This window comes from Deinococcus koreensis (genome assembly GCF_002901445.1).
Lineage (GTDB): Bacteria > Deinococcota > Deinococci > Deinococcales > Deinococcaceae > Deinococcus > Deinococcus koreensis.
The window spans coordinates 115,344-172,494 of sequence record NZ_PPPD01000002.1 but is presented as its reverse complement, the minus strand read 5'-3'; the positions used below and the strand labels follow the sequence as shown (position 1 = coordinate 172,494).

Below are 57,151 nucleotides of genomic sequence, written 5' to 3'. Positions count from 1 at the left end.
GCGCCGCCACCTTGCCCAGACCGCTGACCACACACACCGATTCCTGGGCCTGGCGGATCAGTTCCAGCTCCGGGCCGCTGGCGCGGGCATTCAGGGTCAGGCCCTCCCAGCTGCCGTCGGCGCGGAAGAACACGGTGGCGATGTCGCCCACCGCGCCTTCCGCCGCCAGCACCGCGAGGTCGGCGGCGTCCAGGTAGCCGGCGCTGTAGACGTGGCTGGGCGTGTGGGCGGTGTGGCTGCCCACCGAGTACATCAGCAGATCGGCCCTCTGCTGGAGCTCCAGCACGTGCCGCACACTTCGCTCGCGCCACATGGCCTGCTTGGTGGCAGGGTCGTCGAAGAAGGTCGGTACCGGAAACAGCTGCGCGCCCGCCGAGAAGTTGCGGGCGAAGCGCAGGATGGTGTCGGTCACGAAGCCGCTCATGAAATCGGCCGCGTTGGCCGAGCCGTTGAGCTGCACAAAGGTCACGCCGGGCACCGGGCGCGGCGTCAGGGCGTGGCTGACCGCGCTCATGGTGTTGCCCCAGGCCAGCCCCACGCGCATGCCGGGGCGGATCAGGGCGCCCAGCAGGCTCGCGGCGGCGGCGGCGGTGCGCTCGGCCCACAGCTCCTCGGAGCTGCCCTGCGGCACGCTCACGACCTGGGCCTTCAGGAACCCGTAGCGGGCATGGAGCTGGGCCTCGAGGGCCTGCGCCTGCCCTTCCGGGTCATGAATCCGGATCTCGACCAGCCCGCTGCGCCGCGCGTGCGACAGCAGCCGCGAGACCTTGGGCCGCGAGAGCCCCAGCTCGCCCGCTATCGCGTCGGTGGTCAGGCCCTGCACGTAATAGAGCCGGGCGACCTGCACCGCCTGCACGTCCACGCTCAGCGCCGACTGGCCGGAGGTGGGCTGGCCGGATGCGGGCAGACTGGAGGTGGGCGGCTTCGCGGCGGGCTCGGAGGTCACGGTGAGGCCAGCATACGTCCGGGGGGGCGGGTGTCAAGGGCACCCCCAGAGCGGCGGATTGCCCGTTCAGGAGAGAAAACGCGCCCCACCGGAGGGGTACCGGCCCCCCGGCGGCCGGGTGGGCTTGAACATTCGTTCCTCAGCCCGTATCATCTGTTCACCACATTGTAACGTGACTCGCCTTGCCCGGATCGTCGGTGCCTGGCTCTGTGCTTTCTGTCCTGTGCTCCTTGCCCTGTGCTCCTTGCCCTGTGCTCCTTGCCCTGTGCTCCTTGCCCTGTGCCCCCTGCCCTGTGCCGCCTGCCCGTGAGCGCTCTCCCCTGCCGACCGCCCCGTGCCGACGGGTGCCGCAAGGAGTTCCCGATGTCCACCCCCTGGCCCTCGCGTTCCGGCTTCGCCCCATGACCCTGAGCCTGGAGAGCATTTCCAAGCAGGTGGGCGCGCAGACCCACCTGTACCCCATGAGCCTGAGCCTCAATCCCGGCCTGAACGTGCTGCTGGGGCCCACGCTGGCGGGCAAGACCTCCCTCATGCGCCTGATGGCGGGGCTGGACACGCCGACCAGCGGGCGGGTGCTCGTGAACGGCCAGGACGTGACCGGAGTGGGGGTGCAGAAGCGCTCGGTGGCCTTCGTGTACCAGCAGTTCGTGAACTACCCCAGCTTCACGGTCTTCGAGAACATCGCCTCGCCGCTGCGGATCGCCGGGCTGGCCAGCGCGGTCATCCAGGAGAAGGTACAGGCGGTGGCGGCGCTGATGCACCTGGAACCCTTCCTGAAACGGCTGCCGGCCGAGCTGTCGGGGGGGCAGCAGCAGCGCGTGGCGATCGCGCGGGCGCTGGTGAAGGAGGCCGACCTGCTGCTGTTCGACGAGCCGCTGGTCAACCTGGACTACAAGCTGCGCGAGGAACTGCGCGCCGAGATGCGCGAGATCTTCGCGCGGCGCAGCGCCGTGGTGGTGTACTCCACCACCGAGCCGTCCGAGGCGCTCACCCTGGGCGGGCAGGTCGCGGTGCTGGGCGAGGGCCGGCTGCTGCAGTCCGGGCGCACGCTGGAGGTGTACCACCACCCGGACTCGGTGCGCGTGGGGCAGGTATTCAGCGACCCGCCCATCAACCTGCTGGACGCCCGGCTGGAGTCGGGGCGGGGACGGCTGGCCGGCGGCGAGAGCTTCGCGCTGCCGCCCCATATGGCGGGTCTGAGCGGGGCGTACCAGCTGGGCGTGCGCGCCAACCACGCGGGCCTGCGCCCGGAGGGGCCGGACGACCTGCCGCTGGGCGCCCAGGTGAACGTGGCCGAGCTGTCGGGCTCGGAGACCTACCTGCACACGCGGCTGGGGACGGGCGACGGCGCGCACCTCGTGGCGCAGCTCTCCGGCATCCATCCGGTCACGCCGGGGCAGCAGGTCACGCTGCACCTCAATCCCCGGCGGATGTTCGCCTTCGACGCGGCCGGCGCGCTGGCCGCCGCCCCGCCCCGCCCGCCCGCCCCCACCGTTCAGACGATCCAGGGGGCCCTGTAATGGCCCGCATCGACCTTGACGGGCTGGCGCACGCCTACCGCGAGAACCCGCAGACACCTGCGGACTACGCCCTGCGGCCCATGACCATGACCTGGCAGGACGGCGGGGCCTACGCGCTGCTGGGGCCCTCGGGCTGCGGCAAGACCACGCTGCTGAACATCATCTCGGGGCTGGTGCGGCCCTCGCAGGGGCGGGTGCTCTTCGACGGGCGCGACGTGACCGATCTGCCCACCGAGGCGCGCAACATCGCCCAGGTGTTCCAGTTCCCGGTGATCTACGACACCATGACCGTGCACGACAACCTGGCCTTCCCGCTGCGCAACCGCCGCGTGCCCGAGGCCGAGGTTCGCTCTCGGGTCTCGCAGGTGGCCGAGCTGCTGGAGCTGACGGGTGACCTCCGGCGCCGCGCCAGCGGCCTCTCGGCCGACATGAAGCAGAAGATCTCGCTGGGGCGCGGGCTGGTGCGCCGCGACGTGGCGGCGATCCTCTTCGACGAGCCGCTGACCGTGATCGACCCGCACCTGAAGTGGCAGCTGCGGAGCAAGCTCAAGCAGATCCACCACGAGCTGAAGCTCTCGCTGATCTACGTCACGCACGATCAGGTCGAGGCGCTGACCTTCGCCGACCAGGTCGTGCTGATGCAGGGCGGCGAGGTCGTGCAGGCGGGCACCCCGCAATCTCTGTTCGAGGAACCCGAGCACACCTTCGTGGGCTACTTCATCGGCAGTCCGGGAATGAACCTGCTGCCCTGCACGGCGGTGCCTGGAGGCGGCCCCAGCCCCGGCCAGGGGGCGGTGCAGATCGGCGACGCGCGGGTGCCGCTGGACGGGGGCGTGCTCAGCCGCGCGCAGGGGGCGCTGACGCTGGGCATCCGCCCGGAGTTCCTGGGCTGCAGCAACGAGGCCGCGCCCGGCGCCCTGAGCGCCGAGATCGAGCGCGTGGACGACTTGGGGAACTACAAGATCGTCACGGCCCGGCTGGGCGGCCAGACCCTGCGCGCCAAGCTCCCCGAAGACGCCGCCATCAGCGCCGGCCCCGGCTACCTGAGCTTCCCGCCGAACCAGACCCGGCTCTACGCGGGCGACCGGATCGTCCGGTGACCCCTCTTTCCCCCTGGAGCGCTCCATGCTGAAGCCCCGCAACAACCGCGCCTGGTTCCTGGTGCTGCCCGTCGTGCTGTCGGTGGCCTTCAGCGCCATCATCCCGCTGATGACCGTCATCAACTACTCGGTGCAGGACATCATCAGCCCGACCCAGAAGGTGTTCGTCGGCCTGGACTGGTTCCGGGAGGTGCTGCGCGATCCGCAGCTGCACGGGGCCTTCGGGCGCCAGCTGCTGTTCACGCTGGTGGTGCTGGCGATCGAGATCCCGCTGGGCATAATGATCGCGCTCTCGCTGCCGGCGCGGGGCTTCGCGGCCTCGCTGTCGCTGGTTCTGATCGCGCTGCCGCTGCTGGTGCCCTTCAACGTGGTCGGCACCATCTGGCAGATCTTCGGGCGGGCCGACATCGGGCTGGGCGGGCACTTCCTGGCGCGGCTGGGCATCGACTACAACTACGCCCTGAACCCCCTGGACGCCTGGCTGACCATCGTGCTGATGGATGTCTGGCACTGGACGCCGCTGGTGGCGCTGCTGTGTTACGCCGGGCTGCGGGCCATCCCGGAGGGCTACTACCAGGCCGCGAAGATCGACGGCGCCCGGGCCTGGGCGGTGTTCCGCTTCATCCAGCTCCCCAAGCTGCGCGGCGTGCTGATGATCGCGCTGCTGCTGCGCTTCATGGACTCGTTCATGATCTACACCGAGCCCTTCGTGCTCACCGGCGGCGGCCCCGGCAACGCCACCACGTTCCTGTCGATCTACCTGACCAAGCTGGCGGTGGGGCAGTTCGACCTGGGGCCGGCGGCGGCCTTCAGCCTGGTCTACTTCCTGATCATCCAGGTGGTCAGTTTCGTGCTCTACACGGTGATCCAGCGCACGGCGAATCCATCCGAGCAGGGGGCGGTGCCCCAGTGACCTCTGAACCCGTGAATTCCGAGACCGTGACCCGGCCCGTGACACAGCCGCGCACGCTGGCCCCGCGCACCCGCCCCCCCTTCCGACCCGGCCGCGTGCTGCTGCCCGTGTACTTCATCCTGCTGATGCTGCCGATCTACTGGATGATCACCATGAGCCTCAAGACCAACGAGGAGATCCTGGCGGGCTTCTCGCTGTGGCCGCGCACCGTGACCTTCGAGCACTACCGCGAGATCTTCACCAACCCGGCGTGGTACACGGGCTACCTGAACTCGCTGACCTACGTGGCGCTGAACACGGTGATCTCGCTGATCATCGCGCTGCCGGCCGCCTACGCCTTCTCGCGCTACTCCTTCCAGGGCGACAAGCACCTGTTCTTCTGGCTGCTGACCAACCGCATGGCCCCGCCGGCCGTATTTCTGCTGCCGTTCTTCCAGCTCTACCAGAGTGTCGGGCTGTTCGACACGCACATCGGCGTGGCGCTGGCGCACCTGCTGTTCAACGTGCCGCTGGCGGTCTGGATCCTGGAAGGCTTCATGTCGGGCGTGCCGCGCGAGATCGATGAGACGGCGTATATCGACGGCTACAGTTTCGGGCGCTTCTTCTTCCGGGTCTTCATTCCGCTGGTGCGCAGCGGGATCGGCGTGACCGCGTTCTTCTGCTTCATGTTCAGCTGGATCGAGCTGCTGCTGGCGCGCACGCTGACCTCAGTGGACGCCAAGCCCATCGCCGCCGTGATGACCCGCACGGTCAGCGCCTCGGGCATGGACTGGGGACTGCTGGCAGCGGCGGGCGTGCTGACCATCGTGCCGGGCGCGCTGGTGATCTGGTTCGTGCGCAACTACATCGCCAAGGGCTTCGCACTGGGGCGGGTCTGATGCCGAGGTTGATCGAAAGCGGGGCGACTGAAGCCGGGGTTCAAGGTTCAGGCCGAGCGGCGCGGGTGGGAAGAGAAAAGCGTTCCACGGGATGCAGGACTTTCCGGTGTGGTTCCGGAAAGTCTGGAATGGAGTGGAACGCGCGCACGGGGAGGAACTGATATGGCTTGGATGGCCTGGACGTGGCCCACCGCACTCTTCACCTTGCTGATCATCGCCGCGATCGCCGTGCTCACGGTCATGGACGTGAGAAGGCCGCCCGTGACGCGCAAGGGTTTCCTGCCGATTCCCACCGACCGGGGCGACCGCTTCTATATCGCCATGTTGGGCCTCCTCGCCATCAACCTCACCTGGTGGGGGGTCACGGACGCCTCGCCGCTGATCGGGCTCACGCTCTCGCTGCTCTGGCTGGCGGTCGCCATGCGCTGGGGCTAGGAAGTCACCCACTTCGTGGGCACGCGGGATGACCTTCCCTCCGCGACGAACGCCCAGACGCCAGCGAAGGTTCGCCCCGGTTCCGGCAGCCGCCGGGCACGACCGACCACAATTCTTGGGGGACGTATGAATCAACGGCAACAGGGTTTTGTCCGCAACAGTCTGCTGATCAGCGGAGCGCTGGCCGCCGCCGTGGTGGCCGCGCTGGGAATGCAGGCGCAGGGTCAGACCTCCGACGCGGCCAACATGGCGGCCGCGAAGAAGTGGATCGACACCGAGTTCCAGCCCTCCACGCTGAGCAAGGCGCAGCAGATGAAGGAGATGGAGTGGTTCATCCAGGCGGCCAAGCCCTACCGGGGCATGACCATCACGGTGGCCTCCGAGACCATCACCACGCACAAATACGAGGCCGAGGTGATGGCCAAGGCCTTTACCGAGATCACCGGGATCAAGGTCAAGCACGACCTGATCCAGGAAGGCGACGTGATCGAGAAGCTGCAGACCCAGTTCCAGTCGGGCCGCACCATCTACGACGCCTACATCAACGACTCGGACCTGATCGGCACACACTTCCGCAACGACTTCGTGCTGCCGCTGAGCGACTACATGGCGGGCGCCGGCAAGGCCGTGACCTCGCCCACGCTGGATCTCAAGGACTTCATCGGCATCTCGTTCACCACCGGCCCCGACAAGAAGATCTACCAGCTGCCGGACCAGCAGTTCGCCAACCTGTACTGGTTCCGCGCCGACTGGTTTGCCCGCCCCGACCTGAAGGCGAAGTTCAAGGCCAAGTACGGCTACGAGCTGGGCGTGCCGGTGAACTGGAGCGCCTACGAGGACATCGCCAACTTCTTCACCAACGACGTCAAGACCATCGACGGCAAGCGGGTCTACGGCCACATGGACTACGGCAAGAAAGACCCCTCGCTGGGCTGGAGATTCACCGACGCCTGGCTGAGCATGGCCGGCAACGGCGACAAGGGCATCCCCAACGGCCTGCCGGTCGACGAGTGGGGCGTACGCGTACAGGACTGTCGCCCGGTGGGCTCGAGCGTCACCCGCGGCGGGGACACCAACGGCCCGGCCGCCGTGTACGCGCTGACCAAGTACGTGGACTGGCTGAAGAAGTACGCGCCGCCGGAAGCGGGCGGCATGACCTTCTCGGAATCCGGGCCGGTGCCGGCGCAGGGCAACATCGCGCAGCAGATCTTCTGGTACACGGCCTTCACCGCCGACATGGTGAAAAAGGGCCTGCCGGTGGTGAACGCCGACGGCACGCCGAAGTGGCGCATGGCGCCCAGCCCGCACGGCTCGTACTGGCGCGAGGGCACCAAGCTGGGCTATCAGGACGTGGGCTCGTGGACGCTGCTGAAGAACACGCCCGCCAAGAACACGGCCGCCGCGTGGCTGTACGCGCAGTTCGTGACCGCCAAGTCCACCAGCCTCAAGAAGAGCATCATGGGCCTGACCTTCGTGCGTGACAGCGATATCCGCTCCAAGTACTTCACCGACAACGCCAACAAGTACGGCGGCCTGGTCGAGTTCTACCGCTCGCCCGCGCGCGTGTCGTGGTCGCCCACCGGCACCAACATCCCGGACTACCCCAAGATGGCGCAGCTGTGGTGGCAGGCCATCGCCCCCGCCGCCGCCGGCGAGGTCACCCCGCAGCAGGCCATGGACGGCCTGGCCGCCGAGCAGGACAAGGTGCTCGCGCGCCTCGAACGCGCCGGCATGAAACGCTGCGCGCCCAAGCTCAACCCCGAGCGCAGCGCCCAGTACTGGTTCGACCAGCCCGGCGCGCCCTATCCCAAGCTCGCCAACGAGAAGGAGAAGGGCGAGACCATCGCCTACCAGACGCTGCTCAACGCCTGGAAGGCCGGCCGGGTCAAGTAGCCCCGCACGCCTCACGGCCCGGCGGCCCGCTGCGCCGCCGGGCGTGCGGCACCCTGCCCGCTGCCCGCTGCCCGCTGCGGAGCGCCGCGGGACAGCCGTGAATACGGGAGAATCATGAGCCCATGACCCAGTACATCCTGGCCCTCGATCAGGGCACCACCAGCAGCCGCGCCATCGTCTTCGACCGGGCGGGCGCCGTGGTGGCCCGCGCCCAGAAGGAATTCACCCAGCACTTCCCGCAGCCCGGCTGGGTCGAGCACGACGCCGCGGAAATCTGGAGCACCCAGAGCGGCGTGATGCAAGAAGCCCTGAGCTCGGCCGGCCTGCGCGCCGCCGACCTCGCCGCCATCGGCATCACCAACCAGCGCGAGACGGTGGTGGTCTGGAACCGCTTGAGCGGCCAGCCCATCGGGCGGGCCATCGTCTGGCAGGATCGCCGCACCGCCGGACTGTGCGACGAGCTGCGCGCGGCCGGCAAGGCCGATCTCATCAAGCAGAAGACCGGCCTGGAGCTGGACGCCTACTTCTCGGGCACCAAGGTGCGCTGGCTGCTCGACCACGTGCCCGGCGCCCGGGCGCAGGCAGAGGCGGGCGAGCTGTGTTTCGGCACGGTGGACTCCTGGCTGGTCTACAAACTCACGGGCGGGCTGCACGTGACCGACGCCAGCAACGCCAGCCGCACGCTGCTGTACGACATCCACGCGGGCGGCTGGGACGACGGGCTGCTGACCCTGCTGGACGTGCCGCGCTCCATGCTGCCCGAGGTGCGGAGCAGTTCGGAGGTGTACGGGCAGACATCGAAGGGCCTGCTGGGCGCGCAGGTGCCCATCGGGGGGATCGCGGGCGACCAGCAGGCGGCCACCTTCGGGCAGGCCTGCCTGGACGTGGGCATGGCGAAGAACACCTACGGCACCGGCTGTTTCATGCTGCTGAACACCGGGGCGCAGGCGGTGGACTCGGCCCACCGGCTGCTGACCACGGTCGCGTGGCAGCTCGCCGGGCAGCGCACCTACGCGCTGGAGGGCGGCGTGTTCGTGGCGGGCGCGGTGGTGCAGTGGCTGCGCGACGGTCTGGGCCTGATCCGTCACAGCTCTGAGGTCGAGGCGCTGGCGACCTCGGTGCCCGACTCCGGCGGCGTGGTGCTGGTGCCGGCCTTCGTGGGCCTGGGCGCCCCGTACTGGGATCCCTACGCGCGCGGCACGGTGGTCGGCCTGACGCGCGGCACGACCGGCGCCCACATCGCCCGCGCGGCGCTGGAGAGCGTGGCCTTCCAGAGCGCCGAGCTGCTGGAGGCGATGCAGCAGGACACGGCGCGGGGCGGCACCCAGGTTCACGAGCTGCGGGTGGACGGCGGCGGCGCGGGCAACGACGCCATGATGCAGTTCCAGGCCGACATCCTGGGCGTGCCCGTGGTGCGCCCGAAGATCACCGAGACGACCGCGCTGGGCGCCGCGTATCTGGCCGGGCTGGCGGTGGGCTTCTGGCAGGATCAGGACGAACTCAAGGCCCTGTGGCAGGTGGATCGGCGCTTCGAGCCGGGCATGGGGCGCGACGAAGCCCAGGGCCGCCTGCAGACCTGGAAACGCGCCGTGGAACGCAGCCGGGACTGGGCGAAGCCCGGATAGGGGAGCGGAGTCGAGGCGGCCCGAAGACGGGCAGGGAACCCCTTGTCGAAGGAGTGAACATATGTTCAAATGCTGCGGACGAACGTTCATTCCTGCCCGTCCCTCCTCCCCCGTCGTTCCAAAGGACACCCCATGAAGCGTGCAGACATCGTAGAAGCGGCCACCCGGCGTGCGGAGGCCCCCAGCACGGAGACCCAGAGTGCGCAGACCCTGCCCTGGGACATCCTCGTCATCGGCGGCGGAGCCTCGGGGCTGGGCACGGCGCTGGAGGCGGCCTCGCGCGGCCACCGCACCCTGCTGCTCGAAGCCCACGACTACGCCAAGGGGACGTCGAGCCGCTCCACCAAGCTGGTTCACGGCGGCGTGCGGTATCTGGCGCAGGGCAACGTGTCGCTGGTGCGCGAGGCCCTGCACGAGCGCGGGCTGCTGCGGCGCAACGCTCCCCATCTGGTGCGCGACCTGGGCTTCGTGATCGCGGCGTATACCTGGTGGTCCGCGCCCTTCTACGGCATCGGGCTGAAGCTCTATGACCTGCTGGCGGGGAAGCTGAACCTCAGGGGCAGCCGCTACGTGGGCAAGGTCGAGGCCCTGAAGCTGGCGCCCACGCTGATCAGGAGCGGGCTCCGGGGCGGCATCCTGTACTTCGACGGACAGTTCGACGACTCGCGGCTGGCGGTGACGCTGCTGCGGACGCTGGAGAACCACGGCGGGGTGGCGCTGAACCACGCCCCGGTGGTGGGGCTGATCAAGGAGGGCGGCAAGGTGGTGGGCGCCCGCTGGCGCGACCGTGAAACCGGCCAGGAACACGAGGCCCGCGCGAGGGCCGTGGTCAACGCCACAGGCGTGTTCGTGGACGACGTGCGGCGCATGGACGAGCCCGGCAGCCGGCCCATGCTCTCGCCCAGCCAGGGCGTGCATGTGGTGGTGGATCGCCGGTTCCTGCCCGGCGACGCGGCGCTGATGGTGCCGCGCACCGACGACGGCCGGGTGCTGTTCGCGGTGCCCTGGCACGACCATGTGGTGATCGGCACGACCGATACCCCGGTGCCCGAGGTCTCGCTGGAGCCCCGCGCGCTGCCCGAGGAGATCGACTTCATCCTGAGCACGGCGGCCAAATACCTGCAGCCGGCCCCCACCCGGGCGGACGTCCGCAGCGTCTACGTGGGCCTGCGCCCGCTGGTTCGGAACGAGAAGACCGACGGCGCCGGGGGCACGGCGTCCTCCACGGCGGGGCTCTCGCGCGACCACATCATCCGCATCGCCGGGAGCGGGCTGATCACGCTGACGGGCGGCAAGTGGACGACCTACCGGCGCATGGGCGAGGACACCGTGAACCGCGCCGAGTCCGTGGCGGGCCTGCCGCGGCGCCTGAGCATCACGCAGGGGCTGAAGCTGCACGCCTGGACGCACGACGAGATGGACGACCACTGGAAGGTCTACGGCACCGACGCGGCGCGCGTGCAGGCGCTGCCTGGAGCCGACACGCCCCTGCACCCGGAACTGCCCTACAGCGAGGCCGAGGTGCGCTGGGCGGCCCGCATGGAGCAGGCCCGCACGGTGGAGGACGTGCTCAGCCGCCGCCTGAGGGCGCTGCTGCTGAACGCGGACGCCAGCGCCCAGGCGGCCCCGCGCGTGGCCGAGCTGCTCGCGGAGGAACTCGGCCACGACGGGGCCTGGCAGGCGGCGCAGGTGGCCGAGTACCAGAAGCTGGCCGGAGGCTACAGTCTGAACTGACGTGTCCGGCGATGATCTGGGCACTCCAGGGGGTCAACACGCGTGCGAAAACTTCAGGTACAGGGCGTTCACCACATCACCATCGTCGGGTCGACCCGGCAGAGTGCCATCGACTTCTGGGAGGGGCTGCTGGGGATGCCTTTCATCTTTGAACAGCCCAACCTGGGCAAGCCCGACGAGAATCACCTGTACTTCGACCCCGGCGATGGCCGGCTGCTCACCGTGTTCACCAACGAGTCCCGCACCGACGCCGCCCGGCCCGCCCCGCGCGAGGTCGGCTGCGTGGAACACCTGGCCTTCGCCGTCTCGCGCGCCACCTTCACCCAGATTCCGGCGAGGCTCCAGGAGCGCGGCATCGAGTTCCTGGAGCGCGATCGGGGCTTCATGAACTCGGTCTACCTGCAGGATCCGAACGGCATGAAGGTCGAGCTGGCCTGCTACAAGTTCCAGACCCCCGAGGGCTACCGCGACGCCGACGTGCTGATGCGCGCCCACCAGCTCCGCATGGAGCGCGGCGACCACCACATCGACGATATCCACCTGGCCGACGCGATCGAGGATCTGCTGGCCCAGAGGGCTCGGCTGGCACACTGAAGGCCTGCGCCCGGCACTACCCCGGCACCTGCGGCTGCAGCGCGCCCCGGAGCGCCGCGATGGCCTGATCCATGTCGGGGCTCTGCCAGACGTTGCGGCCCACCACGACGCCGCGCGCGCCCAGGCCGATGCCCTCCCGGATGCGGGCGAACAGCGCCGCCGGATCGTCCTGCCGGGCGCCGCCCAGGAAGACCGTGGGCACGCCCCAGCGCAGCACCTCGCGCAGCGCCCCGGTGCCCAGCGCCGGAATCTTGAGGATGTCGGCGCCCAGCTCCACCGCGACCCGCGAGCCGTGGACGATCACCTCGTCGTGTTCGTCTGCGCCCAGCGCGGGCCCCATCCAGAGGGGTTCGAGCACCAGCGGCAGGTCGTGGGTGCGGGCGTCCTCGGCCACGCTCGCGGCCAGGCTCAGCACCTCGCGCGTGACCTTGGTGCCCAGGCCGTAGGGCATCAGCAGCTTCACGGCGTCGGCGCCCAGGTCGCGGGCGCGGGCCACGGAGCACACCGGAAAGACGTCGCTGATGTGCTCCAGGGTGCCCGCGCGGTCGCTCCAGAGCTGGTAGTCCAGGGTCAGCGTGACGCTCATGCCGCCCTCCCGGCAGCGCGCCCCGAGCCGGCCCGCCAGCCCCGGCGAGAGCAGCGTGCCGTCCACGCCCGCCGCGATCAGCCGTTCCAGCAGGCCGGCGGGATGCTCCAGGCCGGGCAGGTTGCCCATGGTGAGGCCGTGATCCATGGGGATGATCAGGGCGGCGCGGTCGGGGGGCAGGACTCGGCTGATGGTCATGGGGTGCCTCCTGGGGGGCCGTGCTCATCGGGCTGGGGCCCGCCTGGGTGGAGCCCGCCTCGACGCAGCACGTCGGCGCGCAGGGTGTCCGCGAGGGCGCGGGTGGGGGCGAGCCCCTGCAGGCCGGCGGTGGCGCCCATGGCGCCCACGCACAGGGCCCCCGCCGCGCTGCCGAGGCGCCCGGCCGCCTCCAGGCCCTCATCCCGCAGCAGCCCGGCCAGCAACCCGCCGATGAAGGCGTCGCCGGCACCGGTGCCGTCCACCGCCCGCACGGGCGCCGCCGAGAGGTGCAGGCGCGTGCCGTCCGGACGCCCGATCAGCGCGCCCTGCGGCCCCATCTTCACGGCGGCGACCCGGCGCACGCCCAGGCCCAGCAGGGCGTCCAGCACGTCCCCCGGCTCAGAGCAGCCGGTGATGTGGCGGGCCTCGGGCAGGCTGGGGCAGAAGACGTCGGTGTGCGGCAGCGCGGCGTGCACGCGCGGCCAGCGCCCCGTGGCGTCCCAGACCGTGTCCAGCGAGGTGAGCAGGCCCAGCTCCGTGGCCTGCCCGAACAGGCCGGGCAGGTCGGGTTCCAGGCCCGGCAGCACGAAGTAGCCCGCGACGTGCAGGGCGCGGGCCCCCTCGGCCGCCAGGCCGGCCAGCGGCACGTCCGCCGCGCGCAGCCGGGCGCCCGCCCCCACCGCGTGCAGGAAGGAGCGCTCGCCCGCCGCGTCGACGTTCACCAGGGTGGCCGAGGTCGGCACCTCGCCCCGGCGCAGGAAGCGCGTGTCGCAGCCGGCGGCGCGGGCCGCGCCCTCCAGGAAGTCGCCGAACCCGTCGCGGCCGAGCTGGCCGACCAGCGCCACCCTCAGGCCCAGCCGCGCCAGGGCGATGCCGGTGTTGGCGGCCGAGCCCCCCAGGAACAGGCCGATCTCGTCCACGAGTTCCAGCTCTCCCGCAGCGGGCACGCGCCCCACCGGCCGCGCCACACAGTCGGCGATCACGATGCCCACGCTGATCACGTCCACAGTTCCACCCCCCTTTCCTGTGCGCCCTGTTCCGCCGCGCCCACGAGCTGCACCGCGTCCAGCAGGGGCTGGGCCCGCCCGGCGGCGCCGAAGTCCGGGCCACCGTGCTGCGCGCGGGCGGCGGCGTAGGCGGTGGCGAAGCGGGCCGCCCCCTGCCAGCCCCGGCCCCAGCGCAGCGAGGCGATCAAGCCGGCCAGCAGGGCGTCGCCGCAGCCGACCGTGCTCCTGACCACCACCTCCGGGGGGGTGGCGAAGACCGCCTCCTCTCCCAGCAGCAGCGCGCCCTGCGCCCCCAGGGACAGGGCGACCTGACGGGCCCCCAGGGCGCGCAGCCGCCGGGCCGCGTCCAGCGCGTCCTGCCGGGTGCGGATCGGGCTGCCCAGGGCGGCCTGCGCCTCCTCGCGGTTGGGCTTGATCAGGAAGGGGCCAGACGCCAGTGCGCCGCGCAGCGCCTCACCGCCGGCGTCCAGCAGCACCGTGGCCCCCTGGGCCTGCAGGGCGCGCGTCCAGTCGCCGTACAGCGTGGCCGGCACGCCGGGCGGCAGGCTCCCCGCGAGCACGACCCAGCTGCCCGGGCGGGCCACCGAGCGCAGGGCGTCCCAGACGCGGCCCAGCTCCTCGCCGGAGAGGGCGGGGCCGGGCAGGTTGAACTCGGTCGTCCGGCCGGCCTGATCCGCGATCTTCACGTTCAGGCGCGTCTCGCCGGCGACCGGACAGGCGCGCAGGTTCAGGCCCTGTGCCTCCAGCGCCTCCCGGATCAGGCGGCCGAGGGGGCCGCCCAGCGGCGCGACCGCCGTGACCTCCAGGCCCAGCTCGTGCAGGGCGCGGGCGACGTTGATGCCCTTGCCGCTGGGCTCGAAGGTGCCCCGCGAGGCGCGGTTCAGGGCGTGCAGGCGGGGCCCGGGCACCTCCTCGTGCAGATCCAGCGCCGGGTTCAGCGTCAGGGTCACGACCGGGGGGCTCGGCACTGGAGTCATGCGGGAACCCCCCCTCCGGCGGCCAGCACCCGCGAGAGCGCGGGCAGCAGGGCGTCGTACCGGCGGCGGCGCATCCGCCATGGATCCGCGTCCTGCGGCGTGAAGGAGGCGCGGGGCGGCGGCTGGATTGGCGCCACTTCAGTGCCGCCTGCCGCGTTCAGATGCCTCCAGGCGAGCCAGGCCGCGCCCCACACGGCCGCGTGGGGCTGCTCGTAGACCTCGACCGGCACGTTCAGCGCGCCCGCCTTGAGCCGCATCCACAGGGCGCAGCGGGTCGGGCCGCCCACCGCGCGCAGGAGGCCGGGGGCCGGCAGGCGGTCATGCAGCCGGGCGAGTTCGCAGCACAGGCCCTCCAGCACGGCCCGGAGAAGCTGCGGCGGGCCATGCGTCTCGCGCAGGCCCAGGAACAGGCCGCCGGGCAGCGTGGGGGCCAGGGGGTCGTCGGTCAGGAGGCGCAGGTGGGGGAAGAACAGGGGGCCCTCCTCAGCGGGTGTCTGGGCCGCGACCTCCAATTGAAGCTCGGGCTCACCTCCGCCCAGCCGCAGCGCCCAGTCCAGGGTGGAGCCGGACGCCCGCAGGGTCACCATGGCGTAGGCGAGCCCCGGCAGGGCGTGTGGGCCCACGGCCACGCCCGGCCGCGCCAGCGCCTGCTCCACCTCCGTCAGGGGCAGCGCCGTGAGCAGCGTTTCGGCCGTGCCGCAGGCATTGACCGTGAGGCCGGGCACCGTGGCCCCGATCCCGGCGGCGGCGCAGGGCTGGTCGTGGGCGCTTTCCCACACCGGGAGCCCCTGGGGCAGCCCCGTGAGCGCGGCCGCCTCGGCGCTCACCCCGCCCAGCGGCTGACCGGGGAGGCGCAGCGGCGGCAGGAGACCGTCCGGCAGGCCCAGGGCTGCGGCCAGAGCGTCCATCCAGCGGCGGGCGCGCAGGTCGAGCAGCAGCGTGCGCGCCGCCTGCGTAAGCCCCACCGAGCGCTGCCCGGTCAGGCGCAGGGCGATGAAGTCCGACACCGGAAGCCAGCAGAGCCCCGCCAGCGGCGACTCGCCCGCCGCCCACAGCAGCTTGGGCAGGCCATAGGTGTGATCCGGAACGAGGCCGGTGCGCCGCCGCCACTCCGGGGGGTTCAGCACCTTCAGGGCCGCGAGCGCGGCCTGTGGGCGGTCGTCGTACCAGGCGAGCACGGGGCGGTCGGCCTCGCCCCGGCGATCCACCAGCACGCCCGACTCGCCGAAGCTGCACAGGCCGATACAGGCTATCTGGCCGCCCTGCATGCCGCCCAGGTCGGTGCTCAGGTCAGCCTTCACCTCGCGCAGCAGCCCGGCGACGGTGGCCCACAGGGCCTCCGGGTCGTGGTGCGCCCGCGCGGGCCCCCCTCGCACGACCGGCGTGGGCGCGGCGCGCAGGCTCCGCACGGCGCCGTCCGGCGTGAAGGCCCCCACCTTGATCCGGGTGGTGCCCACGTCCACGCCCAGCAGCAGCGGCCCCCTCACCCCGGCCAGGCGGCGCCCAGCCGCGCGTAATCACCCACCAGCAGGCGCTCGGGGGCCTCGTCCTCCTCGATGCGGGGAAAGCGGCCCAGGGGCTCCAGGAACACGTTGTCGGAGTGGTCGTCGTTCACGCTGGAGACCTCGCCGGCCAGCACGGGCGCGCCGCGCGCCGTGAACTGGTGGTACTGGCCGGGCCGCAGCGTGACGCTCTCGCCGGGCGCGAGCCGCAGCAGCCCGCCGGGGGGCAGGGTGCGCTCCAGGGCGTCCACCTGCACGGTCACCGGCGTGTCGGCCAGACGGTCGTCCAGCGTGGCGTTGTGAAGCATGAGTTCCAGCGTGCCGCCGCCCCGGTTGATGATGTCCTCGGTCTTGCGGTGGTGGAAGTGGAACTTGGTGACCTGATCTTTGCCCACCAGCAGCACCTTCTCGGCGTAGGTGCGGCCCACCCCGCTGCGCGCCTCGTCCAGGCTGCCGTTGCGCAGCGTGAACAGCAGGAGGCCGAAGTGCTCGTAGTCGCCCAGCCCGAAGTCGGTGAGATCCCACCCCAGGCCGTGGGCCGTGAGTTCCCGCCCGGCCAGCCCGAGGCTCGCCCACTGCTGCGGCGTCCAGAAGGCAAAGGGCGGCAGGAGGAAGCCGTGGGCGCGCACGAAGGCCTCGCCCTCACGGATCAGCCGGTTGATCTCGGAGCGTTTCATGCCGGGCTCCCGGAGGCGGCCGGGACACCCCTGGCCGCCCCGCTGAACAGCGCGATGCGCTCGCGCACCAGCGCCTGCACGGCGGCGATGGACGGGCGCAGCAGCTTGCGGGCGTCGCTCTCGTCGGGCCGGGACGCCAGCGTCTGGCGCAGGGCAGCGCAGAAGCAGCGCTGCAGCTCGGTGCCGATGTTCACCTTGGCGACGCCGCGCTCGATCACGCCGCGCACGGTCTCGAAGGGCACGCCCGAGCCGCCGTGCAGCACCAGCGGCCGCCCGGCCAGGGCGTCGACCTGGGCCACCAGCCCCAGGTCGAGCACCGCCTCGCGCGCCGCCATCTGGTGAACGCTGCCGAAGGCCGCCGCCAGAAAATCCACGCCGCTCTCCTCGACGAAGCGCCCCACGTCCTGCGGGTCGGTCAGCCGGCTCTGGGCCTCGATGCCGTCCTCCTTGCCGCCGATCCGGCCCAGTTCGCCCTCCAGGCCCACGCCCGCCGCGTGGGCCAGCTCGGCCGCCGCGCGCGTCAGGCGGATGTTCTCTTCCAGTGGCAGCGCCGAGGCGTCGATCATCACGCTGGAGAAGCCGGCCTGCAGCGCCCGCTCGACCTCGGCCAGCGAGGTGCCGTGGTCGAGGTGCAGGCAGACGGGCACGCGGGCCTCCCGCGCCATGCCCAGCACGGCGGCGGGCAGCGCGTCCCAGCCGGCGTAGTTGGCGGCCCCGGCGGTGAGCGCCACGATCACCGGCTGGCCCAGCTCCTCGGCGGCGCCGACCACCGCGCGGGCGAATTCGATGTTGACGCAGTTGAAGGCCCCGACCGCGTAGCCGCCGGCGTGGGCCTGGGGCAGGATGTCCAGACTGGTGACGAGCGGCATTCAGGCCTCCTGCTGCGCAGGCGCAGCGAATTCGAGCAGGGTGGGGGCGCCGCGCCAGGCCAGCACGCCGGCGTGGCCCCGCGCGAGCAGATCGGCCGCCTCGCCCGCGAGGGCGCCCGCCAGCAGCCGGTCACGCGCTGAGGGCCGGCCGCCCCGCTGGGCGTGCCCCAGCCGGGTCAGGCGCAGGCGCAGCCCCACCTCCCGCGCCAGGGCGTCCAGCACGCCCTCCAGGGCCGGATAGCCCTCCGAGGCGACGATCAGGGCGTGGCGGCGGCGGGCCAGGGCGGCGCTCACCCGCCCGGCCAGCTCGGGGGCCGCCAGCGGGGCTTCGGGCACCAGCACCACGTCCGCGCCGCAGGCGTCGCCTACTGCCTGAGCCAGATGGCCGGTGTTCCCACCCAGCGTCTCCAGGGCGCACAGCCGGGGCAGCGCCTCGGCCGTGTCGAGCAGCGCGTCGGCCAGCGGCAGCGCGAAGTTCACGGCGCTGTCGAAGCCCACCGTGGCGGCCGAGCCCGGCACGTCGTTGTCGATGGTGGCGGGCAGGCCCACGGTCGGCAGGCCCGCACGGTTCAGCAGCCCCGCCCCGCGCAGCGAGCCGTCGCCGCCCAGCACCAGCGCGTGGGTGATCCCGGCCGAGCGGGCCTGCGCCGCCGCCGCGCCCACCTGACGGGTGAAGTCCGGCACGCGCGAGGTGCCCAGTACCGCGCCGCCCAGGCGGGCAAACGGGCGCAGCCGGTCGGCGGGCCAGGGCTCGACCGAGCCGCCGAGCAGTCCCTGATACCCCCCGTGCACCCCGAGCACGCGCCAGCCGCGCGCCTCGGCCGAGCGCGCGGCGGCCCACAGCGCCATGTTCATGCCCGGCGCGTCGCCCCCCGAACACAGCAGCCCGAGCGTGTTCATCCGCCGACCATCAGCCTCACGACCTCGTCGGCGCTGGTCTCCTGGATGCGGCGCTCGCCGGCCGTGACGCCCCGGCGCAGCACCAGGATCCGGTCGGCCACCGCGAAGATGTCGCCCAGGTTGTGCGAGATGAAGATGATGCCCACGCCCTGCGCCTTGAGCCGCCCGATCAGCTCGATGACCTTGCGCTGCTCCGGCACGCCCAGCGCGGCGGTCGGCTCGTCCATGATCAGCACCCGCGCCTTCCAGTAGATCGCGCGCCCGATGGCGACCGCCTGGCGCTGGCCGCCCGAGAGGTCCTGCACCGGGCGGTCGAGGCGGGTGTGGATCTCCAGCGTGTCGAGCACCTCCTGCGCGGCCGCGCGCATGGCGGGGCGGTCGATCACCGGAAAGAGCCCGAAGCGCCGCCGCACCGGCTCGCGGCCCAGGAACACGTTGGCGCCCACGTCGAGGTTCTCGGCCAGCGCCAGATCCTGATAGATGGTCTCGATGCCGATCTCGCGCGCCTCGCGCGGGCTGCCGAGGCTGACCGGGCGGCCGCCGAACAGCAGCTCTCCCCCCTCGGGCACGTACACGCCCGAGAGGCACTTGATCAGCGTGCTCTTGCCCGCGCCGTTGTCGCCGGCCAGCGCCAGCACCTCGCCGGGAAACAGGTCGAGCGAGACGTCGCTCAGCGCGGTCAGGCCGCCGAAGCGTTTGGTCAGGTGACGGGCGCTCAGCAGGGGGGGTGCGGTTCCGGCGGGCGCCGTCTCCATCCCGGCCAGATCCGGCGCCGTCATGTCCGGCCCCGCCGCGTGCGCGCCTGATCGACCAGCACCGAGAGGATGATCACCGCGCCCACCGCGATGAACTGCCAGAAGGGCTGCACGTTGATGAACACCAGGCCGAACTGGATCACCGCGATGATCAGCGCCCCGATCACCGTGCCCACCACCGTGCCCGCCCCCCCGAAGAGGCTGGCACCGCCAATCACGACCGCCGCGATGGAGTCGAGCAGCGTGGGCTCGCCGGCCTGCGCCGCGCCCGCGGTGAAGCGCGCGGTGTAAATCGCGCCTGCGACCCCCGCCAGCACGGCGGTGATCAGGTAGAGCTTCATGGTGTGGGCGTCCACGTTGATGCCCGCGCGGATGGCCGCGTTGCGGTTGCCGCCGATGGCGTAGGTGTACTGCCCGAACTTGGTGCGCGAGAGCAGGTAATGCACGTACAGCACCACGAGAAAGGTGACCACCACCGGCCAGGGCACGAGCCCGAACATCTTGCCGTTGCCCAGCGCCGAGTTGACCGGGTTGTCGGTGCCCACCGTGGTGCCGCCCGAGGTCAGGAAGCCCAGCCCGCGCGCCACCCCGTACATCCCCAGCGTGCCGATGAAGGGCGGCACCTTCCAGCGGGCGATCAGGATGCCGTTCACCCAGCCCACCCCCAGCGAGGCGAGCAGCGCCACCACGATGGCCAGGAGCAGCGACAGCGCCGGGGGCAGCGAGGGATCGAGGGTCTGCATGACCCGCGCCGACACGACCGCCGCCAGCCCCACCGTGAAGCCCACGCTCAGGTCGATGCCGCCGGCGATGATCACCAGCGTCTGGCCCAGCGCGATGAGGAGCGGCTGCACGGCGGCGAGCAGGATGCTCTGGACGTTGGTGAGGTTGAAGACGAACGAGGTCTGGTAGCTCGCCCGCGCCCAGACCTCGAAGAAGACCAGCAGGGTGAACAGAAAGAGCCACGGCCAGGCCGCCCCCAGGGCGCGCACGAGATCCGGGCGCCCGGCGGGGGGCTGGCGGGCAGCGGCCTCCGGGTTGAGTTCGGGCACGGACACTCGGCACCTCCTGACGGCTGGCGAGACCCTGACGGTTGGAGAGGCGGTGGGCTGCGGGGAACCGGACAGGGCCGGGGCGAGGGGGCGCCGGCCGGCACGCCCTCACCCCGGGCGCCCGCCTACTTGGACGAGTAGATGAAGGCCTGCACCTTCGGGTCGTCGATGTTGGACTTGTCCATTACGGTATAGCCGGTGCCGTACTGGGCGGGGATCTTCTTGCCGCTCAGGGCGGCGACGGCGTATTCCACGCCCTTGGCGCCCATCTCGGCCGGGTGCTGCGCGATGGCGATGTCGATGGTGCCGTTCTTGATGTCGTTCACGATGCTTTCCGGGGCGTCGAAGGCCACGACCTTGACCGCGCCCGTCTTGCCCGAGGTCTTGACGCCGTTGGCCGCGCCCTGCGCCGAGAACAGGTTGGCCCCGAAGACCCCGGCCAGGTCGGCGTTGCGCGCCAGCACGGCCGCGAACTGCGAGGCGGCCTTGTTGCTGTCGTTGTCGTTGTACTGGGTGGGCAGCACCGTGATGCCAGAGAACTTCTTCATCTCCTCCTTGAAGCCCTGCTCGCGCTGATCCGTGGTGGAGATGCCGGGCTTGACGTTCGACACGTAGACCTTGCCCTTGTTCCCGATGGCCTTGGCCAACGCCCGCGCCGCGACCCGCCCGCCCTCGACGTTGTCGGAGGCGACGTAGGACAGCGGGAAATCGGCCGCGCCAGAGCCGGTCTGGTACTTGCCGCTGTCCCCGATGAAGGTGTCCACCGTGATGACCTTGATGCCCGCCGCCTGGGCCGCCCTCAGCGGCGCGATGAGCTGCTGCTTGTCGGTCGGGGCGATCAGGATGGCGTCGGGCTTGCGGGCGATCACGGCGTTCAAGACCGGAATCTGCACGGTCGGGTTGAACTCCGGCCCGCCCTGGAAGCTTAGGGTCACGCCCAGCTTCTTGGCCGCGTCCTCGGCGCCCTTGCGCATGGTGATGTAGAAGCCGTCGGTGGTGAGCCCAGGAATCAGCACGATGGTGTATTTCTTCCCCTGCGCCGCGGCGGGCGTGAGCCCCACGGTGAGCACCAAGCCGATGGCCAGCCATGTCCCGGTTTTCTTCATCTTGCCCTCCTGGAGGCGTGAATGGTGGGGTGACGGGTCGCCGTGGGCCGCACGTGGAAGGGCTGGAAGGGGACAGAACAGGATCAGGCCGGGGTCAGCTCGGGCCGGGCCGAGGGCAGACCGATATCGCCCCGGTAGATGGCGTTCAGAACGCACTCGGCCGCGCCCTGGCCGCTCGGATTGGGCAGATCGCAGACCCGCAGGTCGAGGTGCTCGCCCCAGCTCAGGAAGGGGTAGGCGCGGGCACCCAGTTCCCGCCGCAGCGCGGGCAGCAGGAAGGGCGCCGCCTGGGCACCCACGCCGCCCAGGATCAGAGCCTGTGGATCGAGCAGGTTCACCAGACTCACGGCGGCCCGGCCCAGCGCCTGCCCGGCCGTGTCCAGCACCTCCTGGGCCAGCGCCTCGCCTGCCTGCGCCCGCGCGACGATGGCTGCGTGGCCCAGCGCCTCGCCGTGCCGGGCGTAGGCCTGTTCGGTGGCGTCCACGTCGGCCACCCGTTCCAGGCAGCCGTGGTTGCCGCAGGGGCAGGGCGGGCCGCTGACGTCCAGCGAGACGTGCCCGAATTCCCCGGCGTAGCCGTGGGTGCCCCGGTAGACCTGGCGGTCGATCACCAGCCCCGCCCCGATGCCCTGATCCATCAGCAGCAGGTACACGAAGTTCCGCAGGTCGCGGTCGCTGCGGCGCAGGTGGGCGGTCGCGGCGGCGGTGGTGTTGCGCTCCAGCCGCACCGGCAGGCCCAGTTCCTCTTCCAGGCGGGCCGTGACGGCGAGGTGGTGCAGGTCGGGAAAACTGGGCGGCGCCAGGATGGTGCCCGAGGCCGCGTCGAGCGGCCCTGGAGCGGCGATGCCGACCGCCGCGACCGGCAGACCCAGCGCCCGCGCCTGTCCGAGGGCGGCGCGCACACCCCGGACGATCTGGCGGTACACCGCGGCCTGTCCCCTGCCCCGCTCCGAGGGCAGACGGCTCAGCTGCAGCGGCTCACCGAGCAGGTCGTAACTTCCGAACTCGAAGGAGGTCGCCGAGAGGTCGACCCCGATCACGGCGGCGCGCCGCGCCTGGACGTGCAGCGGCGCCGGCCGGCGGCCCCTCTCTCCGGGCGATTCCCGTTCGCCGCGCTCCTCCAGCAGTCCCTCGTCCAGCAGCCCGCCGATCAGGTCACCCAGCGCCGTTTTCGAGAGCCCCAGCGCCCGCGCCAGTTCCGCCCGGCCCAGCGCCTGCCGGCGCAACAGCCCCATGACCGCCTCGCGGTTCTGTCGGCGGCCGTCTTCCGGCCGCCGACCACGCCGGGCCACGGAGGCCACAGGCAGTGGGGAGGACAGTCCGGTCACGCACGACTCCTTTGAACCCGGGGCGGTCAGGCAGGGCGGTGAACAGCGGGCTTCAGCGCCCGTTTACTCCACACTCATCTCTTGAAAAGTGCCCATATCGTAAGTACAGTTGACGAAATCAGTCAAGCCCACCTTAAGGAATGGTAAAGGTCTCTCTGCTGCGGTTCAGGAGGTTCCCGTGATCCCTGCCAGCCTCGTCGTCGCCGATATCGGCGGTACCCACCTGCGAATCGGCCACGCCACGCGGGGAGAGGCCGCGCCCGAGACGAGCGCGGCGCGCACCGACGTCCTGCGGGTACCCGACCCCGTGGCGGCCCTGGCAGAGCTGCTGGACTCCCACCTGCGGCGCCACCACCTGAAGCCCGACGCCGTGGTGATCGGTCTGCCGGTCAGTCTGGCGCGGGATCTCGACCTCGTGCTGTCGAGCCCCAACGTCCCCCAGCTGGAGGGGCTGCGCCTGGGCGAACTCGTGGGAGGGCGGCTGGGCCGGCCCACCCTGCTGGAACGCGATGTTATCCTGCATCTGCTCGGCGAGGCCTGCGCCGGCGGCGGACTGGGCTTTCAGGACGTGCTGGGGGTCTTTTTCGGCACCGGCGTGGGGGCTGCCTACCTGGAGGGAGGCCGGCCCCACCGGGGCCACCCGGTCAGCGTCGAACTCGGGCACATCCCGGTGCGCGCCGAGGGCCGCCGCTGCGTGTGCGGCAACACCGACTGCCTGGAGGCCTACGCCTGCGGCCACACCCTGCGCGACCTGGCCGCCGGCGCCGGTCTGCCCGTGGGGGAGATCTTTCTCAGGCACGCCGAGCACCCGGCCCTGAAAGGCGCCCTGGCCGATTTCGTGCGGGATCAGGCCTACGCGGTCGCCACGGCCGTGAATCTGCTGGGGCCGGAGGTCACCCTGATCGGCGGCGGCATTCCCGACATGCCCGGCTACCCCAGGGCGGCGTTCGTGGGCGTGGTGCGCGAGCACCTGCGCCGCCCCCAGCCGCACGACAGCTTCCAGCAGCGCTGGGCGAGCCTGGGCTGGCGAGCCTCGCTGCACGGCGCGCAGCGGGTGGTCGAGCAGCGCTGGGGGTAGGGGCAGGCACAGCCCTGGAGACCGCCCAGACCCGGCGCCCCGCCGATCTGAACGTGTTATTTCTTCCGCAGCGCGGCGATATAGGCCCCCAGGGCGTCCGCTCCCCGGCCCTCCCTGAACGGGTTGAACGAACCCGGCTGGGCGTTCTGGCCCCCCGCGCCGCCCTGCCCCGCCGGGCCCCCAGGGCGCTGACCGCCAAAGCCGCCGCCCGGCAGGCCAGGAATGCGGGCCTGTCCTGCCGCGCCCCCCGCCGGCCGCCGGGCACGCTGGGCGGCGCGCTCGGCCTCGGCCTTGATGACCAGGCCGTCCAGCGCGGAGAGCTGCTTTTCGGTCAGAATCCTGTCCTCGATCTGGGTCAGGTACTTCCTGGCGTCGTTCGGCTGCACGGCGCTGGATCTCTGAAGCGTGGTCAGGATCGTCAGCAGGGCCTTCGCCTGCGCCCGGTTCACGGCGGTGGCCGCGTTCTTCTCCAGCTCCGGCAGCAGGCGGACGGTCTGGGCCAGATCGATGACGGGCTGCATCTGGGCCATACGGGCGCGCATTTCGGGGGTCAGCGTGGGGGCCTGTCCCCCCTGTGGCCCGGTCTGCGCAGAGGCGAGCGTGCCCAGGCCCAGGGCGAGGGAAACAGGAACGGACTTGAGTCGAATCCATCTCATAGCGAAGCCCTCCAGACGTGGTGGTGCTGTTCAGCCATCAGCCATCTGCCATTGGCCTCCTGCCCCTCACTCGTAGCGCAGTGAATCGACCGGATCGAGCCTTGCCGCCCGCGCCGCCGGGTAGTACCCGAAGAACACGCCGACCAGCGCGCTGAACACAAAGGCCACGATCATCGGGGTGGGAGAAAAGACGGGAGAGATGTTCAAGGCCCGCCCGGCGTAGGCGAGGCCCACCCCCAGCGCCAGGCCGATCACCCCGCCGCTGACCGAGAGCAGCGAGGCCTCGACCAGGAACTGCGTCAGGATGTCGCGCGGCCGGGCGCCCAGCGCCTTGCGCACACCGATCTCGCGCGTGCGCTCGGTGACCGAGACCAGCATGATGTTCATGATCCCGATGCCCCCGACCAGCAGACTGATGCCGGCGATGGCGCCCACCAGGATGGTCAGGGTGGTCGTGATGGAGTTCAGGCTGGCCAGCGTGTCGGCCTGGTTCTGCACCTGGAAATCCAGGTCCTCGGGATCGCTGAGCCTGTGCCGCACGCTCAGCAGTTCGGTCACGTCGGCCTGCAGCTGCCGGAGATCCCCGGCGTCGCTGGCCTGGAGGTAGACGCTGTTGACCGTGGGCTGGCCACTGGCCGCGTTGGTGCGCGAGAAGCGCTGCAGGTAGGTGCTCAGGGGCACGAGCACCTGGGCATTGGCGTTGCCGAAACCCGAGTTGCCCTTGTCTGGCAGCACGCCGACCACCGTGAAGTTCACCGACCCCAGCCGCAGGGTCTGCCCCACGGCCTGCTCGCCGGGCGTGCCCTCTCCCCACAGGTCGACCAGCACCTGATGACCGATCACGGCCACGCGCCTGCGGCCGTCCAGATCGGCCTGCGTGAAGTAGGCGCCACTCTGGGCCGGGGAATTGCGCACCGTCTCGTAGGCGGGCCAGGTGCCCAGCACGGTGGCCTGGCTGTTCGCAGATCCCAGTTTGGCCTGCACGGTACTCTGCGCGGCCGGCGCGACCCCGGCGACTCGGCCGGCGAAGGTGGCGGCCAGCGCCTCGACGTCCTTGACCGTGATGGTCTGGCGCGGCCCGGAGCGCACCAGGCTGCCGCCGCCCTGTCCGCGCGCGCTGCCCACGGTGAGCAGGTTGGTGCCCAGCGACTCCAGATTGCGCGTGACGCCGGCCGTGCTGCCCTGCCCGATGGCCGTCAGGGACACGACCGCCGCCACGCCGATGATCACGCCCAGCGCGGTCAGGATGCTCCGCAGGGGCGTGCCGACGATCGCCCGCCAGGCGATGGTGAAGGCCCCGCCCAGCCCGATGCCGCCCCGGCGGTGGGGGGCGGGAGCCGGCGTGGCGGGGGCGGCGCGAACCTGCCCAGAGGAACTGGAGGTGGTCATGAGGGCACGCTCATCCCGACGTGGGGCATGGAATGCACGGGCGTCTGGCGGGTGTCGCTCTCGATCAGACCATCGCGCACCCGGATGACGCGCTCGGCGTAGGCGCCGATATCAGCCTCGTGGGTGACCAGCACGACGGTGGTGCCCTCGCGGTGCAGGTCGCTGAACAGCGCCATCACCTCCCCACTGGTGCGGGTGTCGAGGTTGCCGGTGGGCTCGTCGGCCAGCAGCAGCCTCGGGCGGCCGGCCAGGGCGCGGGCGATCGCCACGCGCTGCTTCTGCCCGCCGCTGATCTGGCTGGGCAGGCTGCGCGCCTTGTCGCCCAGCCCGACCCGCTCCAGCACGTCCAGCGCCCGGGCCCGGCGCTCACGGGGCGGCACGCCCGCGTAGGTCAGGGGCACCTCGACGTTCTCCAGCAGGTTCAGGCGCGGCAGCAGGTGGAACGCCTGGAAGACGAACCCGATCTCGAGGTTGCGCGCGCCTGCCCGCTCGTTCTCGCTCAGGGTGGTCACGTCGCGCCCGCCCAGCAGGTACTGCCCCGCACTGGGCCGGTCGAGCAGCCCGATGATCTGCATCAGCGTGGTCTTGCCCGAGCCCGACGGCCCCATCAGCGCGAGCATCTCCCCCTGCGCGATCTGTACGGAGACGCCCCGCAGGGCCTCGAAGACGAGGTCGCCGGTCTCGTAGACCTTGCCGACCTGCCGGATGTCCACCAACGGCAGGGTCGCCTGTGGCGCCGTCACGGCCTGAAGGCCGGGCCCGCTCATGGGAGGCCGCCGGGGGGCGGGCCGAAACCGCCCTGGGTCTGCCGGGGCGTGGGGCCGGCGGCGCTGCGGGCCGCGCCGGGCACGATCACGTCCTGCCCGGCCTCCAGGCCGCCCGTGACCACGGTGTTCGTGCCGTCGCTAGGGCCGGTCTCCACCCGCACCCGCTCGCTTTCCGCCCCGGCCGCGCCCGGCACCTGCACGTAGCTGCGGCGGCGCACCGTCTGGATGGCCTTGCTGGGCACGATCAGGCCTCTCTCCTCGGACTGGATGATCTCGGCCTCGGCGGTCATGCCCGGGCGGAGGGTGCCGGCCGGGTTGGCGAGCTGCACCGTCGCAGTGAAGACCGAGATGCCGCTGCTCTGAGTGGCGCCCGGCGAGACGCGCACCACCTTGCCGCGGAAGGTCTGGCCGTCGTAGGCGTCCAGCGTGACCTCGGCCGGCTGTCCGGCCTTCACGCCGGTGATCTCGGTCTCGTCCACCTGCACCGGGAGGTTCAGGGTGGTGTCGTCCAGCACGGTCAGCAGGGTCGCTCCGGCATTCACCACGGCACCCTCGCTGGCCGCCACCGAGCTGATCACGCCGGTGATCGGCGCGAAGACCTTCAGGTCGGCGCGGGCTTTCTGGGCCGTGTCCAGGCTGGCCTGTGCCTGCTGCACCGCGACCTGCTGGCCGCGGATGGTCTCGGCGTCCGAGGTGCCTCCGGCCGCGCTCTGGGTCTGCGCCGCACCCAGGCCCGCGCGGGCGGAGTCCAGGCTGAGCTGGGCCTTGGTGACGGTCGCCTGGGCGTCGCTCAGCGCCTGAGCGCTCACCGCCCCGACGGCGTAGAGCTGCCGCTGGCCGCTCAGCGTGCGCCGGGCGTCGGCCAGCGTCTGCTGCGCCTGGGCCAGGGTGGACTGCGCCTGCGTGACCGAGCTGGCGCGGCCGGCGGCCGAACTGGCCTGGCTGGCGCGGGTGGCGTCGAGCGCGGCGCGGGCCTTGTCCAGATTGAGCTGGGCGGTCTGCACGTTCTCATCCACGGTGTCCGAGCGCAGGGTGGTCAGGAGCTGTCCTGTGTTCACCCGCTCTCCCACGGCCGGCACCGCGCCCACGGTGGCGGTCAGGTCGGCGCCCACCGTGCGGGTGGTGTTCGCCTCCAGGGTGCCGGGGCCGCTCACACTGACCCGCACCAGACCGCGCTCGGCGGCCACGGTGGTGGTCTGGGCCACCGGCGCGCCCGCGGTGCGCGTGCGGGTCAGGTAGGCGCCCCCGCCCAGCGCGCCCAGCAGCAGCGCGCCGGCGAGCACCCAGGGCCAGCGGCGCCGGGGCACGCGGCCCGGCCGGAGAGTCGGGGTCGAGGTGGTGGTCACAGGGAGCCTCCGATGCCCGTCAGGTTCTGCCCGGCCGCGACGGACAGGGCGGCCAGCGCCTCCAGGACGTTGTTCTGGGCCTGCAGGCGGCTGAACTGGGCTTTCCTCAGGCTCAGCTGGGTATTCAGCAGTTCCACGGCGCTGATGGTGCCGCTCCTGAGGCGCGCGGCGTCCTGGGTGGCGGCCCTCTGGGCGGCGGCCTCGCGGCTCTGGGCCACGCCCAGCAGGTCATAGGCGCTCTGGACGCTCTGCCACGCGCTGGCGAGGCTCTGGCCAGCCGACTTCCCGGCGCTGTCCAGGCTGCGCTGGGCGTTGGCGAGGGCGGTGCGGGCGTCTTGCAGGGTGCGCGCGGGGGTGAAGTCGTTGTCCGCGAGCTTCACGTTCAGCTGGGCCAGCGCCAGGTCGCCCTGCGCCGAGACCAGCGTGCTCAGGCTGGCCACCGAGCCCTGCAGCGCGCCGAGGCTGCCGCCCGGCCGGGGCACCGTGGGCGCGCCGGCGGCCCGCAGCCCGCTGCCCAGGCCGGTCAGGGTGACCAGCCGCGCGCTGGCGAGGGTCACCTGGGCCCGGCCGTCGGCGAGGGTCTGTCCGCTGGAGGCCAGCGTGTTCTGCGCGTTGGTCACGTCCAGCGCCGTGGCGTTGCCGATGCTCTGTTTCACCCGCGCGACCTGCAGCGCCTTGGCGTCCACCTGCGACTGCAGGGTCTGCAGCTGCACGTTCTCCTGCGCCTCCAGCAGCGTGGTGTAGGCGCCCAGGGTGTTCTGGAGGGTGCTGAGCCTCGCCCCGCGCAGCTGCGCCAGGGCCAGCGCCGCCGCGTTCTTCGCGCTCAGTCTGGCCGCCACCAGCGAACCGGGATCGGCCTGTGCGGCCGCGTTCGCCGCCTGCGCCTTCTCCAGATTGGCCTGCGCGGTCTTGACGTCGGCGTTGTCCGTCAGCGCGGCGGTGACGGCGGCCGTCATGGTGACAGTGGACTGGGCGACGGTGGACTGGGTGCCCGTGGATTGAGCGTTTGCAGCGCTCCCGAGCAGGGCGGCGGTCAGCATCAGGGCAATGCGGGTGGTCGGTGTGCGCTTCATGCGGGGCCTCCGGCGGCGTGATCGAGCTGGATGAGGTTGAGATGGGCGGTCACGCGGGCCTGGAGCAGCTCACGTTCGGCCTGGGCCAGCGCGAGTTCGGCGCCCGTCACGTCGTCGGCGGTGGCGGTGCCGGCCTGCAGGCGGATGCGGGCGGTGTCCAGCGCGAGCCCGGCCACCTGCACGGCCGTGGCCCTCGTCTGCACGGCGATCAGGCTGGTCTGGGCCGCGCCGAAGCGGCTCCGGACATCGCGTTCGGCGCTCTGCTGCGCCACGCTGAGGCTGAGCTGCGCCTGGGTCACGCTGGCCTGCGCCGCCGAGACCTGGGCACGCACGGCAGGCGAAGAGATCACGTAACTCCCGCTCAGGCTGGCGGTGAGCCGGTCGGCGCTGCTGGACGTGGCCCCGGTGGTCGAGGCGCCCAGCGGCAGGCTGTACCCCGCCCCCAGCGTGCCCTGTTTCAGACTCAGGCTGGCGCTGAGGCCGCCGCTGCTGGCCGGGCCGTAGCGCAGCGAGGCCGTGATCTCCGGCAGGGTCGCGTCACGCTGCTGCGTCTCCAGGGCGTCCTGGGCAGCCCCCAGGCTGCCGCGCGCCTGCACGACCTCCTGCCGGCTGGCCCGCGCCCGCGCCACCAGGGCCGCCACATCGGGCACTGTCAGCGTGTCGGGGGGCTGGCTGGGGAAGCTCACGTCCCCGAGGTCGGCCCCCAACGCCGCCGAGAGACTGCGCCGCGCGGCGTCCAGCGAGCCCGCCGCCTGCAGCTCGCTGCCCTGGGCCGCCTGCACGTCGGCCTGGGCGCTCAGCACGCTGCCAGCGGTGGCGTTGCCGCCCTGCTGCTGGATCCGGGCCACGCCCAGCTGCCGCTGCCGCAGGGCCAGCGTGCGGCCGGCCAGGTCGATGTCCAGCGTAGCCAGCACCGCCGCGTAGTACTGCTGGTAGACGTTAAGTCTCGCGCTGCCCGTGGCCTCCTGCAGATTCGCCTGGGCCAGCTCGAGGCTGCGCTGCGAACTGCGCAGGCTGCTCTGGTTGCTCGACCAGGGCAGCAGGCCCAGCGAGACGTTCACCCCGGCGCTGCCGCTGAGGCTGCTGTCCACCGCGCTCACCGTGCCGTCGGCGGCCGTGAGCGAGCTGGGGCCGCTGTAGCCGGCGTTGCCGCTCACGCTGACCGTCAGGCCCAGGGCCGTGCGGGCGGCGTTCAGGTTCGACTGCGCCACCTTCACCGAGAGCTGCGCCTGGGTCACGCTGGGCGAGCCCGCCAGCCGCGCCAGGGCAGCGTCCAGGGTCAGGGCCGGGCCGGTGACGGCCGAGGTGACAGCGGGGGCGGCCGGAGTGGCCTGGGCCAGCGCCGGGCCGCCCAGACCGGCGCTCAGGGCGAGGCCCAGGCCCAGGGGGGCGGGCCGGCGCCGCGCCGGGGACAGGAGGGGTGGGGGGTTCATGAGGCCCACTGTCTCAGGGCTCATCGAACACTGGGCCCAGCTTGTTTGAAGATTTGGCGCAGACGCCTGGAGCCGCGCCAGGAGGAGGTCGGGGCCTGAATAGAGGGAGCCGCCAGCGCCCTCATCTTCGCGGCGCCTTCACCGGGCGGGACTACCATGCCCCCATGAGCGCGCTGATCCTGATCGTCGAGGACGAACCCCAGCTGGCTGAGGTGCTCGAAGCCTACGCCCGGCAGGAGGGCTACCGCACGGAACGCGCCGGGGACGGCGTCAGCGCCCTGACCATGTTCCGCGCCGCCAGCCCCGATCTGATCCTGCTGGACGTGATGCTGCCCGGCAGGAGCGGGCTGGACGTGCTGAAGGCGGTGCGCGCCGACGGCCAGACCCCGGTCATCATGGTCACCGCCCGCGCCGAGGAAAGCGACCAGATCGTGGGCCTGGAGCTGGGCGCCGACGACTACGTGGTCAAACCCTTTCGCCCGCGCGAGGTCATGGCCCGCGTCCGGGCCGTGCTGCGCCGCGCCAGCGCTGTGCTCGAGGACGGGGAGAAGCCGCTGCGGGTGGCCATGCTGGAGGTGGATCGGCGGGCCGTGATCGCCCGCGTGCATGGGCAGGCGCTGAACCTCACGCCCGCCGAGTTCCGGCTGCTGGCCCATCTGGCCGAGGCGCCGGGCCGGGCCTTTACCCGTGAGGAGCTGCTCGCCGCCGCACTGCCCGACTCCGACGCGCTGGAGCGGGTGGTCGACGCCCACCTCGCCTCGGTGCGGCGCAAGCTGGACGCCTCGGGCGGCGGCGGCCTGCTGCAGACCGTGCGCGGTGTGGGCTACCGGCTGGGAGCGGGCGCTTGAGCCAGCCCAGGCCGTGGGCCGGACTCTCCTGGCGTGGCCCCACGCTGGCCCTGACCATGCTGCTGGCGATGCTGGCGGTCTCGCTGCTGACGGTGGCGAGCATGTTCGTGTTCTCGAACGCCGCCGTGCAGCGCGAGGTGCGCCGCCTGCCCCCGGAGGTGCAGCGTTACCTGCGCGCCCAGCAGGAGGCCCTGCGCCGGGGTCAGGTAGTCGTGAGCGCGCCCGTGCCGGAGGTGCGCACCGGCTCGCCGGCCGACCCCTACCTCGGGCGCGGCCAGAGCAGCCCGGACGTGGGCGGCGTGGTAGGGGCCGTGGGCGACGACCTCGTAATCGCGCAGGGCCGCCCGCCGCGTGGAGGGGATGAGACCCCAGGCAGGGACACGCCGCGCTTCGCCCCCCGCCCGCGGGACTTCGTGATGCAGGTGCAGCAGAGCCTGGTGCAGGTGGGCCTGATCTCGGCGGCCGCCTCGGCGCTGCTGGCCTGGCTCTTCGCGCGGCGCGTGGCCCAGCCGGTCAGCGCCATCAGCCAGGCGGCCCGGCAGCTCGCCAAGGGCGACCTGAGCGCGCGGTCGCCGGCCTTCCGGGGAGAACGCGAGGTGGCCGAGCTGGCGCGCACCTTCAACGACATGGCGGGCGACCTGCAGACTCTGGAACAGGAGCGCCGACAGGCGGTGGCCGATATCGCGCACGAGCTGCGAACGCCCATGGCGGTCATCCAGGCCCGCCTGGACGCGCTGGAAGACGGCGTGTATCCGCTGGAGCTGGAGCAGGTGCGGATGCTCAGCGAGCAGGCGCAGCTGCTGACCCGGCTGGTCGACGACCTGCGAATCCTGACGCTGCTGGAGGCAGGCCGCCTGCCGCTGCACCCGGCGCACACCGATCTGGCCGAACTGGCCGAGCTGGTCGTGCGCGACCTGGGCGACCGGGCCTCGGCGCGCGGCGTGACGCTCTCGCTGCGGGCGGAGCCGGCGGCCACCCGGGCCGATCCGGATCGCGTGCGCCAGATCCTGACCAACTTGATCGAGAACGCCCTGCGGCACGCCCGCACAAGGGTCGAGGTGAGTGTTCAGGCCCAGGACAGTGCGGTGCTGCTGCGCGTGGACGACGATGGCCTGGGCATTCCGGCCGACAGCCGCGAAGCGGTGTTCACGCGCTTTACCCGCCTGGACGACAGCCGGGCGCGCGACAGCGGCGGCAGCGGCCTGGGCCTGGCCATCGTGCACGCGCTGGCGGCCGCGCACGGCGGCCGGGCCCGCGCCGCCGCCAGCGACACCCTGGGCGGCGCGAGCCTGTGGGTCAGCCTGCCCCTGAGAGGCGGGTCACCGATCTAAGGGAGACACGGAAGCTGCCCACGCAGGTTTTTCCGCCCCGAACGTTGCTTATACAGCCAAATGACCCGATGAACAACTGCCCACTAGAGTGGCATCAGGCGAAGGTGAGAAGAGTCTGAAGCGGCAATGACGCTCTGGCGCATCTTTCTGGTGCCGCATGAGCCTACGCTGAGAGTGTCCCTGAAGCCACTCCGTCTTCTCGTCCCACCAGGGGGAACCTATGCACACGTCGTCCGCCGGTCTGTCGGCCCTGCTGCTTGCGGCGCTGCTCAGTGCGTGCTCCAGCTCCACGTCGGAGGTGCTGGCCTCGCTCCCCGACGCCCAGCCCGCCGTCCTCTCGGACTCGGCCGCCCAGAAATCCGCCGTCCTGGGCCTGAGCAGCGCGGAGCGCCAGCTGAGCCTGCGCCACTGGAGCGCCTCGACCCTGGCCGTGACCATCGATCCCCGCAAGACGCTGCGCGGGCCAGTGAGCCTGCGGCTGGAGCGCGCCGACGGTGAGGGCGGAGACGTCATCGAGGTGACGCCCGGCAGCGTGACCCTGAAGGACAGAGGCGTCACGGCCGTGGAGCTGAAGCTGCGGCCCACGCAGGTCGCCTTCCCGGCCCCGGGGGGCCCGCAGTCCTGGCGGCTGGTGGCCTCCCAGGGGGGCCAGGAACTCGGCCGGCTGCCCCTGACCATCACCCTGGCCACGGTCGAGTTCAGCTTCACGCTGGCTCCGGTCACGGCGCGGGAGGGCCAGACCGTCAGCGCCACGCTGACCGTGGACGCCGACTCCCGGGAGGTGCCGCCCTTCACCTTCAGTCTCAGTCCCTACATCCCGGATGAGCGGACGCAGTACGAACTGGTGGACGATCCGCAGCGGCCGGCCCAGTACCGGGTGACCTCGCTGCCGGCCACCTTCCAGGTGCCGATCCTGCTCAAGTCCTTTCCGGGCGTCCAGCTTCCACCGGACAGCGCTGCCTTCCAGCTCAGCGTGGACGGCCTGAACGCGCTGGGCTCCGGCCGGTACGGGCCGAAGTATGTCCGCGCGAACCTGTACTGGAAGCTGGCGCGCTGAAGCCCGGCGGCTGAGGCGAGAAAACGGCGGCTGAGTCCACCCGCCGGTGGACACACCTCAGCTGGTCGGCGCGAGCGACCGGCCAGGCGCCGCTCCCTCCGGCTCGCAGACGACCCGCGCCCGGCCGCTGCGCTTGCCCTGCATCAGCAGCGCGTCGGCCCGGTGCAGGGCGTCCAGCAGGTCTCCCCCGACCACGGCCACCACGCCCGCCGTGAACGACAGCTGCAGGTCGGGGGAGACCCCGGCATGGGGCAGGGCGCGCACACCGGCGTTGAGCGCCTCCAGGGCGGCGCCCGCCTCCGGCAGGTGAGTATCGAGAAAGATCACCACGAATTCCTCGCCGCCGAAGCGGGTGAACAGGTCAGACGGACGGAGCGACTGGCGCAGATACCGCGCGAAGGCGGCCAGCACCTGATCGCCGCCGTCGTGGCCGTACTGGTCGTTGATGGACTTGAAGTGGTCGATGTCGAGGATAGCGACGCAGGCCGGCCCACGGGCGGCTGCCAGGGACGCGGCGCCGTGCGTCATCAGGAAGTGGCGGTTGTGTACCCCGGTCAGCTCATCGGTCACGCTGGCGCGCTCGACCTGAAGGTGCAGCACCTCGAGCTGGGCCAGCGCGGCGCGCAGTTCGGCGTTCTGTCGGCGCTGGGTCTGGGCCTCGTGCTCGGCCAGCTCCGTGCGGTGCAGCACCTCCAGCCCCTGAACCCGGCGGGCCAGCTCGTCGGCGTTCTCCTGTCGGAAGAGCCGCAGGTGGTCGCGGGCATGGCGCAGCGCCCGAACCGGGTCACCCAGCGCTTCGAAGACGCCGGACAGGGCTTCGTGCAGCGCCACCCGGGCCGCCAGCATTCCCGCCTCGTCGGCCCGGATCAGCTGGTCTTCGAGCACCTGGCGGGCCTCGCTCAGCCGGCCGCTGTGGATCAGCAGGGGCACCAGGGGCGGCACCGACACCCACAGAGGCCGGTGGGTGGTCTCCAGTTGCAGGGCCAGCGCTTCCCGCAACCAGCGTTCGCCCTGCCCGGCCTCGCCCCGGCCCAGCGCCAGTTCGCCCAGGCGGGAGAGGGCCAGCACTTCCATGAGGCGGTGTCCGCAGGCCCGCGCCCGGCGCAGGGCCTCCTGAACGTGCTCCAGGGCCTCGTCCTGCCGGCCCTGCACCTGCAGGAGCTCCCCGAGGCTCCAGGCCACGAAGGTCTGTCCGGTCGGGTGGCCCAGGCGGTCGAAGAGGGCTCCCGCCGCCCGCAGGTACGCCCCGGCCCGGCCCGGGTCACGCCGGGTGTGCATGGCGCCCAGGTCGTGGAGCGCGCACGCCTCGGATTCCTGGTCGCCGTTGTCGCGGGAGAGCCGGATCTGGTCGCGCAGGGTCAGCAGCGCCCCGGCGAACTCCCCGAGTTCCAGCTGGGCGGCGCTGCGGACATTCAGGGCGCGGGTGTACCAGTGGGACTCCGGCCGCTCGGCCAGCCGGGCCAGCGCCTGGGCCGCCTCCTCCAGCGCCTGGGCCTGCCGGGCGTCCCGGAACTGGTGGTAGCCGCGCACCACCGCGCTGGCCGCCGTGTGTTCGTCCTCGGCCCCGGCGTCCTGAGCGCCTGACTGCAGCTCGGCGGCGCGGGCCAGCAGCGCGGCGCTGCGCTCCGGCTCCTGCTCGCGCCATGTCCAGGCGTCACGGAGCAGGGTCAGGGTCGCGGGCGCCATCGGAGAAAAGTATAGGTGGGCCGGCGGCGGCTCAGAGCCGAGGATCAGCAGCCCTCCAGGCCGGGTAGGCCGGAGCCGTCCCTTTAGTCTTTCGCCACACTCCCGACCCTGCCCATATCGCTTAGGCACAATGCACCCATGGCCGCCTTCCGCCTTCCAAAACGGGTGTGGATCGCCGCCGCGCTGGGCGCCATCGCCGCGCGGCGGCTGCTCAGCGCCCCCTTCGATCTCGAGGGCCGCAGCGTGCTGATCACCGGCGGCTCGCGGGGCCTGGGGCTGGCCCTGGCGCGCGAGGTGCTGGAGCGGGGGGCGAACGTGACCCTGGTGGCCCGCTCGGGCCCAGACCTGCAGCGGGCCAGGGGGCTGCTGGGCGGCGGGGTGCGGGTGCAGACCATCACGGCCGACCTCACGCAGCCGGGCGAGACCGAGCGCGTGGTGGCCGAAACCGCGCGTCACCACGGCGAGCTGGACGTCGTGATCAACAACGCCGGCCTGATCCAGAGCGGCCCGCTGGCCAACATGACCGAGGCCGACTTCCGCGACATCCTGGAGATCAACACCCTGGTGCCCCTGCGGCTGACCATGAGCGCCCTGCCCTACCTGCGGGCGCGGCGGGGGCGCGTGCTGATGATCGCCTCGGTGGGAGGGAAGGTCGCCATCCCGCATCTGGCGCCCTACTCGGTGAGCAAGTTCGCCACGACGGGGCTGGGCCAGGCGCTGCGCTCCGAACTGGCCCGCGAGGGGATCGGCGTGACCACCGTGCTGCCGGGGCTGATGCGAACCGGCAGCCCGCGCCAGGCGCTGGTCAAAGGGCAGGCGGGCAAGGAATACGCGCTGCTGGCCACGCTGGACAACCTGCCGCTGGTGTCCCTGGACGCCCGGGAGGCGGCGCGGCGCATTGTGAACGCCCTGGTGCGCGGCGACGCCGAGGCGGTGATCGGTGGCCCGGCCCTGATCCTGCGGACGGCCCAGGCGCTGGCCCCGCAGCTCACGGCCGACCTGATGGCCCTGGGCAACCGCCTCTTGCCCGGCCCCACGCCGCGGGACACGGCGGTGCGCGGAGAGAGCGTGGAGAGCCCGGTCACCCAGCGCAACCCCATCAAGCAGCGCGCCGAGGCCGACTTCAACCAGCAGGGATCGGAGAAGGAGCCCGGCGCGGATGAAGACATGAGCCTCAAGCCTTGAGCCAGTGGGGCCTCTCCCGGCGCCGTTCATCTGTCCCAGGGGTTTCATCACAAAGGCGTTAGGCAACGTTCAGACGGTGAGCCCGTTCCCAAAGCCTGCTGGCCGCGGCGGCTGTACTGCCGCATGACACCAAATGTTGGAGCGCGCGAATGACCGACGACCCACGTGACGTCCAGGGGAACGCCGGGCCAGAGGTCGAGGGGGCCGGGGAAGCGTCCGAGCCCAGCACCGGGGCGCACATGCCCACCATGGAGCGCTCGGTCATGGGCACGCTGGGCGTCGCCCTGATGGGCGCAGGGCTCCGCAGCGCCCGCCCGATCCAGAAGATCGTGCTAGGCAGCGTGGGCGCGGGGCTGGCCGCGATGGCCGCCACGGGGCGCAACCCCCTGGCCAACGCCCTCAAGATCCGCCAGTCCGCCGACGGCGACACGCTGGTGAGCGACGCCGTAACCATCGGCAGGCCGGCGGCGGAGCTGTACGCCGTGTGGCGCGACCTCGCTGGCCTGCCGCGCCTGATGACCCACCTGGAGCGGGTGGAGGTGCTGAGTGAGACGCGCTCGCGCTGGACGGTCAAGGCGCCCACCGGAGACGTGAGCTGGGAGGCCGAGATCACGGCCGACGTGCCCGGCGAGCGGCTGGCCTGGAGCTCGCTGCCTGGCGAGGGCATCGAGAACTCCGGCGAGGTGCTGTTCCGTCCGGCCCCCGGCGACCGGGGCACCGAACTGATCGTGCGGCTGCGCTACCGGCCTCCCGGCGGCACGACCGGCGCGGTGATCGCCCGGATCGCCGGAGAGGAGCCTGCCCAGCAGCTGCGCGACGACCTGATGCGCTTCAAGCGCGAGCAGGAATTCGGCTCCGAGCCCACCACTGAGGGCCAGAGCAGCGGCCGCGAGCCCGCTACGTCCTCCTCCCCGAAAGCAGGTCAGGCATGAAAGCGATCATCTGGCAGGGCGTCAACAAGGTCGGCGTGGAGAACGTTCCCGATCCGGCCCTCCTCCTTCCCACCGACGCCATCATCAAGGTCACCTCGACCGCCATCTGCGGCTCGGATCTGCACCTGCTCGACGGCGTGATCCCCAGCATGGAGAAGGGCGACATCCTGGGCCACGAGTTCATGGGCGAGGTGGTCGAGGTCGGCCGCGACGTGAAGAAGCTCAGCGTGGGCGACCGGGTGGTCGTGCCCTTCAACCTGGCCTGCGGGGTGTGCGACCCCTGCCGGCGCGGGCTGTTCAGCGCCTGCGACAACTCCAACCCCAACCACCGCATGGCCGAGGCGCTGTACGGCGCGGTCAGCGGCGGCGGCCTGTTCGGCTACTCGCACATGTACGGCGGCTACGCGGGCGGGCAGGCCCAGTACGTGCGGGTGCCCTTCGCGGACGTCGGCCCGCACAAGATCGAGAGTGGGCTGCGCGACGAGCAGGTGCTCTTTCTCACCGACATCTTCCCCACCGGCTACCAAGCGGCCGAGAACTGCAGCATCGTCCCCGGCCGGGACGTGGTGGCGGTGTTCGGCGCCGGCCCGGTGGGCCAGTTCGCCGCCCGCTCCGCGCAGATGCTGGGCGCCGCCCACGTGATCGTGATCGACCGCGTGCAGGGGCGCCTGGCGATGGCCGAGGCCGCCGGCTGCCAGACCATCAACTACGAGCAGGACGACGTGCTGGTCGCGCTGCGTGAGGCGACCGGCGGGCGCGGCCCGGATCACGTCATCGACGCGGTGGGCATGGAGGCCCACGGACACGGCCCCGGCGCCCTGGTCGACACCGCCAAGCAGAAGCTGAAGCTCAGCTTCGACCGCATCACGGCGCTGCGCTGGGCCATCCTGAGCTGCGGCAAGGGCGGCACCGTCTCCATGCCCGGCGTCTACGGCGGCCTGATCGACAAGCTCCCGATGGGCGCGGCCTTCGCCAAGGGCCTGACCTTCAAGATGGGCCAGACCCACACCCACCGGCACATCGCGCCGCTGTTGGGCCGCATCGAGGCGGGCGAGATCGACCCCAGCTTCGTGATTACCCACCGCGCCTCGCTCGATCAGGCGCCCGAGCTGTACAAGACCTTCCGCGACAAGCACGACGGCTGCGTGAAGGTGGTGCTCAACCCCTGGGCGTAAGAGTTTGGGCGGAGGTCAGCTCAGGGGTCTGAACACTGCCCCCCCCGGCACCCTTCATCCCACTGCCCCCGACCCGCTGTTCGATGCCTTCGGCTACCGGCCGGAACCCTCAACGAACCTTCCCGAGTGTCAACTCTGGACGCTGGACGGAAGCGGACCGATCTCCGGGGGCGGAACCTCGAGGCCTGCGCCGAGCTGATAGCGCTTCGAGCGGAACGTCCACTCCAGCAGCCCGCCCACGCGCAGCTGCTGGAGTTTCACATAGCGGGACATCAGGGCGCCGACCTCGGGGCCGAAGTCCGGCAGGTGCTGCTCGCCGTCGATCAGGCGCTCCAGTTCCTGGTGGTACATGCCGGCCGCCATCTCCAGGGCGGGCTGAAGTTCCAGCTGCCGCTCCTGCTGCAGCACCAGCACCAGGTTGTGGACGTCGCCGTTCTGGAGTTCCTTTTCCAGCGAGAGGATGTCGTTCGACCAGCACACCGCCCGGTTGGCCTGCATCGTCAGCGCCTGCACGGCTGGGTGGTCGCGCACCGCCGGGGGCAGGCGCAGGCCGTCGACGATCTCCAGGAACGCCTCGTCGATGGCCAGTCCGGCAGTCAGGGGCCGCATCTTCACGTACTCGGCCAGCGTGGGGATCGTCTTGCTGGCGCGGTTGTCGGCTTCCCAGACCAGCGATTCGAAGTAGCTGTCCACGTGCCTGGTCAGGGTCTGCAGCCAGGCCGGGCCGCCCGCCTGCAACAGCCGGGGGTGCAGATCCGCCATCGCCCAGGCCAGCGGCTCGTCATCCGGCGCCGGCGGCTGGCCCTGGAGGGTGGCCGAGAGCCGTGAGGTCAGGGCCCGCAGCCGCGCGGGATTGTGCCCGATGCCCGAGGAGTCGCAGCGGTCGTCGTGCAGGATCATCAGGCCGACCCAGTCGGCCGTCAGGCGAAGGCCCTCGTCGTCGGCGCTGGGATGCAGCGCCGCCACGGCCTGCACGATGTTCGTCGCGAAGAGGCCGCGCGAAATGTCCTCGTTCGGGCCGAGCCCGTGGCGGGCCAGCCAGGCGGACGTCTCACGGCTGACCGCCTCATGGGGGGCGGGCGGGGCGACCGGAAAGGGGTTTTGCAGCGCCGGGAGCACCAGCGGTGTGTCCCGGCTGTCCAGCGACACCTCGACCCGGTTCTTTCCGGCATGCTTGGCGCTGTACAGCGCCGCGTCGGCGCGGCGCAACAGCGACTCGGCGCCCTCGCCGGTGCGGTAGGTGGCGATGCCGAAGCTGGCGGTCACCCGGCCCACCTCGGGCATCCGGTGGGCGGCCAGCGCCCGGCACAGGCGCTCGGCCAGGATGCGGGCGTAGGGCAAATCGATCTGGACGGCCAGGATCAGGAACTCCTCGCCGCCCCAGCGGCCCAGCAGGTCCGTGGTGCGAAGTTCGCGCTGCATCAGTTCAGCCGTCTGACGCAGCACCTCGTCACCGGCGGCGTGGCCGTGGCGGTCGTTGATCTTCTTGAAATCGTCCAGATCGAACAGGATCACGGACCAGCTCGAACCGTAGCGCTCGGAGCGCAGCACCTCCTGGCTCAGCTGCAGGTCGAGCTGCCGGCGGTTGCTCACCCCGGTCAGCGGGTCGAGGTGGGCGAGCCGGCGCATCTCACCCACCTGGGTCTGCAGCTGCGAGACATGGTGTCTCAGGGTGGCGAGCACGTACAGCAGGATCAGGATCATCGCGCCGGCCAGGTAGAAGTCCAGCAGGTACCGCACATTGCTCAGGGCGCCCGACAGCACCCCGTACAGGCCGATGAGTACACCGATCACGTACACCACCAGCGAGCGGCGGATGGCGCTGCGCGACCCGTCGATCAGGAAGGCCAGCACATACAGGAAGGGCGTCCAGATATAGACCTGCGCCAGTGCCGCGTCGGGAATGGCCGGCGAGTGCGCCACCGTGAAGACGAACTTGGCCATGAAGGCGGTGGCCGCGACCCCGAAGAAGGCCCGCTCGATCCAGCGGACGGTCACCCGGCCCATCAACTGCAGCAGGAGCAGGCTCAGCAGCGCGACGGCCAGCAGGGGCAGGGCCAGGTGGTTGAAGGGATCGGGCTCACCGCGCAGGCCAATCACGTAGGTGAAGACCACCGCAATGAGGGTCGCCTGCAGGACGGGCAGGTACACGCGGCGTTTGATCTGGGCCAGCCGATCGCCGCCGTCTGCCTTGAGGGCCGCGGGGCCGGGGTTCGGAGAGGAGGGCGGCACGTCGGCCCAGAATAGCAGCCGCGCTGCGTGGGCAAGCCACTCCTGGCGGTGGTATCTCACGGCTGTCGTTCCGTCAGCGCAGGCGGAGCGCACGGCCTCAACCCGCAGCTCACCCCTGGGCAGGCCGCACAATGGTTCCATGACCCAGCCCCCGGGAGCCGCCGCCACCTTCGACTTCTCCGGTCGCCGCGCGCTGGTCACGGGGGCCGGCAAGGGCATCGGGCGGGAGATCGTGGCCTTCCTGACCCGCTGCGGCGCGGACGTGGTGGCCCTCAGCCGCGACCAGGGCGACCTGGACAGCCTGAGCCGGGAGACCGGCTGCGTGGGGGTGGCGGTGGATCTCGGCAGCGCCGACGGGGCCCGCCGCGCCGCCAAGACCGCCGGGCCAGTCGACCTGCTGGTCAACAACGCCGGCATCGCCCTCCTGCAGCCCTTTCTGGACACCACGCCGGACGCCTTCGACCAGACCATGGCCGTGAACGTCCGCGCGGCACTCACGGTCAGTCAGGTGGTGGCGCGGGGCCTGATCCAGCGTGGCGCACCCGGCGCCATCGTGAACGTCTCCAGCCAGTCCTCGATGGTCGGCCTCCCCCTGCACGCCGCCTATTGCGCGTCCAAGGGGGCGCTCGACCAGCTCACCCGGGTGATGGCCATCGAACTCGGGCCGCACGGCATCCGCGTGAACGCCGTGAATCCGACGGTGACGCTCACACCCATGGGACAGATGGCCTGGGGCGACCCGGCCCGCAGCGCCCCGATGCTCGCGCGCATCCCGCTGGGGCGCTTCGCCCAGGCGCTGGACGTGGCCCAGGCGGTGGCCTACCTGCTCAGCGACGCGGCGGCGATGGTGCACGGCGTGATGCTGCCGGTGGATGGGGGCTTCCTGACGTCGTGAGGGGTATTGGCCCCGCCTGCCCTATTTGATCGCCCCCATCGTCAGGCCCTTGACGAGGTGGCGCGAGACCAGCAGCGAGAAGATCACCACGGGCAGCACGATCAGCGTGCCGGTGGCCATGATGGCGCCCCAGGGCACGTCGTAGCCGCTCAGGAAGGAGGTGGCGCGCACGGGCGCGGTCACGCCGTCACCGCGCGTCAGGAACAGCGCGAAGAGCAGTTCGTTCCAGTTGAAGATGAAGCTCAGGATGCTGGAGACGACCACGCCGGGCAGCGCCAGCGGCAGCGCGATCCGCAGGAAGATGAAGCCGGGCGAGGCGCCGTCCACCATCGCGGCCTCGTCGAGTTCGCGTGGAATCGAGCGGAACTGGTCCGTGCAGATCCACACCACCACCGGAATGGAGAAGGTCAGGTACATGGCGATCAGGAGCGCCGGGTTGCCGATCAGGCGCAGCTGCGAGGCCAGCAGGTACACCGGCAGGATGATTACCACGGGCGACATGAAGCGGTTGGAGATGAACCAGAACCACAGGTCGTCCTTGCGCCTGAAGTCGAAGCGGGCCAGCGCGTAGGCGGCGGGGGTGCCCAGCAGCACGGCCAGCAGGGTGGCGCTGGTCGCCACGATCAGCGAATTCACCAGGCTGCCGCCCACCTGGTACTGCTCGCCCAGGATGGTGCGGTAGTGCTCCAGGGTGCCCTGGAAGACCAGCAGCGGCGGCTTGGCCACGATCTGGTTGGTGGTCTTCAGAGACGTGCTGACCATCCAGAAAAAGGGAAACAGCGTGCACAGCAGCACCACGATCAGGCCCAGGCCATGCAGCGCCGACTTCACGCGGCGGCCGCGCCGGGCGCGCCGCACGGCGAGCTGGTCGGCACTGGTCGGCTGGGTTACGGATGGACTGGGCCGGGTGGTCACGCGTCGTCTCCCCGGTACAGATAGCGGATATACAGGCGCGAGAGCACGGTGGTGAGGATGAGCATCAGCAGCGCCTGGGCCGAGGCCACGCCCTGATCGAAGGCCCCGCGCAGCCCGATGCGCGTGATGTACAGGTTGATCAGCTCGGTCGAGCTGCCGGGGCCGCCGCTGGTCAGGGTGTAGACCATGTCGAACTGCTTGAGGATGTCGGCCGTGCGCAGGATCAGGATGGCGGTCAGGGCGGGGAGCAGGAAGGGCAGCTGGATGTGGCGCAGCATCGCCCAGAAGGAGCGCGTTTCCAGGGTGGCGGCCTCCTCGACCTCGGCGGGCACGGCGGTCAGGCCCGACAGGAAGATCAGCGCGGCGAAGGGCGTCCACTGCCAGATCTCCAGCAGCAGGATGGTCACGAAGGCCAGCGTGGGATGGCCCAGCCACTCGATCCCGACCGTCCTTCCGGTCACGCTGTTCACGGCGAAATTGACCACCCCGAAGTCCTGGTTGAAGATCAGGCGCCCGATCAGGCCGGTGACCACCGGGGTCATGGCCAGCGGGATCACCAGGGACACGCGTGCAAAGCCGCGCAGCCGCGCCCAGGGGCCGCGCCGCAGCAGCAGGGCAATCCCCAGGCCCAGCGCGATCTGGATGGGCAGGGACACCGCCAGGTAGATCAGCGTGCGGCCGATGGCGCCCCAGAACGACCCGTCTCGCAGCACCGTCAGGTAATTGCTGAACCACACGAAGTCGCGAGGGATGTTGGGCTGGGCCAGCAGGTAGGTGTGCAGCGAGACCCAGGCGGCGAACACCAGCGGGTAGATCCCCACCACGGCCAGCACCACCACGGCCGGACTCAGGAACAGGAACGGGGTGAGGCGTCGTTGGGTATGCATGGGCGGCACGCTCCGGGGCTGAGGTGGGCAGGCGCGCTGGCCGGGCCGTCACGATCAAAAGGGCGTCTGATGGTGGGAACTGGCGGAGCGGTCGGGGCTGACGGGGCGGCGACCAGCGGCGCACTCAGGGGTGAGCGACAGGCGAACAGGGCGGCGGCGCGGTAGCGATCAGTATGGCAGAGGGCTGGATATGCGGTGAAATCGGCGCCTGTCGCCCCCGGCAGCACGCCAGCATGACCGCGCGACTGCCGGCCATGCTGGACGCCGATTTCCCGAACGGCTCTCCTCCCCCCCACCTCTGGCCCTACTGCAGCTTGGCCTTCTTCCCGCTGTAGTAGCCGGCCTTTTCCAGAATGGCCTTGACCTGATCGTCGATGACCTTGGCGCCGACCGCGGTGCTGAGCTGGCCCAGCATGATCTTGGTGCCGTTCTCGGCCACGATCTGCGAGATCTGGGGCCACTCGGCGAAGCGCGGGCGGAAGTTGGGCACGGCGGTGCCGGCGCTCCAGGACTTGACCATCGGGTCGACGTAGAGGTACTTGGAACGGATCGCCGGGTCTTTGTACACCGCCTGACGACCGCTGACGCCGCCCGCCTGCACGTAGGCCTTGGCGTTCTTCTCGGAGGTGATCCACTGGATGAACAGGTAGGCGGCCGCCTGCTTCTTGGCGTCCGAGTTCGAGTTGACGCCCAGCGAGAAGCCGCCCAGCGCGGGCTTGAGGCCGGCCGAACCCAGTGGCTCGGTGGTCACGCCCAGGCAGCCGGGGCCAATCTTGGACTGTTTGGGATCGGTGATGGTCGGGTAGAAGGCCGACCATTCGGTGATCATGGGTACCGTGCCCTGGTTAAAGGCGTTGACGACCTCGTTGTGATCCTGATCCACCACGCCGGGGGGCATGTACTTCATCAGATCCTGGCGGAACTTCAGGCCTTTTTGCGACGCGGCGCTACTCAGGTTGGGCTGGAAGGTCTTGGCATCGATCAGGCTGCCGCCCGCGAGCCAGAGGGTGCGCATGAAGGAGTCCGCACTCTGGGTCTCGCCCCGGCGCGACTGCAGCGCGAAGGCGTACTTGCCGTTCCCGGTCAGCTTGGGGCCGTAGACCTTGAGCAGTTCGTCCCAGGTCTTGGGCGGGCCGCTGAAGCCGGCGGCCTTCAGGGTGCACTTGTTGTAGTACATCAGCCCCGAGTAGTTGTCGAAGGGCAGGCCGTAGACCTTGCCGTTCCAGGTGCCGAAGGAATTGAGCAGCACCGGGAAAAAGCCTTTCAGGTTCAGCGCCGGGTCGGCCAGCTTGGGGTCTTTAGTGAACTTGTCCAGGGGCACCATCCAGCCGGCGTCGGCGAATTGCCCGATCCACACCACGTCGCTGAGCACCAGATCGGCCCCGCCGCCCGAGGTGAAGTCCAGCACGTAGCGCTGGTTGGTGCTCTCGTAGGGCACGACCTCGAACTTGATCTTGATGCCGGTCTCCTTCTCGAACTGCGGGATGAGCTGCGCGGCGGCCTTGTAGCCGGGGCGATCCAGGAAGATGGCGCTGACGGTGGTGCCCTTGTAGGGCGCGGCGGCGGTCGCCAGGCTCCAGGTCTGCGCCTGGGCCTGGGCTCCCAGCAGGGCGGTCACGGCGGCGGACAGGGCAACGGTGGTGCGGGTCATGGGCATCTCCTGGACAGCGCTGAGGGGCGGCGGGCGGTGGGCGGGGCAGCAGGAGGGGGACAGCGGCGGGAGTGGGGGCTGCGGCGGGACGGCGGGATGCAGGACTGGTACATGCGTCTCCTCAGCGAGGCTCGGGGCAGCCGGGGCCTGGTCAGCGGGACTCCGGGAGCCCACCCGGATAGATGACGGCCTTCAGAAACCCGTCCGGCACCTCATGGGCGTCCTGAAAGGCGCGGCCGGCGTCCTCCATGGCGTAGTGGTGAGTGGCGATGGCCCCGATGCCCACCCGGCCCGAGCGCACCAGTTCGATGGCGCGTGGGTAGACGTGGCCCATGCGGCGAGACATCCGGATGATCAGGCCCTTGCGCCGGGCGTTGGCGGCCGTCATGAGGAACTGGTCGCCGTCCGGGATGCCGACCAGGGTGACCCGGCCGCCGATGCGCGCGACCTGCGCGGCCTGCTCCGGCGCTTCGGGCGAGGTGGTGGCTTCCAGCACGTAGTCCTCGCCCCGGCCACGGGTGAGCTCCAGGATCTCGGAGTGGTGCTCGTGCACGCTGTCGGCGCCCATCGCCAGGGCCACCTCCCGCCGCGCCGCGCGGGGCTCGACCACCCGCACGTGGGCCGCGCCGCAGACCCGCGCCACCTGCAGCAGCATCAGCCCGATGGGCCCCGCCCCCAGCACCGTCACGCCGCTCAAGGGTCTCAGCCGGGTGATGTCCAGCGCGTGCAGCGCCACACCCAGCGGCTCCAGCAGGGCGGCCAGCGCGGGCGAGAAATCCTCCGGCACCGGGAACAGGCTGCCCGGCGGCACGGAGATGTACTCGGCCAGACCGCCGTCCACGCCGGGCGAGCCCAGGAAGCGTACGTTCGGGCAGAGGTTGGGATAGCCCGCGAGGCACTGCTCGCACTGGCCGCAGGCCTGCGCCGGATCGACCGCGACCAGAGTGCCGTCGCTCAGGCCAAACGGCCCGCCGCTGCCGTCCACCACAGTCGCCGCGAACTCGTGGCCGGGCGTCATGGGCCGCCGGATCACGGCCGGGCCGATGCCGCCCTCGTGGTAGTAGTGCATGTCCGAGCCGCAGACGCTCACGGCCTGCACCCTGAGCATGACCTCACCGGGCACGGTGAGCGGGCGGGGTTCGTCGTGCAGGCGAAGGTCGTGGACACCGTGCAGGCGCACGGTTCTCATGCTGGGCAGCCCCGTGAGGGGTGAACCGGGCGCCGGGTGCGGCTGGGTCATGCTCAGTTCCTCCGGTCGGGCTGGACGGCGACCACGGGCGCGGCGGCCTGTCCCTGTCCGGCCGCATCGGGCGTGGTCAGGAGCACCTCGACGTCGTGGCGCTGGCAGTATTGCAAGTAGGGCTGGGGCATCGCGTCGCTGACCACCACGTGCATGTCCTCCAGGTGACCGATCTGCGGGCCGACCACCTGGCCGAACTTGCTGGCGTCGGTCAGCAGGATGGTCGTGCGTGCGGCGCGGATCACCGCCCGGATCACGCGCGCTTCCTCTTCGGTGTAGATGGTCAGGCCGCCTTCCAGGCTGACCCCGGTCACCGCGATGAACGCGTATCTGAGCTTGAGGCCCGCCAGCGCCGCCTCGGTGGTCGGGCCGACCAGCGCCTCGACAAAGCCCACCAGCTGACCGCCCAGCAGCGTCACGCCCATGCCCTGGGGGCTGCTGCGGGCCAGCGCCGTGGCGGTCGGCAGGGAGTTGGTGTAGACCTGAAGGTCGTCCTGATTCAGGGCCAACGCGAATTCGTGGGCGGTGCTGCCCGGCGCCAGATAGAGGCTCGACCCGGGCCGTACCAGGGGCCGGGCCCGCATGGCCACCGCCACCTTGGCCTCGTGATTCTGCACGGCCCGGTCTTGAAAGCTCTGTTCGATGTAGTTCCGCAGCACCGCGCCGCCGTGTACCTTGCGCAGCAGGTTGAGCCCCGCCAGATGCGCCAGATCGCGGTGGATGGTCATCTCGGAGACCCCCAGGTCGCGGGCCAGTTCGGACACCTTGCAGCTGCCCCGCTCCTGCAGGACGTTCAGGACGTACCGGTGTCGCTCATCGGCCATTCGTGGCGAACTGGGCATACTCCTCCTCGGAAGGGCGGGAGCCGTCAGGAATGAACCGGCCAGGCACCCCGGTGCGGGTCACCGGCGACGTGCATACAGTGCAGAGGCGAGTCTGCAGTGAAGTGATTTTTTGTTACCTTCGGGAGTATGCGGGAAGCACAATGGCTTGTCAAGCTGGCGCAGCAAGACCTCCCGAACCCCGTCGCCCCGAGTCCGGTCGCCATGCACGCGAGCTCATTGAGCGGCCTGACCTGTCTTTTGTGGATTCCTGTCCGGAGCGGGCCAGGTGGGGAAAGCGGCCGTATGGTCACGTGCGACGAGCCCTCGTGAGGCTTGGCCAACAAGGTCAACCAGCACGAATCACAAATAATCACATCAGGGGAAGATTGAAAGCTGCGACCTTGCCGGGAGCGCTCCGCAGCCTCACCGATGGGCCTCCTGCCGGCCCCACCATGCTTTCCTGCACCTCCTACCCGCGCCGGCTCCCCCAGGAGGTTGTCCAGTCGTGTCACCTCCCCCCCCAATCCAGCACACCACGGCCCCTACACTGTCCCTATGGCCCTGTCCTCTATGGCGTGTACTTTGAGCTAACCGTCGTGGCCCGGAGAGCGGCCCGACCGTCCGGCGCGCGGATCAGCCGGCCAGATGAACCGCACGACGCCCCTGCCCCTCCGGATGGCGGCGCCTGGAGAACCCCTTGAACAACGACATCGCACAGCTTCATCCCAGCGCGCAGGGCGAACTGATGGCGCACGCGGTCGACGCCTGCGTGCACTGCGGCTTCTGCCTGCCCGCCTGCCCCACCTACGCGCTGCTGGGCGACGAGATGGACTCTCCGCGCGGCCGCATCGTGCTCATGAAGGAGGTGCTGGAGGGCAACCTGCCCCTGTACGACGCCACGCCGCACCTCGACCGCTGCCTGGGCTGCGTGGGCTGCGTGACCGCCTGTCCCAGCGGCGTGCCCTACGGCGAACTGATCACCGCCTTCCGGGGCTGGAGCGAGCCCCAGCGCCAGCGGCCGGTGCTGCAGAAGCTGACCCGCGCAGCGGTGCTGACGATGCTGCCCCGGCCGGGACTCTTCCGCGCCGGCGCGAGCGTGGGCCGTTTTGCCAAGCCGCTCGCTGGGCTGCTGCCCCAGGCGCTGCGCGCTCCCCTCGACCTGCTACCCGGGTCACTGCAGCCGGCTCAACCCCTTCCCGAGTTCACGCCCGCCCAGGGCGCGCGCCGGGGCCGGGTGGCGCTGCTCGCCGGCTGCGCCCAGCAGGTGCTGACCCCCAACTTCAACGCGGCCACCGTGCGGGTGCTGAGCCGCAACGGCGTCGAGGTCACGGTGCCCCGGGATCAGGGCTGCTGCGGCGCGGCGGCCATGCACACGGGCGCGCGGCCCCTGGCGCTCGAGCAGGCCCGGCGCAACCTGGACGCCTTCGGGGCCGGCGCGCAGGGGGTGGACGCCATCGTGTCCAACGCCGCCGGCTGTGGGGCCGGCCTCAAGGAGTACCCCATGCTGCTCGCCGGCGAGGGCGAGGCCGACGAGGCCCGCGCGCGGGAACTGGCCGCTCAGGTGCAGGACATCAGCGAATTCCTGCACGGGCGGCTGCTGGAGGGCACGCTGGAGCCCACCCTGCCGACCTCGCGGCCGATCACGGTCGCGTACCACGACGCCTGCCACCTGGCCCACGCGCAGGGCGTGCGCGCCGCGCCGCGCGCCCTCCTGCGCGCCATCCCCGGCGTCACGGTGCTGGAAATCCCGGAGGGCGACCTGTGCTGCGGCTCGGCCGGCACCTACAACCTGGAGCAGCCGGAACTCGCCGGGCAGCTCGGCGACCGCAAGGCCCGCAACGTCATGGCCACCGGAGCGGACTTCGTGGTCAGCGGCAACGTGGGCTGCCACACCCAGTTGCAGAGTCACCTGGGCCGCCTGGGCAGCCCGGTGCGCGTGCTCCATACGGTGGAACTGCTGGATCTGGCATACCGGGGGGAACTGTGATGCCTGCGGCATGCAGAGGGCAGAGGGCAGAGGGCAGAGCGCAAACAGCATTTGGCCCTCTGCGCCAGGGAGGCGCCCCATGACCCCCGAGAAACTCGCCCTGACCACCACCTCGCCCGTGGCCAAGCCCGTCTCGGCGGGCGGCGCGGACACGGCGCTGGCGCGCGAGCTAACGCGGCAGCTGGGGCCGAAGAAGGTGCTGTCGAACCTCTCCGAGCGGCTGAACTACCGCTACGACGCCATCCAGTTCGGGGTCACGCCGCTGTGCGTGGTGCTGCCCGAGAGCACGGCGGACGTGGTGGCGGCCGTGAAGGCGGCGCGGTCGGCGGGCGTGCCCATCGTCGGGCGCGGCGCGGCCTCGGGCCTCTCGGGCGGGGCCACGCCGCTGGAGCCCAGCCTGGTGGTCTCGTTCACCCGCATGACCCGGCTGGAGATCGACCCGGCGCGGCGCGAGGCGAGGGCCCAGCCCGGCGTGATCACGCTGGCGGTCTCGGAGGCGGCGCGGCCGCACGGGCTGGTGTATCCGCCCGATCCGGCGTCCCTGCGTACCTCCACCATCGGCGGGAACCTGGGCGAGAACGCGGGCGGGCCGATGTGCTTCAAGTACGGCGTGACCGGCGACTACGTGACCGGGCTGGAGTTCGTGGACGCCGGGGGTGAGGTGCACCGGCTCACGCGTGAGGCCTACGACCTGGCCGGGCTGCTGATCGGCTCGGAGGGTACCCTGGGCCTGATCACCGACGTGACGCTGCGCCTGACCACGCCCGCCAGGTTCACCCGCACCCTGATGGCCTCGTTCCCCGAAGTCGGGCAGGCCGCCGAGGCCGTGAGCAGCGCCATCGCCGCCGGCGCGGTGCCCAGCAAGCTGGAGTTCATGGATCAGGCGTGCGTGGGCGCCATCGAGGACTACCTGCACCTGGGCCTGCCGCGCCATGCCGGCGCCCTGCTGCTGGTCGACACCGACGGCCACGACCTGGAGACCGTGGAGGAGGAGCGTGCGCTGGTCGAGGCCGCCTGCCTGAACGCCGGGGGCACGGTGCGCCGCGCCGCCACCGACGCCGAGGCCGCCGCGCTGTGGCAGGCCCGCCGCTCGGTCTCGCCCGCGCTGGGCCGCATCCGCCCGCAGCGCATGAACGAGGACATCGTGGTGCCCCGCAGCGCGCTGCCCGAGGTGGTGCGCGAAATCCGCGCCCTGGGCGACGCCTCGGGTCTGACGCTGGTGCAGTTCGGGCACATCGGCGACGGCAACCTGCACCCCAACATCCTCTTCGACCCGCGCAAGGAAGACGCCCACGCGGTGCACGAGCTGGCCCACAGGATCGCCCTGGTGGCCATCCGGCACGGCGGGGTGCTCAGCGGCGAGCACGGCATCGGCACCATGAAGCGCGACTTCATGACCGACGCGGTCGATCCCGTGACCCTGGACGTGCTGCGGAGCGTGAAGGCGGCCCTCGACCCGGCGGGGGCGCTCAATCCGGGCAAGGTGCTGCCGGACGCGGTGAAGTCGTGAGTGGGTGCAGAGGGCAGAGCGCAGAGGGCAGAGGGCAACAGGCGGTCAGTCCTGTGCCCTGTGTCTTCTGCCGCCCGGAGGGCCTCCATGCCTATCCTTGACCTCTCCCCCGGCGACCAGACCGTCACGGTGAGCGGCGATACGGAGCTGCTGGAGGTCTACGAGGCGCTTCCCACCGGCCTCTATCCCCCGTTCCCACCCGTCGAGCTGCCTGGAGGAGTCGGCGGCCTGATCGCGCGGGGCGGCTTCGCGCAGACCTTCTTCTTCGGCGCCGAGGTGCTGGGCGTGACCTTCCGCTCTCCCTCGGGCCGGGTGGTGCGGGCGGGCGGGCGCACGGTCAAGAACGTGCAGGGCTACGACCTGACCCGCCCCTTCGTGGGCTCCTTCGGCGCGCTGGGCGAGGCGCTGGAGGTCACCCTGCGGCTGCGCCCCGGCCTGAGCGTGCGCCACCTCGCCGCCCCCGGCCGCCAGGGCGACCTGCACAGCGACCCACACCGGGTTCAGGCGCGCTTCGCCTGGGAGCAGGAGGGCGAGCTGCACCTGCTGCACTTCGGGCACGGGCGGGAGGTCGCGGCGGCCCTGAGCGCGCTGGACGGTGCGCGGGAGCTTCAGGGCACCGCCGACCTGCGCCCGCTCTTCCCGAACGGCGTCGGCGTGGGCGCGGGCGGCCCGCTGCGCGATGGCCGCTTCGGCTGGGTGGATGGTGGGGGCGTGCCCGATATGCCCCCCCTGTTCGCCCGCCTGGCCGCCAGCCTGTAGGGCAGAGTCCGCCCTGCCGTACTCCTTAGCGCAGCACGATCGCGGCGCTCAGGCGGCGCAGGTAGGCGCGCAGGGTCTGGGCGTGGCGGTCGAGCTCGTTCTCGTCGGAAGCCACCTGGCCGCGCAGCAGGGCGTCCCAGGCCTCATCGGGCAGGCGGGGACAGCGGGGATCGCGCGCCAGGTCGCCCAACTCGGCGGCCACCTGATCGAACGCCGCCCGGCTGGACGGCCTCTGACTGGGCCCGGTGGCCCTCCGGCGCGCTGACATGCCCTCAGCCTAAACCTGTGGCCCGCCCGGCGCAGACACATGTGACCAGTCCGCGTGCGCCACAGAGGCGACGTGTGCCGAACCTGACCGCTGAGGTGTGGAAACGCACATCGACGTGATCCTACGGTTGGCCGGCTCCGTCTCTGTAGAGCCTGACATCGTCGATATGGGCCCAGTTGGTTCCGGCCGGGGAATTCGACCAGATGCCGAGCACGACCTGACCTTTGGTGACCTTGATGTTCGGCATGGAGTACTTGACCCAGGTGTTGTTCGCGACAAGCGGAATACCGAGGTTCATCTCCGGCCCCCCATAATCCAGGGCGAACATGGTGAGGTTGTTCTGCCCCCCGCTGGTGCGTACCCACATCTCGAAGGTGTAGGTGCCGTTGGCCAGCCCAGAGACGCTCAATGAGCAGTTCTGCTTGAAGGCGCGGGTGTTGGACAGGGTCAGGAACTTCTTGCCGGAGTGGGGCTGCTGGGTGGTGATCGACTGGGAACCCCCCGGGGTCAGGTTGGCGTCCCACCACGTCGTCCAGCCGCTGAAATCTTCCTCGAAGCCGGGATTGACCAGACTCACCTCCGTCCGCTGCCCAGATGGAGCGGGCGCTGGCGTGGAGCCTGAAACCGGGGTGCTGGACTGGACTGCGGCCGGAGCAGCGCCCGACGGGATGGGCGGCGGTGGGGTGGCGGCCACACCGGAGGACAGCCCCCAGAGTTCAAGGACGTCCAGATTGGCCACCTCCTGATCCCGGCCGAATTTCAGGGTGTTGGTGCCCATTTTGAGTGAAACCGGAACATTGATCGTGGCGAACTGATCCCAGCTGCCCGTCGGGGGGTACTGCACGGTCATCACATTGACACCATTGATCCACAACGGCTGGGTCGCATTGCGCTGACTGCCATTGGCATAGCGGATGCGGAGCGTGTAGCTCCCGGTGCGGGGAGCCCGGACGGTGGGAAAGGTGACCTGGCTGTCCGCCTCATTGATATGTTCGACGTATCGCCCACCAGACGCCCTGTCCGAGCGGATAAGGTCGGCCCGGTAGATAACAGCCTGCTCGGCCTCGAACCGCCCTAGGAATCCGGCGGGCCGGATGGCCGGGGTCGGCGTCTGCCTCGGCGCGGGAGGCGCGGCCACCGGTCGGACAGGTGCGGGGGCAGGCGCGGCGGCCGGTGGGCGGGCCAGCGGAGGGGTGGCCGGAGACTGCGTCACGGAATAGCGCCTGGGGGCGGTACCCTGCCCATCGATCTGCACCACGAAAAGGGCAATCCTGCCTCCCGTGGTGACCAGCAGATCGGTCTGCCCCACGGTCTTGGCTGCCGACAGTGCCACCCGGTTACCGATGACCTCCCGCTTGAAGAGCAGGATGTTGCCGCTGACGATGTTGGTGACCGGCGCCGGAAATTCGATCAGGGTGATGTAGCCCGGTGAGATCAGAATGGTGCCCGGCTTTTTCTCCAGCTGGCTGAGGGAGAACTGGATGGGTGGAGTCGCCGCCTGGGAAGCGGGCGAACACCACAGCAGGGCCAACACAGTCCCAGCGATCCTGAACGTTTTGTGCAGCATTGTGTCTCCTCGAACGCATGTAGGGCCACTGGGGGCCAGACTATTTTGATCCACCACGTGGGGATGGTATTTGGTCACAGCACCGGAGCCTGGGCCCTGGTGATCACGGCCGCCGGGCGCACATGGATCGAATGGATCCAGCCTGGCCGCACAGGCTGCCGTTCCGCCCGGGCTGGGCTTGAACCCAACGACCCTCTTCGGCTCCGCGTGCACATCCGCCAGTCCTTCCCGCCACCCTGGCCAGTGTGGACGCGTCTGTCCAGAAACGTGGCGGGGGACAGAATCATGGCTATGGAGCCTGAGCCGCCTCTGGCGGCTTCGAGAAGCTGCTCAGTTGTCCATCCGACCCGGCGGCCAGTCCAGAGTCGGAGGGCGTGAGCTGACCCACGATCTGATCCTGGGCCGTCCCACTTCCGAACGCCACCAGTGACGCCGGAGGCTTCGACACGACCGGAACCGCGCTGGGAACTGGGGAACTGGACACGGTGGTGGCCGGAGGCGCGGGGACGGCCGTCGGCCTGGGAACCGGACGAGCTGCGGGGACGGGACGAACGGTGGACGGGTTGACAGGGGTTAGCGTGGGGGCGCTGGGTCGCGCAACTGCCCTGGAGCCTGGTGCGGCGTCAGCCTCCGGTGCACTGCCTGCCACCGGCCCGGCCCGCCGACCCTCAGCCGCCGGCGTCACCCCGGCCTGGACTGTGACCGTCGGGGCCGCGCGAACCCGTGGACTGTCGGCCTGGGCTACACCGACTTGAGCTCTTCCATTCGGCGCGGACGCGCGGGGTGTGGTGGCCGCAGTCGAGCGGGGGAGGGTGGTCTGAACAGGCAGGCGTTCATCCGGGAGACCGCTCTCCAGAGGGCGCGGTGCAGGACGGACACGCGCCGGTGCAGGCGTCGGCCCACGAGCAGTCACCACGGTGACGGTGGGTTCAGGGACTGGCGGCACGGGCAGAGGAACGGTGCGGGAGGCGGGCTGGGCCTTCGACTCCGCTGGGACGGCGACAGGAGCCCGTGCTCCCAGCGCCACCGGCGACCCGGCGTTCCCCGACATCCCGCCGCGCACCGTGGCCGGCGCGAGCACAGCCGCCCCACACAATACGGACACCGCCCAGAGCCGCCGGGAATCCAGCACCGGTTGACCCGCCAGCACCGGCCGGTGCCACAGCCTGGTCACCCGCCTGACCGGCCTCAGGTCTCCTCGCTCCGGGCGCGTGATCCACGACCCACCAGTATCCTGGTTCGTCGTGGGGTAACTGGCCATGACCAGCGCGTACAGCGCTGGATACCTGGCTTCCAGATCGTCGAGTGCCGCCAGGAAGGCCGGAGAGCGTTCGTCCGGCAACGGCGAACCGGTCGCGGCTTCCACCACACCACGAACGTCGCGGCCGACCAGGGTCAGGATCGTCATGGAACCTCCAGCGTTCTTTAACCGTGTTCTCGTTACACTCTAGGCTATGGCCGAACCCGGAGGTGTGGGCGTGCCCGCAAATGTTCAGGGCCATCCCAGGAGCAGCGGGCCCGGTCGTCCATGGAGCTCTCGGTGAGGCTGCCTTCCTTTCTGGGGTGGCTGGGATATGCCACTCTCGGTCTGGCCCAGGCCACCAGCACTGCTGAAGCGGGGCCCGCTGGCTGGTGGCTGCTGTCGGCGGGCGGTGGAGCCGCGCTGGCTGCGGGGCTCTGGTGGACGATCACCGCTGGACGGCGCCGCTCGGCGCTGGGGGACTACCTTCGCCCGGATCGTCCTGCACGCGGCTATCTGGGCGTGACCCGCAGCGGCGCGGCCCTGCGCCCTGACGAGAGTCGCCGCTGTCAGCATGTACTGGTGACCGGTAGACCGGCCGAGGTGGCCCGCCGGTACCTCCAGCCCAATCTGCTGCTCGACGCCCACGATGGGGTGAGCGTGGTGATCTTTGATGTCAGCGGCGCAGCCAGCACGGACGCCGCCGATCTGCGCCCGCTGCTCGTCCCCTTCACTGCACGCCATGACGTGCAGGTGTTCGCGCCGTTCGAGGCCTTTACCCTGCGCTTCCCCCTGTTGGACGGTCTGGGGTCGGCAGAGGAAGCGGCGGGTCTGGCCACGGCCCTCCTGGGTGCCCCGGAATCTGACCCCTCCCCGGAACACCGGGCGCAATCCGCCCTTCTGGAAGGGCTGCTGCTGGACGCTGCCGCACGTCAGGGCAGTCTGCAGCAGCTGCTGAACCTCGTCCAGGCCGGGCCCGACGCCCTCGGCGCCCATCTGGCCAGGGCCGAAAAGGGAACGCGGCAGCGAACTCACCTCTATTTCAGCCTGCGTCACGAGCAGCAGGTCGGGGTGGCCCAGACGCTGACCCGGATCCTCGCCCTCTTCGCCAGTGACGACCTCGACCGGGCCACCAGCGCGGGGGGTACCCGCCGACCCGGTGACGGACTGGACGTGGGCCGCGCCTTGAGCGGGCCCGTGGCGATCTATCTTCGCCTGCCAGCGGAGACCGGGCAGTCCGAGTCCGGGCGCGCCCTGGTGCGGGCCCTGCAACACGTCGTCCTGCATGACCTGCTGCGTGCCGGCTCCCGGCTGGGCGGGGCTCCTCCACAGCATGTCAGCGTCTATCTGCCGCTGGCGGGCGACGCCGATGGACAGCTTCCGGAGCTGCCCGCCCTCCTGGCCCCCCTCCGTCTGACCCGCGTGGCCTGTCATCTGCCGACCCTGCCGCCGTCCGCTGTTCCTTTCGGCCTGGACGCAGCGCTGTTCGGTCACACCCTGACCCTTGGACGCGAGGTGCCGTCGCCGGGCGAGTTGCGGCTGGCCGATGGCCGCGTGAGCGCTGTCTGGCTCCCCGCGCTCTCGGAACGCCGGGCAGGGCGGGCGCGCAATCCGCTGTTCGAGGGCGCCCGGCAGACCCTGACCCCGGCCTCGCCGCAGGGACTGGAACTCACCCGCGACCTGGTGCTGCAGCGGCTGCTGAGCTGGCGCGCCGCCCAGGTGGTTCGGCCCGCCCTCCATCCCGGAGCACCCCCGGCCGCTGAAGCGGCGATTCCTCCAGTCGCGCCCGATCCGGGTGAGCTGCTTGGCTGGGTCGATGAGATGCTGGCCACCCGGACGCCCTGGCAGAGCCAGGATCAGCAGCTGCGCCCCTCAGGCGAGGTGCCTGCTCCATCCACGCCCCAGCTCGCCCGGTGGAGCCAGGCCGGATGGCTGGACGTGCCGGCCGCCGGAGGGTCGCCCCTGCTGACACCGGCCGGGCTGAGCCTGCTGGGTGAGAGCCGACGGGCAGCGATCGAGGCGCGTCTGCTTCCCGAGGAAGCGCCCGTGCCCGTTGCCCCTACCCCCCCAGACGACCCCGGTTTCGATAATCCGGTGGAGGCCCGGCAGCTCCGATTGCTGGCGCTGCTTGCCGAGCACCGGGATCTGACGCCGGCTCAGATCGTATCGATGACCTCACTTCCCGAGACGACCGTCAGGCGGGATCTGGGGGTTCTGGAGGAGAGCGGTCAGGTCGAAAGCGCTCGCGTGGCCGGAAAGCGGCGCTACCGCCTCCGCCCGAACGAGGCTTCAGGAGCAGCGGACTCCTCCTGAGATGAGTCTACTATGAGAACTGGCGCGCTGGTCGAACCTGTGCTCGGAAGGCATTGAGCGCCCGCCCAGTCCAGGCGAGGGGTGCTTGAGCTCGGCCATCAGGACGGCCCTGGTCGCTGAGGGCCGGGTTCCGGAAGCCTGAACATCCGGACACCCGCATTGTTCGAAAAATATCGTTCCAGACGGAGCTGGTGGATTGTGGCGGATGGTGGCGGATGCCCTGGGAACCTGCCCCCAGGACGGAGCGCGTCGGCCAGACTGGAGGGCAGGCTTGGACGCAGCTTCAGCTCAGGCCCGCCTGAATGTGCAGAC

48 protein-coding genes (1 of these 48 running past the window's edge) are annotated in these 57,151 nt (G+C 71.1%); 21 read left to right on the top strand and 27 right to left on the bottom strand.

Annotated elements, in window-relative coordinates:
• A protein-coding gene (locus CVO96_RS17310; RefSeq protein WP_341476188.1) for a sugar-binding transcriptional regulator crosses the window boundary here: on the bottom strand, positions 1–946 show its 5' portion. Its footprint begins 98 nt before the window's first position; only the first 946 of its 1,044 coding nucleotides appear in the window; it begins with the start codon at positions 944–946; its stop codon lies off the left edge, out of view.
• 401 nt (positions 947–1,347) lie between these two features.
• Here CVO96_RS17310 and CVO96_RS17305 point away from each other — a divergent pair, with 401 nt between their 5' ends.
• From CVO96_RS17305 to CVO96_RS17265, 9 genes are all read left to right on the top strand, one after another.
• Positions 1,348–2,466, top strand: a complete 1,119-nt coding sequence (locus CVO96_RS17305; protein WP_103313698.1) for an ABC transporter ATP-binding protein — start codon at positions 1,348–1,350, stop codon at positions 2,464–2,466.
• Positions 2,466–3,566 (top strand): ABC transporter ATP-binding protein, encoded by a 1,101-nt coding sequence (locus tag CVO96_RS17300; protein WP_103313697.1) that lies wholly within the window; start codon positions 2,466–2,468, stop codon positions 3,564–3,566. Before CVO96_RS17305 ends, CVO96_RS17300 begins: the two co-directional genes overlap by 1 nt.
• 25 nt (positions 3,567–3,591) lie before the next feature.
• Positions 3,592–4,479: a carbohydrate ABC transporter permease gene (locus CVO96_RS17295; RefSeq protein ID WP_103313696.1), complete on the top strand. Its 888-nt coding sequence runs from the start codon at positions 3,592–3,594 to the stop codon at positions 4,477–4,479.
• Positions 4,476–5,357 carry a carbohydrate ABC transporter permease gene (locus CVO96_RS17290; protein ID WP_243398480.1) on the top strand — a complete coding sequence of 294 codons (882 nt, stop codon included), beginning with the start codon at positions 4,476–4,478 and terminating at the stop codon, positions 5,355–5,357. The genes CVO96_RS17295 and CVO96_RS17290 overlap by 4 nt, the downstream gene beginning before the upstream one ends.
• Positions 5,358–5,519: 162 nt before the next feature.
• Positions 5,520–5,792: a DUF2160 domain-containing protein gene (locus CVO96_RS17285; protein WP_103313695.1), complete on the top strand. Its 273-nt coding sequence runs from the start codon at positions 5,520–5,522 to the stop codon at positions 5,790–5,792.
• Between the two features lie 126 nt (positions 5,793–5,918).
• Positions 5,919–7,685 (top strand): ABC transporter substrate-binding protein, encoded by a 1,767-nt coding sequence (locus CVO96_RS17280; RefSeq protein WP_103313694.1) that lies wholly within the window; start codon positions 5,919–5,921, stop codon positions 7,683–7,685.
• Positions 7,686–7,807: 122 nt separating this feature from the next.
• Entirely contained in the window at positions 7,808–9,310 is a 1,503-nt protein-coding gene (gene glpK, locus CVO96_RS17275) for a glycerol kinase GlpK (RefSeq protein ID WP_103313693.1), read from the top strand.
• A gap of 132 nt (positions 9,311–9,442) precedes the next feature.
• Positions 9,443–11,044 (top strand): glycerol-3-phosphate dehydrogenase/oxidase, encoded by a 1,602-nt coding sequence (locus CVO96_RS17270; protein ID WP_103313692.1) that lies wholly within the window; start codon positions 9,443–9,445, stop codon positions 11,042–11,044.
• A 42-nt stretch (positions 11,045–11,086) separates the two neighbouring features.
• Positions 11,087–11,638 (top strand): VOC family protein, encoded by a 552-nt coding sequence (locus tag CVO96_RS17265; RefSeq protein WP_103313691.1) that lies wholly within the window; start codon positions 11,087–11,089, stop codon positions 11,636–11,638.
• A 16-nt stretch (positions 11,639–11,654) separates the two neighbouring features.
• Here the strand turns inward: CVO96_RS17265 and CVO96_RS17260 are convergent, their stop codons facing one another.
• The 11 genes from CVO96_RS17260 to CVO96_RS17210 all read right to left on the bottom strand — a co-directional run bounded on the left by CVO96_RS17260 (position 11,655) and on the right by CVO96_RS17210 (position 22,595).
• On the bottom strand, positions 11,655–12,422 hold the full coding sequence (locus CVO96_RS17260) for a class I fructose-bisphosphate aldolase (protein ID WP_103313690.1): 768 nt from the start codon (positions 12,420–12,422) through the stop codon (positions 11,655–11,657).
• Positions 12,419–13,429, bottom strand: coding sequence for a carbohydrate kinase family protein (locus CVO96_RS17255; protein ID WP_207795367.1), 1,011 nt, complete (start codon positions 13,427–13,429; stop codon positions 12,419–12,421). The genes CVO96_RS17260 and CVO96_RS17255 overlap by 4 nt, the downstream gene beginning before the upstream one ends.
• On the bottom strand, positions 13,420–14,406 hold the full coding sequence (locus tag CVO96_RS17250; protein ID WP_207795366.1) for a 1-phosphofructokinase family hexose kinase: 987 nt from the start codon (positions 14,404–14,406) through the stop codon (positions 13,420–13,422). Before CVO96_RS17250 ends, CVO96_RS17255 begins: the two co-directional genes overlap by 10 nt.
• The gene (locus CVO96_RS17245) at positions 14,403–15,893 is read right to left on the bottom strand and encodes an FGGY-family carbohydrate kinase (RefSeq protein WP_207795365.1); all 1,491 of its coding nucleotides are present in this window, start codon (positions 15,891–15,893) and stop codon (positions 14,403–14,405) included. Before CVO96_RS17245 ends, CVO96_RS17250 begins: the two co-directional genes overlap by 4 nt.
• Positions 15,890–16,585: a D-lyxose/D-mannose family sugar isomerase gene (locus CVO96_RS17240; protein ID WP_103313688.1), complete on the bottom strand. Its 696-nt coding sequence runs from the start codon at positions 16,583–16,585 to the stop codon at positions 15,890–15,892. The genes CVO96_RS17245 and CVO96_RS17240 overlap by 4 nt, the downstream gene beginning before the upstream one ends.
• The gene (locus tag CVO96_RS17235) at positions 16,582–17,454 is read right to left on the bottom strand and encodes a class II fructose-bisphosphate aldolase (protein ID WP_103313687.1); all 873 of its coding nucleotides are present in this window, start codon (positions 17,452–17,454) and stop codon (positions 16,582–16,584) included. Before CVO96_RS17235 ends, CVO96_RS17240 begins: the two co-directional genes overlap by 4 nt.
• The gene (locus CVO96_RS17230) at positions 17,455–18,354 is read right to left on the bottom strand and encodes a 6-phosphofructokinase (protein WP_103313686.1); all 900 of its coding nucleotides are present in this window, start codon (positions 18,352–18,354) and stop codon (positions 17,455–17,457) included. It abuts the gene before it with no gap.
• On the bottom strand, positions 18,351–19,133 hold the full coding sequence (locus CVO96_RS17225; RefSeq protein ID WP_207795364.1) for an ATP-binding cassette domain-containing protein: 783 nt from the start codon (positions 19,131–19,133) through the stop codon (positions 18,351–18,353). The genes CVO96_RS17230 and CVO96_RS17225 overlap by 4 nt, the downstream gene beginning before the upstream one ends.
• Positions 19,130–20,167, bottom strand: a complete 1,038-nt coding sequence (locus tag CVO96_RS17220) for an ABC transporter permease subunit (RefSeq protein ID WP_207795363.1) — start codon at positions 20,165–20,167, stop codon at positions 19,130–19,132. Before CVO96_RS17220 ends, CVO96_RS17225 begins: the two co-directional genes overlap by 4 nt.
• Positions 20,168–20,286: 119 nt before the next feature.
• Positions 20,287–21,267, bottom strand: a complete 981-nt coding sequence (locus CVO96_RS17215; protein WP_103313685.1) for an ABC transporter substrate-binding protein — start codon at positions 21,265–21,267, stop codon at positions 20,287–20,289.
• A gap of 83 nt (positions 21,268–21,350) precedes the next feature.
• On the bottom strand, positions 21,351–22,595 hold the full coding sequence (locus tag CVO96_RS17210; protein WP_207795362.1) for an ROK family protein: 1,245 nt from the start codon (positions 22,593–22,595) through the stop codon (positions 21,351–21,353).
• A gap of 178 nt (positions 22,596–22,773) precedes the next feature.
• On the opposite strand from CVO96_RS17210, the gene CVO96_RS17205 reads away from it, so the two are divergent.
• Positions 22,774–23,673, top strand: a complete 900-nt coding sequence (locus CVO96_RS17205) for an ROK family protein (RefSeq protein ID WP_103313683.1) — start codon at positions 22,774–22,776, stop codon at positions 23,671–23,673.
• Between the two features lie 56 nt (positions 23,674–23,729).
• Here the strand turns inward: CVO96_RS17205 and CVO96_RS17200 are convergent, their stop codons facing one another.
• From CVO96_RS17200 to CVO96_RS17175, 6 genes are all read right to left on the bottom strand, one after another.
• Positions 23,730–24,329 (bottom strand): hypothetical protein, encoded by a 600-nt coding sequence (locus tag CVO96_RS17200; RefSeq protein WP_103313682.1) that lies wholly within the window; start codon positions 24,327–24,329, stop codon positions 23,730–23,732.
• 66 nt (positions 24,330–24,395) lie between these two features.
• Positions 24,396–25,718 (bottom strand): ABC transporter permease, encoded by a 1,323-nt coding sequence (locus CVO96_RS17195; protein WP_103313681.1) that lies wholly within the window; start codon positions 25,716–25,718, stop codon positions 24,396–24,398.
• Positions 25,715–26,485 carry an ABC transporter ATP-binding protein gene (locus CVO96_RS17190; protein ID WP_103313680.1) on the bottom strand — a complete coding sequence of 257 codons (771 nt, stop codon included), beginning with the start codon at positions 26,483–26,485 and terminating at the stop codon, positions 25,715–25,717. Before CVO96_RS17190 ends, CVO96_RS17195 begins: the two co-directional genes overlap by 4 nt.
• Positions 26,482–27,831: an efflux RND transporter periplasmic adaptor subunit gene (locus CVO96_RS17185; protein WP_103313679.1), complete on the bottom strand. Its 1,350-nt coding sequence runs from the start codon at positions 27,829–27,831 to the stop codon at positions 26,482–26,484. The genes CVO96_RS17190 and CVO96_RS17185 overlap by 4 nt, the downstream gene beginning before the upstream one ends.
• Positions 27,828–28,904: a TolC family protein gene (locus tag CVO96_RS17180; protein ID WP_103313678.1), complete on the bottom strand. Its 1,077-nt coding sequence runs from the start codon at positions 28,902–28,904 to the stop codon at positions 27,828–27,830. Before CVO96_RS17180 ends, CVO96_RS17185 begins: the two co-directional genes overlap by 4 nt.
• The gene (locus CVO96_RS17175) at positions 28,901–30,337 is read right to left on the bottom strand and encodes a TolC family protein (RefSeq protein ID WP_103313677.1); all 1,437 of its coding nucleotides are present in this window, start codon (positions 30,335–30,337) and stop codon (positions 28,901–28,903) included. The genes CVO96_RS17180 and CVO96_RS17175 overlap by 4 nt, the downstream gene beginning before the upstream one ends.
• Positions 30,338–30,501: 164 nt before the next feature.
• Here CVO96_RS17175 and CVO96_RS17170 point away from each other — a divergent pair, with 164 nt between their 5' ends.
• From CVO96_RS17170 to CVO96_RS17160, 3 genes are all read left to right on the top strand, one after another.
• On the top strand, positions 30,502–31,185 hold the full coding sequence (locus CVO96_RS17170) for a response regulator (protein ID WP_103313676.1): 684 nt from the start codon (positions 30,502–30,504) through the stop codon (positions 31,183–31,185).
• On the top strand, positions 31,182–32,516 hold the full coding sequence (locus CVO96_RS17165; protein WP_243398479.1) for a sensor histidine kinase: 1,335 nt from the start codon (positions 31,182–31,184) through the stop codon (positions 32,514–32,516). The genes CVO96_RS17170 and CVO96_RS17165 overlap by 4 nt, the downstream gene beginning before the upstream one ends.
• A 220-nt stretch (positions 32,517–32,736) precedes the next feature.
• Positions 32,737–33,573, top strand: a complete 837-nt coding sequence (locus tag CVO96_RS17160; RefSeq protein ID WP_103313675.1) for a hypothetical protein — start codon at positions 32,737–32,739, stop codon at positions 33,571–33,573.
• A 57-nt stretch (positions 33,574–33,630) separates the two neighbouring features.
• Here the strand turns inward: CVO96_RS17160 and CVO96_RS17155 are convergent, their stop codons facing one another.
• Positions 33,631–35,259: a GGDEF domain-containing protein gene (locus tag CVO96_RS17155; RefSeq protein ID WP_103313674.1), complete on the bottom strand. Its 1,629-nt coding sequence runs from the start codon at positions 35,257–35,259 to the stop codon at positions 33,631–33,633.
• Positions 35,260–35,397: 138 nt separating this feature from the next.
• Here CVO96_RS17155 and CVO96_RS17150 point away from each other — a divergent pair, with 138 nt between their 5' ends.
• The 3 genes from CVO96_RS17150 (at position 35,398) to CVO96_RS17140 (ending at position 38,551) form a co-directional block, all read left to right on the top strand.
• The gene (locus CVO96_RS17150) at positions 35,398–36,444 is read left to right on the top strand and encodes an SDR family NAD(P)-dependent oxidoreductase (RefSeq protein WP_103313673.1); all 1,047 of its coding nucleotides are present in this window, start codon (positions 35,398–35,400) and stop codon (positions 36,442–36,444) included.
• Between the two features lie 149 nt (positions 36,445–36,593).
• Positions 36,594–37,376 (top strand): SRPBCC family protein, encoded by a 783-nt coding sequence (locus CVO96_RS17145; RefSeq protein WP_103313672.1) that lies wholly within the window; start codon positions 36,594–36,596, stop codon positions 37,374–37,376.
• A complete protein-coding gene (locus CVO96_RS17140) occupies positions 37,373–38,551 on the top strand; it encodes a zinc-dependent alcohol dehydrogenase (RefSeq protein WP_103313671.1) in 1,179 nt (392 codons plus the stop codon). Before CVO96_RS17145 ends, CVO96_RS17140 begins: the two co-directional genes overlap by 4 nt.
• A 129-nt stretch (positions 38,552–38,680) precedes the next feature.
• On the opposite strand, the gene CVO96_RS17135 is transcribed toward CVO96_RS17140, so the two are convergent.
• Positions 38,681–40,783 (bottom strand): terpene synthase family protein, encoded by a 2,103-nt coding sequence (locus CVO96_RS17135; RefSeq protein ID WP_165795412.1) that lies wholly within the window; start codon positions 40,781–40,783, stop codon positions 38,681–38,683.
• Positions 40,784–40,922: 139 nt separating this feature from the next.
• Here CVO96_RS17135 and CVO96_RS17130 point away from each other — a divergent pair, with 139 nt between their 5' ends.
• Positions 40,923–41,678, top strand: a complete 756-nt coding sequence (locus CVO96_RS17130; protein WP_103313908.1) for a glucose 1-dehydrogenase — start codon at positions 40,923–40,925, stop codon at positions 41,676–41,678.
• A gap of 21 nt (positions 41,679–41,699) precedes the next feature.
• Here the strand turns inward: CVO96_RS17130 and CVO96_RS17125 are convergent, their stop codons facing one another.
• The 5 genes from CVO96_RS17125 to CVO96_RS17105 all read right to left on the bottom strand — a co-directional run bounded on the left by CVO96_RS17125 (position 41,700) and on the right by CVO96_RS17105 (position 47,213).
• Positions 41,700–42,593: a carbohydrate ABC transporter permease gene (locus tag CVO96_RS17125; protein WP_207795361.1), complete on the bottom strand. Its 894-nt coding sequence runs from the start codon at positions 42,591–42,593 to the stop codon at positions 41,700–41,702.
• Positions 42,590–43,480, bottom strand: coding sequence for a carbohydrate ABC transporter permease (locus CVO96_RS17120; protein WP_103313669.1), 891 nt, complete (start codon positions 43,478–43,480; stop codon positions 42,590–42,592). Before CVO96_RS17120 ends, CVO96_RS17125 begins: the two co-directional genes overlap by 4 nt.
• 304 nt (positions 43,481–43,784) lie before the next feature.
• Positions 43,785–45,131, bottom strand: coding sequence for an ABC transporter substrate-binding protein (locus CVO96_RS17115; protein ID WP_207795360.1), 1,347 nt, complete (start codon positions 45,129–45,131; stop codon positions 43,785–43,787).
• A gap of 151 nt (positions 45,132–45,282) precedes the next feature.
• Positions 45,283–46,371, bottom strand: coding sequence for a zinc-dependent alcohol dehydrogenase (locus tag CVO96_RS17110; RefSeq protein WP_207795359.1), 1,089 nt, complete (start codon positions 46,369–46,371; stop codon positions 45,283–45,285).
• Positions 46,372–46,373: 2 nt separating this feature from the next.
• The gene (locus CVO96_RS17105; protein ID WP_103313667.1) at positions 46,374–47,213 is read right to left on the bottom strand and encodes a DeoR/GlpR family DNA-binding transcription regulator; all 840 of its coding nucleotides are present in this window, start codon (positions 47,211–47,213) and stop codon (positions 46,374–46,376) included.
• Between the two features lie 679 nt (positions 47,214–47,892).
• Here CVO96_RS17105 and glcF point away from each other — a divergent pair.
• The 3 genes from glcF to CVO96_RS17090 all read left to right on the top strand — a co-directional run bounded on the left by glcF (position 47,893) and on the right by CVO96_RS17090 (position 51,451).
• A complete protein-coding gene (gene glcF / locus CVO96_RS17100) occupies positions 47,893–49,182 on the top strand; it encodes a glycolate oxidase subunit GlcF (protein WP_103313666.1) in 1,290 nt (429 codons plus the stop codon).
• 79 nt (positions 49,183–49,261) lie between these two features.
• Positions 49,262–50,692 carry an FAD-binding oxidoreductase gene (locus CVO96_RS17095; protein WP_103313665.1) on the top strand — a complete coding sequence of 477 codons (1,431 nt, stop codon included), beginning with the start codon at positions 49,262–49,264 and terminating at the stop codon, positions 50,690–50,692.
• An 87-nt stretch (positions 50,693–50,779) separates the two neighbouring features.
• Complete coding sequence (locus CVO96_RS17090) at positions 50,780–51,451, top strand: FAD-binding oxidoreductase (protein ID WP_103313664.1); 672 nt, start codon at positions 50,780–50,782, stop codon at positions 51,449–51,451.
• 25 nt (positions 51,452–51,476) lie between these two features.
• Here CVO96_RS17090 and CVO96_RS17085 read toward each other — a convergent pair whose 3' ends face one another.
• Together CVO96_RS17085 and CVO96_RS17080 are read right to left on the bottom strand one after the other, a co-directional pair.
• Complete coding sequence (locus tag CVO96_RS17085) at positions 51,477–51,719, bottom strand: hypothetical protein (protein WP_103313663.1); 243 nt, start codon at positions 51,717–51,719, stop codon at positions 51,477–51,479.
• A 121-nt stretch (positions 51,720–51,840) separates the two neighbouring features.
• Entirely contained in the window at positions 51,841–53,499 is a 1,659-nt protein-coding gene (locus tag CVO96_RS17080) for a carbohydrate-binding protein (RefSeq protein WP_207795358.1), read from the bottom strand.
• Positions 53,500–54,826: 1,327 nt separating this feature from the next.
• On the opposite strand from CVO96_RS17080, the gene CVO96_RS17075 reads away from it, so the two are divergent.
• Positions 54,827–56,839 (top strand): helix-turn-helix domain-containing protein, encoded by a 2,013-nt coding sequence (locus CVO96_RS17075; protein WP_165795411.1) that lies wholly within the window; start codon positions 54,827–54,829, stop codon positions 56,837–56,839.
• Positions 56,840–57,151 lie beyond the last annotated feature (312 nt).

Coding starts and splice junctions, on each gene's coding strand:
- CVO96_RS17305 (WP_103313698.1), top strand. CDS start 1,348: ATGACCCTGAGCCTGGAGAGCATTTCCAAGCAGGTGGGCGCGCAGACC.
- CVO96_RS17300 (WP_103313697.1), top strand. CDS start 2,466: ATGGCCCGCATCGACCTTGACGGGCTGGCGCACGCCTACCGCGAGAAC.
- CVO96_RS17295 (WP_103313696.1), top strand. CDS start 3,592: ATGCTGAAGCCCCGCAACAACCGCGCCTGGTTCCTGGTGCTGCCCGTC.
- CVO96_RS17285 (WP_103313695.1), top strand. CDS start 5,520: ATGGCTTGGATGGCCTGGACGTGGCCCACCGCACTCTTCACCTTGCTG.
- CVO96_RS17280 (WP_103313694.1), top strand. CDS start 5,919: ATGAATCAACGGCAACAGGGTTTTGTCCGCAACAGTCTGCTGATCAGC.
- glpK (WP_103313693.1), top strand. CDS start 7,808: ATGACCCAGTACATCCTGGCCCTCGATCAGGGCACCACCAGCAGCCGC.
- CVO96_RS17270 (WP_103313692.1), top strand. CDS start 9,443: ATGAAGCGTGCAGACATCGTAGAAGCGGCCACCCGGCGTGCGGAGGCC.
- CVO96_RS17260 (WP_103313690.1), bottom strand. CDS start 12,422: ATGACCATCAGCCGAGTCCTGCCCCCCGACCGCGCCGCCCTGATCATC.
- CVO96_RS17250 (WP_207795366.1), bottom strand. CDS start 14,406: ATGACTCCAGTGCCGAGCCCCCCGGTCGTGACCCTGACGCTGAACCCG.
- CVO96_RS17240 (WP_103313688.1), bottom strand. CDS start 16,585: ATGAAACGCTCCGAGATCAACCGGCTGATCCGTGAGGGCGAGGCCTTC.
- CVO96_RS17235 (WP_103313687.1), bottom strand. CDS start 17,454: ATGCCGCTCGTCACCAGTCTGGACATCCTGCCCCAGGCCCACGCCGGC.
- CVO96_RS17230 (WP_103313686.1), bottom strand. CDS start 18,354: ATGAACACGCTCGGGCTGCTGTGTTCGGGGGGCGACGCGCCGGGCATG.
- CVO96_RS17225 (WP_207795364.1), bottom strand. CDS start 19,133: ATGACGGCGCCGGATCTGGCCGGGATGGAGACGGCGCCCGCCGGAACC.
- CVO96_RS17215 (WP_103313685.1), bottom strand. CDS start 21,267: ATGAAGAAAACCGGGACATGGCTGGCCATCGGCTTGGTGCTCACCGTG.
- CVO96_RS17200 (WP_103313682.1), bottom strand. CDS start 24,329: ATGAGATGGATTCGACTCAAGTCCGTTCCTGTTTCCCTCGCCCTGGGC.
- CVO96_RS17195 (WP_103313681.1), bottom strand. CDS start 25,718: ATGACCACCTCCAGTTCCTCTGGGCAGGTTCGCGCCGCCCCCGCCACG.
- CVO96_RS17190 (WP_103313680.1), bottom strand. CDS start 26,485: ATGAGCGGGCCCGGCCTTCAGGCCGTGACGGCGCCACAGGCGACCCTG.
- CVO96_RS17180 (WP_103313678.1), bottom strand. CDS start 28,904: ATGAAGCGCACACCGACCACCCGCATTGCCCTGATGCTGACCGCCGCC.
- CVO96_RS17175 (WP_103313677.1), bottom strand. CDS start 30,337: ATGAACCCCCCACCCCTCCTGTCCCCGGCGCGGCGCCGGCCCGCCCCC.
- CVO96_RS17170 (WP_103313676.1), top strand. CDS start 30,502: ATGAGCGCGCTGATCCTGATCGTCGAGGACGAACCCCAGCTGGCTGAG.
- CVO96_RS17160 (WP_103313675.1), top strand. CDS start 32,737: ATGCACACGTCGTCCGCCGGTCTGTCGGCCCTGCTGCTTGCGGCGCTG.
- CVO96_RS17155 (WP_103313674.1), bottom strand. CDS start 35,259: ATGGCGCCCGCGACCCTGACCCTGCTCCGTGACGCCTGGACATGGCGC.
- CVO96_RS17150 (WP_103313673.1), top strand. CDS start 35,398: ATGGCCGCCTTCCGCCTTCCAAAACGGGTGTGGATCGCCGCCGCGCTG.
- CVO96_RS17145 (WP_103313672.1), top strand. CDS start 36,594: ATGACCGACGACCCACGTGACGTCCAGGGGAACGCCGGGCCAGAGGTC.
- CVO96_RS17140 (WP_103313671.1), top strand. CDS start 37,373: ATGAAAGCGATCATCTGGCAGGGCGTCAACAAGGTCGGCGTGGAGAAC.
- CVO96_RS17130 (WP_103313908.1), top strand. CDS start 40,923: ATGACCCAGCCCCCGGGAGCCGCCGCCACCTTCGACTTCTCCGGTCGC.
- CVO96_RS17120 (WP_103313669.1), bottom strand. CDS start 43,480: ATGCATACCCAACGACGCCTCACCCCGTTCCTGTTCCTGAGTCCGGCC.
- CVO96_RS17115 (WP_207795360.1), bottom strand. CDS start 45,131: ATGACCCGCACCACCGTTGCCCTGTCCGCCGCCGTGACCGCCCTGCTG.
- CVO96_RS17110 (WP_207795359.1), bottom strand. CDS start 46,371: ATGACCCAGCCGCACCCGGCGCCCGGTTCACCCCTCACGGGGCTGCCC.
- CVO96_RS17105 (WP_103313667.1), bottom strand. CDS start 47,213: ATGCCCAGTTCGCCACGAATGGCCGATGAGCGACACCGGTACGTCCTG.
- CVO96_RS17095 (WP_103313665.1), top strand. CDS start 49,262: ATGACCCCCGAGAAACTCGCCCTGACCACCACCTCGCCCGTGGCCAAG.
- CVO96_RS17090 (WP_103313664.1), top strand. CDS start 50,780: ATGCCTATCCTTGACCTCTCCCCCGGCGACCAGACCGTCACGGTGAGC.
- CVO96_RS17085 (WP_103313663.1), bottom strand. CDS start 51,719: ATGTCAGCGCGCCGGAGGGCCACCGGGCCCAGTCAGAGGCCGTCCAGC.